The sequence below is a fragment of the Corynebacterium sp. p3-SID1194 genome (assembly GCF_025144155.1).
Taxonomy (GTDB): Bacteria; Actinomycetota; Actinomycetes; order Mycobacteriales; family Mycobacteriaceae; genus Corynebacterium.
This window is the reverse complement of the sequence record NZ_JALXWY010000015.1, coordinates 1-46505: the sequence shown is the minus strand read 5'-3', so window position 1 is coordinate 46505 and position 46505 is coordinate 1. Positions and strand designations below refer to the sequence as shown.

At 62.6% G+C, this 46505-nt stretch carries 45 protein-coding genes and 1 tRNA gene; 23 read left to right on the top strand and 23 right to left on the bottom strand.

The genetic code is table 11. The annotated features are described in order from the left end of the window. Positions 1-2: 2 nt before the first annotated feature. Positions 3-76: transfer RNA gene (locus M3G19_RS09490), tRNA-Gly, on the bottom strand. 102 nt (positions 77-178) lie between these two features. Here M3G19_RS09490 and dcd point away from each other — a divergent pair. The 4 genes from dcd (at position 179) to M3G19_RS09470 (ending at position 3777) form a co-directional block, all read left to right on the top strand. After that, positions 179-745 (top strand): dCTP deaminase, encoded by a 567-nt coding sequence (gene dcd, locus M3G19_RS09485; protein WP_259902360.1) that lies wholly within the window; start codon positions 179-181, stop codon positions 743-745. Positions 746-873: 128 nt separating this feature from the next. After that, on the top strand, positions 874-1182 hold the full coding sequence (locus tag M3G19_RS09480; protein ID WP_259902359.1) for a hypothetical protein: 309 nt from the start codon (positions 874-876) through the stop codon (positions 1180-1182). 116 nt (positions 1183-1298) lie between these two features. Continuing rightward, on the top strand, positions 1299-2627 hold the full coding sequence (locus M3G19_RS09475) for a UDP-glucose/GDP-mannose dehydrogenase family protein (protein WP_259902358.1): 1329 nt from the start codon (positions 1299-1301) through the stop codon (positions 2625-2627). A gap of 319 nt (positions 2628-2946) precedes the next feature. Further along, a complete protein-coding gene (locus M3G19_RS09470; protein ID WP_259902357.1) occupies positions 2947-3777 on the top strand; it encodes a hypothetical protein in 831 nt (276 codons plus the stop codon). Between the two features lie 35 nt (positions 3778-3812). Here the strand turns inward: M3G19_RS09470 and M3G19_RS09465 are convergent, their stop codons facing one another. Together M3G19_RS09465 and M3G19_RS09460 are read right to left on the bottom strand one after the other, a co-directional pair. Then, a complete protein-coding gene (locus M3G19_RS09465) occupies positions 3813-5093 on the bottom strand; it encodes a pyridoxal phosphate-dependent aminotransferase (protein WP_259902356.1) in 1281 nt (426 codons plus the stop codon). A 27-nt stretch (positions 5094-5120) separates the two neighbouring features. Continuing rightward, a complete protein-coding gene (locus M3G19_RS09460; protein WP_259902355.1) occupies positions 5121-5732 on the bottom strand; it encodes a DUF1707 domain-containing protein in 612 nt (203 codons plus the stop codon). Positions 5733-5804: 72 nt separating this feature from the next. Between M3G19_RS09460 and M3G19_RS09455 the strand changes: the two genes are divergently transcribed. Further along, positions 5805-6836 carry a hypothetical protein gene (locus M3G19_RS09455; RefSeq protein ID WP_259902354.1) on the top strand — a complete coding sequence of 344 codons (1032 nt, stop codon included), beginning with the start codon at positions 5805-5807 and terminating at the stop codon, positions 6834-6836. A 124-nt stretch (positions 6837-6960) separates the two neighbouring features. On the opposite strand, the gene M3G19_RS09450 is transcribed toward M3G19_RS09455, so the two are convergent. The 12 genes from M3G19_RS09450 to M3G19_RS09395 form a co-directional block, all read right to left on the bottom strand. Continuing rightward, complete coding sequence (locus M3G19_RS09450; protein WP_259902353.1) at positions 6961-8028, bottom strand: HNH endonuclease signature motif containing protein; 1068 nt, start codon at positions 8026-8028, stop codon at positions 6961-6963. A gap of 143 nt (positions 8029-8171) precedes the next feature. Beyond that, positions 8172-10124, bottom strand: coding sequence for an ABC transporter ATP-binding protein (locus M3G19_RS09445; RefSeq protein WP_311198350.1), 1953 nt, complete (start codon positions 10122-10124; stop codon positions 8172-8174). Further along, entirely contained in the window at positions 10121-11791 is a 1671-nt protein-coding gene (locus tag M3G19_RS09440; RefSeq protein WP_259902352.1) for an ABC transporter ATP-binding protein, read from the bottom strand. The genes M3G19_RS09445 and M3G19_RS09440 overlap by 4 nt, the downstream gene beginning before the upstream one ends. Positions 11792-11844: 53 nt before the next feature. Continuing rightward, positions 11845-13101 carry a DUF418 domain-containing protein gene (locus tag M3G19_RS09435; RefSeq protein ID WP_259902350.1) on the bottom strand — a complete coding sequence of 419 codons (1257 nt, stop codon included), beginning with the start codon at positions 13099-13101 and terminating at the stop codon, positions 11845-11847. Positions 13102-13103: 2 nt separating this feature from the next. Beyond that, positions 13104-13799 (bottom strand): hypothetical protein, encoded by a 696-nt coding sequence (locus M3G19_RS09430; RefSeq protein WP_259902349.1) that lies wholly within the window; start codon positions 13797-13799, stop codon positions 13104-13106. After that, positions 13796-14671, bottom strand: a complete 876-nt coding sequence (locus tag M3G19_RS09425; RefSeq protein WP_259902348.1) for an ABC transporter ATP-binding protein — start codon at positions 14669-14671, stop codon at positions 13796-13798. Before M3G19_RS09425 ends, M3G19_RS09430 begins: the two co-directional genes overlap by 4 nt. A gap of 87 nt (positions 14672-14758) precedes the next feature. Then, positions 14759-15421: a response regulator transcription factor gene (locus tag M3G19_RS09420; protein ID WP_259902346.1), complete on the bottom strand. Its 663-nt coding sequence runs from the start codon at positions 15419-15421 to the stop codon at positions 14759-14761. Next, positions 15418-16590: a sensor histidine kinase gene (locus tag M3G19_RS09415; RefSeq protein WP_259902345.1), complete on the bottom strand. Its 1173-nt coding sequence runs from the start codon at positions 16588-16590 to the stop codon at positions 15418-15420. The genes M3G19_RS09420 and M3G19_RS09415 overlap by 4 nt, the downstream gene beginning before the upstream one ends. A 489-nt stretch (positions 16591-17079) precedes the next feature. Beyond that, positions 17080-18012, bottom strand: a complete 933-nt coding sequence (locus M3G19_RS09410) for a substrate-binding domain-containing protein (protein WP_259902344.1) — start codon at positions 18010-18012, stop codon at positions 17080-17082. Beyond that, positions 18005-18430: a hypothetical protein gene (locus M3G19_RS09405; protein ID WP_259902343.1), complete on the bottom strand. Its 426-nt coding sequence runs from the start codon at positions 18428-18430 to the stop codon at positions 18005-18007. Before M3G19_RS09405 ends, M3G19_RS09410 begins: the two co-directional genes overlap by 8 nt. 10 nt (positions 18431-18440) lie before the next feature. Further along, the gene (locus M3G19_RS09400) at positions 18441-19790 is read right to left on the bottom strand and encodes a Na/Pi symporter (protein WP_259902342.1); all 1350 of its coding nucleotides are present in this window, start codon (positions 19788-19790) and stop codon (positions 18441-18443) included. A gap of 146 nt (positions 19791-19936) precedes the next feature. Beyond that, positions 19937-20530, bottom strand: coding sequence for a hypothetical protein (locus M3G19_RS09395; RefSeq protein ID WP_259902341.1), 594 nt, complete (start codon positions 20528-20530; stop codon positions 19937-19939). Positions 20531-20845: 315 nt separating this feature from the next. Here M3G19_RS09395 and M3G19_RS09390 point away from each other — a divergent pair, with 315 nt between their 5' ends. The 10 genes from M3G19_RS09390 to M3G19_RS09345 all read left to right on the top strand — a co-directional run bounded on the left by M3G19_RS09390 (position 20846) and on the right by M3G19_RS09345 (position 29365). Then, on the top strand, positions 20846-22570 hold the full coding sequence (locus M3G19_RS09390; RefSeq protein WP_259902340.1) for a nitrite/sulfite reductase: 1725 nt from the start codon (positions 20846-20848) through the stop codon (positions 22568-22570). Then, the gene (locus tag M3G19_RS09385) at positions 22567-22824 is read left to right on the top strand and encodes a hypothetical protein (protein WP_259902339.1); all 258 of its coding nucleotides are present in this window, start codon (positions 22567-22569) and stop codon (positions 22822-22824) included. Before M3G19_RS09390 ends, M3G19_RS09385 begins: the two co-directional genes overlap by 4 nt. Continuing rightward, complete coding sequence (locus tag M3G19_RS09380; protein ID WP_259902338.1) at positions 22824-23603, top strand: phosphoadenylyl-sulfate reductase; 780 nt, start codon at positions 22824-22826, stop codon at positions 23601-23603. Before M3G19_RS09385 ends, M3G19_RS09380 begins: the two co-directional genes overlap by 1 nt. A gap of 41 nt (positions 23604-23644) precedes the next feature. Further along, on the top strand, positions 23645-24559 hold the full coding sequence (gene cysD, locus M3G19_RS09375; RefSeq protein ID WP_259902363.1) for a sulfate adenylyltransferase subunit CysD: 915 nt from the start codon (positions 23645-23647) through the stop codon (positions 24557-24559). Next, entirely contained in the window at positions 24559-25884 is a 1326-nt protein-coding gene (locus M3G19_RS09370) for a sulfate adenylyltransferase subunit 1 (protein WP_259902337.1), read from the top strand. The genes cysD and M3G19_RS09370 overlap by 1 nt, the downstream gene beginning before the upstream one ends. A gap of 4 nt (positions 25885-25888) precedes the next feature. Beyond that, on the top strand, positions 25889-26584 hold the full coding sequence (locus M3G19_RS09365) for a sirohydrochlorin chelatase (RefSeq protein WP_259902336.1): 696 nt from the start codon (positions 25889-25891) through the stop codon (positions 26582-26584). Positions 26585-26596: 12 nt separating this feature from the next. After that, positions 26597-27550 (top strand): sulfite exporter TauE/SafE family protein, encoded by a 954-nt coding sequence (locus M3G19_RS09360; protein ID WP_259902362.1) that lies wholly within the window; start codon positions 26597-26599, stop codon positions 27548-27550. A 150-nt stretch (positions 27551-27700) separates the two neighbouring features. Beyond that, on the top strand, positions 27701-28117 hold the full coding sequence (locus M3G19_RS09355; protein ID WP_259902335.1) for a hypothetical protein: 417 nt from the start codon (positions 27701-27703) through the stop codon (positions 28115-28117). After that, positions 28114-28620 (top strand): MarR family winged helix-turn-helix transcriptional regulator, encoded by a 507-nt coding sequence (locus tag M3G19_RS09350; RefSeq protein WP_259902334.1) that lies wholly within the window; start codon positions 28114-28116, stop codon positions 28618-28620. The genes M3G19_RS09355 and M3G19_RS09350 overlap by 4 nt, the downstream gene beginning before the upstream one ends. Positions 28621-28687: 67 nt before the next feature. Further along, positions 28688-29365, top strand: coding sequence for a GPP34 family phosphoprotein (locus tag M3G19_RS09345; protein WP_259902333.1), 678 nt, complete (start codon positions 28688-28690; stop codon positions 29363-29365). Between the two features lie 25 nt (positions 29366-29390). Here the strand turns inward: M3G19_RS09345 and M3G19_RS09340 are convergent, their stop codons facing one another. The 3 genes from M3G19_RS09340 to M3G19_RS09330 form a co-directional block, all read right to left on the bottom strand. Continuing rightward, positions 29391-30449 (bottom strand): biotin/lipoate A/B protein ligase family protein, encoded by a 1059-nt coding sequence (locus M3G19_RS09340; protein ID WP_259902332.1) that lies wholly within the window; start codon positions 30447-30449, stop codon positions 29391-29393. After that, positions 30446-30976 carry a type 1 glutamine amidotransferase domain-containing protein gene (locus tag M3G19_RS09335; protein WP_259902331.1) on the bottom strand — a complete coding sequence of 177 codons (531 nt, stop codon included), beginning with the start codon at positions 30974-30976 and terminating at the stop codon, positions 30446-30448. Before M3G19_RS09335 ends, M3G19_RS09340 begins: the two co-directional genes overlap by 4 nt. Before the next feature lie 72 nt (positions 30977-31048). Then, positions 31049-32512, bottom strand: a complete 1464-nt coding sequence (locus M3G19_RS09330; protein ID WP_396121776.1) for an AI-2E family transporter — start codon at positions 32510-32512, stop codon at positions 31049-31051. Positions 32513-32723: 211 nt separating this feature from the next. On the opposite strand from M3G19_RS09330, the gene M3G19_RS09325 reads away from it, so the two are divergent. The 6 genes from M3G19_RS09325 (at position 32724) to M3G19_RS09300 (ending at position 39206) form a co-directional block, all read left to right on the top strand. Next, positions 32724-33569 (top strand): hypothetical protein, encoded by an 846-nt coding sequence (locus tag M3G19_RS09325; RefSeq protein ID WP_259902330.1) that lies wholly within the window; start codon positions 32724-32726, stop codon positions 33567-33569. Between the two features lie 615 nt (positions 33570-34184). Next, positions 34185-36038 (top strand): molecular chaperone DnaK, encoded by a 1854-nt coding sequence (gene dnaK / locus M3G19_RS09320; RefSeq protein WP_259902329.1) that lies wholly within the window; start codon positions 34185-34187, stop codon positions 36036-36038. Between the two features lie 14 nt (positions 36039-36052). After that, positions 36053-36739, top strand: coding sequence for a nucleotide exchange factor GrpE (grpE, locus tag M3G19_RS09315; protein WP_259902328.1), 687 nt, complete (start codon positions 36053-36055; stop codon positions 36737-36739). 155 nt (positions 36740-36894) lie between these two features. After that, complete coding sequence (gene dnaJ, locus M3G19_RS09310; protein WP_259902327.1) at positions 36895-38130, top strand: molecular chaperone DnaJ; 1236 nt, start codon at positions 36895-36897, stop codon at positions 38128-38130. A gap of 15 nt (positions 38131-38145) precedes the next feature. After that, entirely contained in the window at positions 38146-38535 is a 390-nt protein-coding gene (locus M3G19_RS09305) for a heat shock protein transcriptional repressor HspR (protein ID WP_259902326.1), read from the top strand. 92 nt (positions 38536-38627) lie between these two features. After that, positions 38628-39206, top strand: a complete 579-nt coding sequence (locus M3G19_RS09300; protein WP_259902325.1) for a hypothetical protein — start codon at positions 38628-38630, stop codon at positions 39204-39206. On the opposite strand, the gene M3G19_RS09295 is transcribed toward M3G19_RS09300, so the two are convergent. The 3 genes from M3G19_RS09295 to M3G19_RS09285 form a co-directional block, all read right to left on the bottom strand. Further along, positions 39203-40960, bottom strand: a complete 1758-nt coding sequence (locus M3G19_RS09295; protein ID WP_259902324.1) for a pyruvate dehydrogenase — start codon at positions 40958-40960, stop codon at positions 39203-39205. The genes M3G19_RS09300 and M3G19_RS09295 overlap by 4 nt on opposite strands. A gap of 119 nt (positions 40961-41079) precedes the next feature. After that, positions 41080-42255, bottom strand: a complete 1176-nt coding sequence (locus M3G19_RS09290; protein WP_259902323.1) for an alpha/beta hydrolase family protein — start codon at positions 42253-42255, stop codon at positions 41080-41082. Continuing rightward, positions 42255-42512, bottom strand: a complete 258-nt coding sequence (locus M3G19_RS09285; RefSeq protein WP_259902322.1) for a hypothetical protein — start codon at positions 42510-42512, stop codon at positions 42255-42257. The genes M3G19_RS09290 and M3G19_RS09285 overlap by 1 nt, the downstream gene beginning before the upstream one ends. A gap of 92 nt (positions 42513-42604) precedes the next feature. Between M3G19_RS09285 and M3G19_RS09280 the strand changes: the two genes are divergently transcribed. After that, positions 42605-43384, top strand: coding sequence for a nitrilase-related carbon-nitrogen hydrolase (locus M3G19_RS09280; RefSeq protein ID WP_259902321.1), 780 nt, complete (start codon positions 42605-42607; stop codon positions 43382-43384). Here the strand turns inward: M3G19_RS09280 and M3G19_RS09275 are convergent. Then, on the bottom strand, positions 43381-44151 hold the full coding sequence (locus tag M3G19_RS09275; protein WP_259902320.1) for a hypothetical protein: 771 nt from the start codon (positions 44149-44151) through the stop codon (positions 43381-43383). The genes M3G19_RS09280 and M3G19_RS09275 overlap by 4 nt on opposite strands. A 73-nt stretch (positions 44152-44224) precedes the next feature. Here M3G19_RS09275 and M3G19_RS09270 point away from each other — a divergent pair, with 73 nt between their 5' ends. Then, complete coding sequence (locus M3G19_RS09270) at positions 44225-45571, top strand: sodium/glutamate symporter (RefSeq protein ID WP_259902319.1); 1347 nt, start codon at positions 44225-44227, stop codon at positions 45569-45571. On the opposite strand, the gene M3G19_RS09265 is transcribed toward M3G19_RS09270, so the two are convergent. Further along, positions 45568-46098 (bottom strand): YafY family protein, encoded by a 531-nt coding sequence (locus M3G19_RS09265; RefSeq protein WP_259902318.1) that lies wholly within the window; start codon positions 46096-46098, stop codon positions 45568-45570. The genes M3G19_RS09270 and M3G19_RS09265 overlap by 4 nt on opposite strands. Positions 46099-46505: the final 407 nt, after the last annotated feature.

Below are 46505 nucleotides of genomic sequence, written 5' to 3'. Positions count from 1 at the left end.
ATTGGAGCCGGCGACGAGAATCGAACTCGCACTCTCAGCTTGGGAAGCTGATGTTCTACCACTAAACTACGCCGGCGTCGCTGCTCGGAAGCAGCGCAGATCATCGTAGCACCGCCCGTATCCGAGACTGAAAAACCCTGCCAGCCCGCGGCAGAAGGCGGCACCGTAAGATGAAGCCGTGCTTCTTTCTGACCGTGACATTCGTTCCGCCATCGACTCCGGCCGTCTGAGCATCGATCCGTTCAGCCCGGACCTGGTGCAGCCGTCCAGTGTGGACGTGCGCATCGACCGCTTCTTCCGCGTGTTCAACAACTCCAAGTACACGCACATCGACCCGAAGAAGGAAATGCCGGAGCTGACCACCGAGGTGGAAGTTCCGGAAGGGGAGCCGTTTGTGCTTCACCCCGGCGAATTCGTCCTCGCCGCTACCCTCGAGAATTTCGCGCTGCCCGCCGACCTCGCTGGACGCCTGGAAGGCAAGAGTTCGCTTGGACGCCTCGGCCTGGTCACGCACTCCACCGCAGGGTTCATCGACCCGGGCTTTACCGGCCACATCACCCTCGAGCTGTCCAATGTGGCCAACCTGCCGATCACCCTTTGGCCGGAGATGAAGGTGGGGCAGCTTGCGCTGTTCCAGATGTCGTCGCCCGCCGAGAATCCCTACGGTTCATCTGCCGTCGGTTCCAAGTATCAGGGGCAGCGCGGCCCGACGCCGTCGAAGGCGTACCTGAACTTCCGGCAATAGCTTGCGGGGGTGATTTACCCCGTTGTAATCGCGGCGTATTCGGCGCGAGTGGGGTTGAGTGATTAAGCTCGTTTTCAACAGGTTTTCATTAACGGAAAACGTTTTCACTTAGGAGACAGGAGTCCCCCATGACCACCCCCAACGACGCTGCTAACCAGGGCTGCTGCGGCGGCCACGACGACAAGAACGACCTCGGCCTCAAAGACGTGCACGCCACCGACGCGCAGTGCAACTGCGAGTCGGGCCACTGCCAGTGCGGTCACCACATGACCTGCGACTGCGAAACAAACGAGTGCGAGTGCGACTGCAAGAAGGGCCAGGGCCACGCACACTGCACTGAGCACGGTCACGAGCACCATCACGAAAAGGGCGAGTGCGAGTGCGAGCCGCACGAGGTCAAGGAGCCGGCGGGCTGCGGTTGCGGCCACGCTCACTAGATTCCCGGAGCTAAAGCGGGCGCGCGGTTTGCGTGCCCGCTTTGTTCATTCCCAATTCGGCTGACCTTAACCGCGATATGGGTCAAGGTGGGCGCGAACCTTGCATAATGACCCGTATGCGCATGACTGTGATTGGCACCGGGTACCTTGGAGCAACGCACGCCGCCTGCATGGCGGAACTGGGGCACGAGGTGCTCGGCATTGACGTTGACCAGGCGAAAATCGACGCGTTGAAGAACGGCGACGTGCCGTTCTACGAGCCGGGGCTGCCAGAAGTGCTCAAACGCAATATCGAGTCCGGTCGCTTGGGCTTTACCACTGACTACGAGGAAGCCGCGGCGTTCGCGAACGTGCACTTCATTGGCGTGGGCACTCCGCAGCAGCGCGGTTCGTATGCGGCGGACACCACCTATGTCGAGGCTGCGATCGACTCGCTGGTCCCGCACCTCGAGGGCGAGCACGTGATCCTCGGCAAGTCGACGGTGCCGGTCGGCACGGCACGCGCGCTGCAGGAGCGCGCCGACGCTGAAGCCGAGCAGGCCGGCAAGGGCGCGAGCGTCGAGGTGGCGTGGAACCCGGAATTCCTGCGTGAAGGCTACGCGGTCAAGGACACGATTGAGCCGGACCGAATCGTGCTCGGCACGCGCGGGGAGAATTCGCGGGCCGAAGAGGTCGCCCGCGAGATCTACGCGACGCCGCTCGGCAAGGACACCCCGTTCATCGTCACTGACCTGCAGACTGCTGAGCTGGTCAAGGTCTCCGCGAACGCGTTTCTGGCCACGAAGATCTCGTTCATCAACGCGGTCTCCGAGGTCTGCGAGATCGTCGGTGCCGACGTCACCCAGCTTGCCGACGCCATCGGCCACGACGACCGCATCGGCCGCAAATTCCTCGGCGCAGGTCTCGGCTTCGGCGGCGGCTGCCTGCCGAAGGATATCCGCGCGTTCATGGCGCGCGCCGGCGAGGTCGGCGCGGACCAAGCTCTGACCTTCCTGCGCGAGGTCGACGCGATCAACATGCGCCGCCGTCAGCGCGTCGTCGACCTCTCCCGCGAAACGCTCGGCTCGCTCATTGGCCGCCGCATCACGGTCCTGGGTGCGGCGTTCAAGCCGAATTCCGACGATGTGCGCGACTCGCCGGCACTCGCGGTCGCCGGGCAGCTCAGTCTCGCGGGCGCTGCCGTGCGCGTGTACGACCCGCAGGGCATGGACAACGCCCGCAAGGTCTTCCCCACGCTCGACTACGCGGCTTCGCTCGATGACGCGCTCACCGACGCCGAGCTCGTCATCCTCGCCACAGAATGGGATGAGTTCAAGCAGCTGGACCCAGTACACGCAGGGAAGCTCGTCGCTAAGCAAACGCTTATCGACGCCCGCAATGTCCTCCCTGTCCAACCCTGGCTCTCCGCCGGATGGGACTTGAAGGCCCTCGGCCGATCCCTGTAGCGCTTGTTGGTGCATGTGCTCGCGCACATTTCAAGATAAATTTTGATACATGAATAGTCTGCGGACATACCTTTCTGAAATGCCACAGCGAATCCCTGAGCTCATTAGAGTTTTGGGGGTTCTCGCGGCAATTCTCACGGCTCTGGGGATCGTCGCTACTGTTGCAGGTGGAAGTTCACAGGCGAGTCGCCAAGGTGCACCAGCAACACCCACTACTACACCCGCTGCTGAACAGACCACAGTGCGGGAGACTGCCAGACCGGGGTTTGCGCCGGAGCCAACGAAACTGGAGATTCCCACCCACGATGGATCAGGGCAAGTGACTCACCCTTCGGTCGTGCACATTCCGCGCGGCTGGAATGGTTACGAGTACTGGATGGCGATGACGCCGTACCCGTCTGGCAAGGATTCGGAGGAAGACCCCAATATCGTCGCTTCGCACGACGGCGATCACTGGGAAGTTCCGCGGGGAGTGAGCAACCCGCTTGATGACGAACCCGGCGGCCGAGGCGCGTACAACTCCGACACCAACCTGGTTCTTGTTGACGGAACAATGTACATGACTTGGCGGAAAGTGACTGAGAACAGGAAAGTCGAGTTCTACATGAGGACTTCGACGGACGGAGCCAACTGGACAGAACCCGTGCTCATCGCCACGCCCACGCGTAATTCGCTTTCTCAATCCCTCGTGCGAATTGGCGAGGTGTGGCGGATGTACGCTGTCCAGACTTCGACCGGTGAGAATGAATTGGTGTACTGGGAGACCACTGATCTGGTTCCGACCCCGGAAAGCTGGGGTGCCACGAACCCCTGCGGCATCAACTCCTTGGGCCCAGATTTCGAGCCGTGGCACATCGACATCCAGCACGTCAACGGTTCCTGGTATGGGCTACTCACAGTCAGCCGATGGAACCAGAACGGGGTAGACAGTCGAGTCCACTTGATGCGCTCAGCTGACGGGATGAACTGGTCAGCTGTTTCCGAACCGATTTTCCCTGTCGCTGGTGGCTGGTACGACTCCCACTATAAGAGCGGATTCGTTGTGCATCCTGACGGAAATAAGACCCGGATGGATATCTACGCAGCGGTTGTCGACTCTAAAACCAAGGCACGTTACGTCGGCAGAACGGAGGCGACGCTCCACAACTGAGCGCCCCACGTGAACTCCGCTAGTGGTAACTCGGGCTAGTTCTGCTGATAGTCCGCCAGAAAGTTGCCCAGGCGCTCCAGCGCGTTTTCCAGCTGGGACGCCCACGGGAGGGTGACCACGCGGAAGTGGTCCGGCGTCGGGTAGTTGAAGCCGGAGCCGCCGACCATGAGGATCTTCTCGCTCTTGAGTAGGTCGAGCATGAATTGCTCGTCGTCGTGGATCTGGTACATGTCCATGTCCAGCTTCGGGAACGCGTACATCGCGCCCTTCGGCTCGACGACGGAGACGCCAGGGATCTCGCGGAGCTTCTTCACAGCGACATCGCGCTGCTTCTTCAAGCGGCCGCCTTCGCCGGTCAGGCCGTAAATGGACTGGCGTCCGCCGAGAGCGACCTGAATGGCATGCTGGCCCGGCACATTCGAGCACAGACGCGTGCCGGCAAGGAGGTCCAAGCCCTCGATGAAGCCCGTGGCGCGGCGCCGCGGACCAGTAATCACCAGCCAGCCGGCGCGGTAGCCGCACACGCGGTAGGCCTTGGAAAGACCATTGAACGTCAAAGTGACTAGGTCGGGGGCGATGGCGGCCATGGAGTGGTGCACGGCGCCGTCGTAAAGCACGCGATCGTAGATCTCGTCGGAGAGCACCATGAGCTCGTGCTCGCGCGCGACGTCGGCGATATCCTCCAGAACCTTCTTCGAATAGACCGCGCCCGTCGGGTTATTCGGGTTGATCACCACGATCGCTTTCGTGCGGTCCGTGACCTTCGAGCGGATGTCCTCGATCGACGGGTTCCAACCATCCTCCTCGTCGCACAGATAGTGGACAGCCTTACCGCCCGCGAGCGTCGTCGCAGCAGTCCAGAGGGGATAGTCGGGGGAGGGGATGAGGACCTCGTCGCCGTCGTTAAGCAAAGCTTGCGTCGTCATCGTGATGAGCTCGGACACGCCGTTGCCCAAATACACATCGTCGATGTCGAAGTCCGGGAAGCCGTCGATCTCCTCATAACGCGTGACGATGGCACGCCGCGCCGGAATGATGCCCTTCGACGTCGTGTACCCCTGCGATGTCGGCAACGCCGCGATCATGTCCCGCATGATCACATCCGGTGCCTCGAAACCGAAGACCGCCGGGTTACCAGTATTGAGCTTCAAAATGGTGTGGCCGTCGCGCTCCATCTCCTCCGCCGCCGTCGCGACAGGGCCGCGGAGATCGTACGACACACCCTTGATCTTCTCCGCCTGATCGAAGTGGCGGTGACGCTTCAGCGGCGCACGCTGCTGCTTTTCCTGTTTGCCGGGCTTCTTTTCTTTGCTCATACGGCAATTGTCCCAAAAATCCGGTGCCTATTTCGTGAAACGGTTCAACGTGCGCTGCGCCAAATTCATCGCCTCGCCCGTCAGCTGGTCACGCTGCAAAGTGCGCTCCACCTTCCGACGCTCCAACTCCAATCGGTTCGCCTGCTGCAACTCCCGGAACCTTTGGCGGTCGAGCTGCCTCGGACTCGGTGCGTACCAGCTGTCCGGCCCGGCCTTCATGATGTAGAGAAGCGTGAATAGCGTCGGGATGATCAGCAGCAACAACGCCCATGCCCCCGACCCCGTCGCGGTCGAAAGCCCCACCGCTCCCGCGAAAGATGCCAACGACCCCAAGAGGAAAATGCCCAGACGCGTGTTCTTCCCGTTCGCGCGGGCGCGTTCAATCTCGCTACGCGTGAACGTCTGCTCGGCGACCTCCTGGCGTTGATGCTCCGGCAGATCACTGAACAGCGGCACCAAATCCTGCCGCGTCGTCGCCTGCTCTACCTGTTCGCAACGACGGTTGAACTCGTCGCTGTCCAACCGGCCCTCGCCGAGCGCATAACTCAGCCGCGCCACGGCGTCCGAGCGATCCAAATCCGACAAACGGACAAGATCACTGCTGCGCTTCTGCGGATTATGCGGGGGCTGATACGTCACGATTCCAATACTAATCCGTCCGATGCGCCGATTCGCCTAGACAATCATTTGGCCTCAAATATTATGTAGCCCATGACCAATCCCAATGATCCCAACAGTTACCCGCAGTACGGCAGTAACCCCTCCGGCCAACCCGGTGGCTACGGCGCCGGCCAAAACGCCGGACAGGCGTACGGCCAGCACTACGGCCAGGGGCAGGGGCCAGGCAATGCGTACCAGGGGCCAGGCAACCCGTATCCGCCGACTTCCGGCTACGTGAACCCGGAATCCCAGTCCGAGTCCGGTCGCCCGCTTCACATTCCGCCAGCAGAGCTGCCTCCCGCTGAGGCAGTCGCCTTCGGCTTCAAGCGCTTCTTCACCAGCCAGTGGCACGTCTACTTGGGCTTGCAGTTCCTCCCGATGATCATCGCTATCGTCGGCGCTCTCGTCCTCATTCTTCCGCAGATCGTGGCAGGCGCGGATCCCGATACCGGAGACCTCAGTAAAAGCGCGTTGATATCCATGGTCATCTTTTGCATCCTGCTTTACGCTTTCTCGTTCGCGGTTAACGTCGTCTTTTGCAAGACCGCGTTGCAGGACACCCGAGGTGTCAAGCCGACGTGGAGCAACATATTCAAGAATGTGCCGTGGGGACAGGGTCTTGCAGCTTATGCCCTAGTGATGGTCGTTCTAATCGCTTACATCTTCGTTGCAGGTCTCTTGGCAAATCAAGTTCCGGTACTCGGGGTCTTCCTTTCCTTCGTTCTCTGGCTCGGGATGATCTTCCTCATGCCGATCTTGGTGATGGTCCCGCTCTATGCGATCGACGGAAAGACTTCCGCCATCGGTGCGTTCGGGGCCGCGTGGCATGACGTGAAAGCTCAGTACTGGCGCGTTTTCGGTGCCTTGTTCCTTCTGGGAATCGCATGTATGGCTCTCGTTTTCTTCACGCTTGGCGCCGGGGGAATCGTAGCCTTGCCAGTCGAGGTCCTGGGCATCGTGTTTATTTACCGCTGGATCAGTGAATACGGGAAGGCAGGCCAGGCGACGGGGCCGGCAGGCAATCCCGCCGGCCAGCCGTACCAGCACCCGGAGCAGCCGGGTGGCTACATGAGCATGTACTAAAACGCCGCGTCAAAGACCGGGTCCCGTTGTGGGGCCCGGTTTTTGTTTTGGGCGTGCGGAAGTGGCCGTGGACATGCCTAATTCACGCGATGAGCGTGGTCAGACTTTGTCTGCGGCCTTTTCTCTATGTTCCGAACAGCAGGTGCATGGCACCGTATTGGTGTGTGCTGTTCGGTACTGGTGTTCCGCGCGGTGAGATCCATGTTGGTGTCCCATCGCGCATCTGTATTCGACCCCTGTTATGCCTGTCGGGGTCATCATCGTTGGTGCGGTTGTGATACCTGCACAACACCGACAGGTTGTTCATATTCGTCTGCCCACCGCGGGCCCACGGTTCAATGTGGTGGACCTCGCAGTTATCAGCAGCATGCCGGCAATCCGGCACAGGACACGTCGTCAGTGTTGCCCGGGCGAGGTCGCGTTGTTTCTTATTAGCGAACCGTTTCGTGTTGTACAGGTTCACCGGACCGTGCTGCGGGTGGAAGAGTGCCACTTCAAGGTCTTTGGAGTGATGGTGCGCCAAATACTCCGCACCAGTCATCGTCGTGCCATCAGACAACCCCAGGATGGTGTCATCGCCCTGGCCGCCGAGGACCTTGATGTAATCCGGAAGCGGGATCTGGACCAGCGGGCGTGGAACAGCCTCAGCGACAGCACCGTCCTTGTGGAGTAGGTCGTGGAATGCCTCGTACATCTGCGGGCCCTCAGGACGGTTAGCGTCGAGTTTTTGGCGCAGCGCGTACTCAAGGGCGGCGATATCACGCGCATCACCAGTAGCACTGAAAGTGCGCTTACCTTTCCGGGGCTTGCCGAACCGCACCGACGACTCCGGAGCAGGTGTATCCACCTCAGGAACGATGTCTTTGGCGCGGCGTTTCAACGTCTCGTAGTTCCCGCGCACGGACAGCAGGGCGAGGCGGAGTTTCCATTTTTCGCTCTCGGAGCTGGCGGCTTTGATGTGTTGTTCGATGAAGACGAGTTGGTCGAGTGATTTCGCGGTTTGGCGGGCGATGCGCACCGCGTGAGCTTGTTTGCGGGTGGAGCGGGATTTTCCGTAGTAGACCTCGTAGACGCCTTTCCAATCGGCAACGCGGGTGGGGTTGGCCCCGGCGTCGACAAGCTGTTGGGCGTCGAAACTACCCAGCAGGTCGATGGCGTTGCCTGCGCCCACATGCGCTGCGAATTGGTTCATGCCACAAACGCTAAACCAGATGCAAGCCGAGGTCTATCGAACAATGTCCATTACAGTAGACAACGCCCAAACACGCAGGCCACACGGGGCGCAAAACGGCGAAAGATAGCCGAAACGGGGTGAACGGCGCCGGCAGAAACGGGTTATTCCGCGCTGAACTGCGATTGATTCAGCTCGAAATAGGTGCCGCGGCGGGCGAGGAGCTCCTCGTGGGTTCCTTGTTCAGCGATCGTGCCGTGCTGCATGACGATGATGAGGTCGGCGTCGCGGATCGTCGATAAGCGGTGCGCGATGACGAAGCTGGTGCGGTTGCTGCGCAGTGCGTTCATGGCGTTTTGGACGAGGACTTCGGTGCGGGTATCCACGGAGCTGGTGGCTTCGTCGAGGATGAGGAGGCCGGGCTGCGACAGGAACGCGCGCGCGATGGTGATGAGCTGGCGTTCGCCGGCGGAAATGGAGCCGCTGTCCTGGTCGATTTCGGTGTCGTACCCGTCGGGGAGGGTGCGCACGAAGCGGTCGACGTAGGTGGCTCGCGCGGCGGCGATGACCTCGTCGTCGGTGGCATCGAGGCGGCCGTAGCGGATGTTCTCCATGATGGTGCCTTTGAACAGCACGGCATCCTGGAGCACCATGCCGATGCGGGAGCGCAGCTCGGCGCGGTTGAGGTCTCGAATATCGGTGCCGTCGAGGCGGATGGCGCCGGCGTCGACGTCGTAGAACCGCATGATGAGGTTGACCAGTGTGGTCTTGCCGGCACCGGTCGGCCCGACGATGGCGGCGGTCTGTCCGGGCTCGACGCGCAGGCTGAGGTCCTCGATGAGCGGGAAGTCGGGGGCATACGAGAAGTCGACGTGCTCGAATTCGACGAGGCCGCGCGTTTTTTCGCTTATCGACGACGCCCCAGCCCCCTCATCCTCTTCCTCCTCCTCGGCATCGAGTAGTTCGAAGACACGCTCGGCGGAGGCGACGCCGGACTGGAGCATCTGCATCATCCCGGCGATCTCGCCGAGCGGCTGGTTCATCTGGCGGGAGTACTGGATGAAGGCGGTGGCGTCGCCTAGGGTGAGCTGGCCGGAGGCGACTTTGAGGCCGCCGAGAACCGCGACGGCCACGTACGACAGGGACCCGATGAACTGCATGATCGGGTGCATCGAGTTGGCCAGGAACTGGGCTTTTTGCGCGGCGGCGGCGAGTTCCTCGTTGCGTTCGTCGAACTGCTCCCGGATCTCTGCCGAGCGGCCGAAGATCCTCGCAACGTCGTGGCCGGTGAAGGCTTCCTCCACGTGCCCGTTCAGGTCGCCGGTGGCTTTCCACTGGGTGACGAATTCCTTCTGGGAGCGGGTGCCCACCAAGCCCATGACGGCGCCGGTCAGCGGGATTGCCAGCAGGGCAACGATGGCGAGCTGCCACGAGATGGCGAACATCATGACGATGATGCCGGCGAGGGTGAGGACCGCGTTGAACAGCATCGAGAGCGATTGCTGGAGCGCCTGCTGGATGTTGTCGACGTCGTTGGTGGTGCGGCTCATGACGTCGCCGCGTTGACGCGAATCGAAATAAGACAGCGGCAGGCGGTGGATCTTCGCCTCCACCCGCTCGCGCAGCGTGTAGACGGCGCGCATGGTCAGTTTGTTGAGGATCGCGCCCTGGGCCCACATGAGCAGGGCGGCGGCCAGGTAGAACGCCAGCACCGCGATGATGAGACCGCGGAGCCGGTCGAAGTCGATGCCGTGGCCCGGGTGCAAATCCATCGCCGCGGCCATGTCGGCGAAACGGTCCTGGCCCGCCGCGCGTAGTCCATCGACTGCTTGCTCGGCGGTGGTGTCTTCCGGAAGCTGCTTGGACACGACTCCGTTGAAGATCACGTCCATCGCCCTGCCCATCACCCGCGGCGCCCAGACGGCGAGGAGGACAGAGCCCGCGTTCATCAGGAAGACGAAGATGAGCGCGATCTTGTATGGCGCGAGCAGTCCGAGCAGGCGTTTTGCGGACGGCCAGAAGTGTTTGGCTTTGCGGGGGGCTTTATTGGAGTAGTCGTCGCCGGCCATGGTTTCTTCGTAGGCGGCGAGTTGGTCGTCGGTAAGCTGCTCGCTCATGCGGTCACCTGCTTTTGGCTCGCGTCGATCTCGCGGTAGGTCGTGCTGGTGCGCAGCAGTTCGTCGTGGGTTCCGCGTGCGACGATTTCGCCGGCTTCCATCACGAGAATCTGGTCCGCACCGCTTATCGACGCCACCCTCTGCGCCACCACCAGCACCGTCTTTCCCTCGGTGTAGCTGGTCATGGCGTCCTGGAGCTTCGCTTCGGTGACGGCGTCGAGGGCGGAAAACGAGTCGTCGAACAGGTAGATATCGGGTGCGGCGATGAGCATGCGCGCGATGCACAACCGCTGGCGCTGCCCGCCGGAGACATTGGTGCCGCCCTGGGCGATCGGCATGTCCAGGTCATCGACGAAGTGGGCCTGGGCGGTGCGCAGGGCTTCCCACATCTCGTCGTCGGTGGCGTCTGGTTTGCCCACGCGGAGGTTGGAGGCGACGGTGCCGCGGTAGAGCCACGGCTTCTGCGGGACCATGCCCACCTTGCCGCCCACGCTCACCTGGCCGGAGGTGGGGTAGTAGAGCTCCGGGATGAGGCCCATGAGCGTCGACTTGCCCGAGCCCGTCGACCCGATGATCGCGGTGACGGTGCCGGGGCGCGCGGTGAAGTCGATGTCTTTGAGCACCGGTTCTTCGGCACCGGGGTAGCGGTAGGTGACGCCGCGGAACTCGACGACGCCGGGTTCTGCGCTGGCACTGCTGTTCTCCGGCGGAGCGGTGTTCTCGTAGCGCAGCACCTCCGAGATGCGGCGGCCGCAGACAATGGCGCGCGGCAGCATCATGAGCATGAACACGCCCATCATGACGGCCATGAGGATCTGCATCAGGTACTGCATGAACGCGGTCAGCGAGCCGACTTCGACGAGGCCCTCGTCGACGCGGTGGCCCCCGAACCAGAGCACCGCCGCGGTGGCGAGGTTCAGGATCAGCATGATGACGGGGAACATGGTGACGAAGACCCGGCCGATATTCAGGCTCAGCTTCGTCAGGGCGGTGTTGGCGTCGGTGAAGCGCTTCGTCTCGAAATCCTCGCGGCCGAAGGCGCGGACGACGCGGATACCGGCGATCTGCTCGCGCAGCAGCCCGTTAATGGCGTCGAGTTTTTGCTGCATTTTCCGGAACAGCGGCATGAGTAGCGCCGCGATGACCGCGACGACGATGGCGAGCACCGCAACAGCCACGATGACCAGCCACGACATTCCCGCGTCCTGTCGCAGCGCCATGATCACGCCGCCGACCGCCATGATCGGTGCAGCGACCATGAAATTGAAGAACAACAGTGCGGTCATCTGCACCTGCTGCACATCGTTGGTCGCGCGGGTGGTTAGCGTCGCCGGGCCGAAGTGCCCCATGTCCTCCGACGTGAACTGGTTGACCTTGTCGTACACCGCGCCGCGGATGTCGCGGCCGGTACGCATCGCCGCGGCGGAGGCGAACCACACCGCACCCACCGCTGCAGCCACCTGGAGCAGCGACACCGCGAGCATGAGCAGGCCCACGCTCCGGATGTACGGCACGTCGGCTTTGGCCACGCCGTTGTTGATGATGTCTGCGTTCAAATCCGGCAGGTACAAGGTGGCCAGAGTCGACAGAAGTTGCAGCACGACCACCGCGGCGATCAACCCCGCGTACGGCCTGCTGAACCTCCCGGTCAGGCGGATGAGATCCACGAGTTGCCCCTCTCTTTTAGACAGGGGCAATACTAAACCTTGCGGTGAAAATTTCACCGTCCGGTGCTGCTACCTCGGCGAACAGGTGTGGAGGAGACTTGCTTGTAGTGGTCCGGCAGGCCGTTCTTGCCGTAGGACAGGCGGCGATGGAGCCACTCGAAAGGGCCAGGTTTGCCTGCCTTCTCCAAGGCCCACGCACCAGCGACCGTAGCCAGCCAGACGAGCAGCGCCCACCCAAGCTTGCCCGCAATGGTGGCATCCCGCGTGACCCACCAGAACGCGGGCTGCGTGGTCAGCATGAACAGGATCGTTTGCCCCAGGTAGCCGCTCATGGATCTCTTGCCGAGTGCGATGAACGGTTCGAGGGCGGGAGGAAGCGCGCCCCCGGCGTCGATACGCGCCTGCAGAGGCTGGCATACTAGGGCGATCGCGGCGAGAATGCCGGGCCCCGTGAGCAGCCCGAGCGATTCGTTCGCATCGGTGAGACCGGCTGCCCAGCCGGGGCCGAGAACGCCGATCTCCGCGAAGCCCCACGGGATCCCGATGGCAGGAATGAGCACTGCTGCAAGGAGCGCCCATGCGCGAAACATCGTGCGGTTCGCAGGCAGATCGCCGAAGACTTTGCGGCGGCCCCAGATGAAGCCGACGATGACGAGTGGCAAGAAGGACATCATCTCAATCGCGGCAAGCGCGGGGTACATCATGACAATGGAGATGCCATTCGACATGCGCTCACCGAGATCGGTGATCCGGGCGGGTTCTCCGCCGACGGGTTCCTGCGTTGTGCCGAATGCGGCGATAATGCCGGGGGCACGGGCCGCTGCTTGGACGGCGAACACCGTGCCCGCGAGAATATAGAGTGCGCGGTCACTCCAACCAATGACAAGACACAGCAGCAATGCCGCGATGCCGTAGGCGGTCATGATGTCGTTGGTGAAAAACAGCGTCTTGTGGATGAGCCCAAAGAGAAACAGGAATCCGTAGCGGCGTGCCAGTACCTTGCGGCGCGCCCGCAACGGGTACCCGCGCCGGGCCAGGCTGGCAAAGATCATGCCCACTCCGACACCGAGCAAGGTGGCGAACATGGGCAGGCCGCGCACGTGCACGAAAAGCGTCTCGAAGAAGACCAGCGCCTTTTCGAGCACGGTCCCGGCACCGTTGTAGCCGCCGAGGCCTGCGGCGTGGTCGACTTTTTCCGCCGGATCCCAGTCCGTGACCATATTGGCCATCGCGATACCGACGAGGGCGAGCCCCCGAGCCAGGTCAGGGGCGATGAAACGTCGACGGGAAGCGGTGAATGCTCCAGCCATTCTCACTTCACCGCTCGTCGATTCGCGGCGGCGTAGGCCACCGCAGCGAGAGCCGCAACCCAAATCACGAGCGTGATCGTGCCTGCGGTACCGTTAATGGCCCCTCCGCCAGGAAGAATGTTGTGAATCGCGTTCGCCCACGGCTGGTTGACCGCCCCGAGAGCAGTCTCCACGATCAAAGACTCGACGATCCACACGAAAAAGGAGGCTGTGCCGGAACCGAGAGCCACTGCGGACAACGCCGCGAGTAGTGGGTAGACGATCCAGAGCTTCGCTTGGGCCAGGACCATCGACGTGCTCTCTGCTCCCATTGCGGCGATCCCGTCGACGAACATGTGCGAGCCGCCGATTCCGATGCCCGACGCGGCAAACGCAGTCAGGGTGCACGCGAGGGCGGCGACTCCCACGCGGCATGCGAGTTCCTTGCCGCGGTGGTTCGAAGCGAGGTAGGCATACCCGATCGTGCCTCGCGAATGAGCGCCACCGGCGGGGAACGCACCGGCGGCGAGAGCGACAGGAAGCATGAAGCTCGCCGGGATGAGCAGCATTGCCGGGTCAATGGTGTTTGTGCCGTTTGGGCCGAGCAGTGCGGCAACCATGATCGGCCCGGCGATCAGTGCCACAGCAATGAATGCGAGAAGAATGCCAGTGGAAGGGCGGGAAAAGATCTCGCGGCATGTAGCTTTCAGTGTGTTCATCGGTTCATTTCCTTTGCGCAGTGGTTGGTGGAATCGAGGAAGACATCTTCCAGGCTGCGCCTCGTTTCCTGGAGCGAGTACACGGTCACGCCCGCGCGTTGGGCGGTCTCGCCTACATCGCGCGGCGTGGCGTTGTCGACGATGACGGTCTCGCCCACGACCTGGCCTCCCGTGGCTTGCGCGAGCCGCGCCGGGTCGCTGCAGAGCGCTTCAACGCGGTGTGATCCGAGGAAGTCGTCGAGATCTCCTTCGCCGACGAGGGATCCGTTGTCGATGACGACGAGACGGTCGGCAGTCAGCTGCATTTCGCTCATCAGGTGCGAGGAAACTACGACTGCCCGCCCGTCGGCTGCCATCTGCCGGATGCGTCCGCGCATCCAAGCCACGCCTTGGGGGTCGAGCCCGTTGACTGGCTCGTCGAGGATGACGTTCGCTGGGTCCCCAATCAAGGCGGAGGCGACTCCAAGGCGTTGGCGCATGCCGAGGGAATAATTTTTCACCTTCCGGGTCGCCGCGTCGGTGAGGCCGAACGCCTCCAAGGACTCGTCGGCGAGGGACTCGGGAACACCCGCGTAGTCGGCCACCATCTTCAGGTGAGCGCGGCCGGTCATGTGCGGCGCGATCCATTCCGGGTTGAGCAGTGCACCGACGGAACGGGCGGGGTGGGGGAGGGAACGGAAAGGGGTGCCGTCGATAAGCGCTGTGCCCTCGTCGAGCGATTCAAGCCCGACGACCATGCGCAATGTCGTGGACTTCCCAGATCCGTTCGGGCCGAGGAAGCCAGTGACTGCGCCATCGGGGGCGGTGAAACTGAGAGCGTCGACAGCCGTCGAGCGCGAATACCGTTTGGTCAAACTTTGAACGTTGATCATGGTTTCGATATTCGCGCTGCCGAGCGAGGAAAACGTCGGTCTGCGGGTGTATATCCGGGCGTACACCTCAGGGTGTACGCGGCATGCCTAGTGGCCGAGCAACTCGCTCGTACCCACCACACCAGCGCGGAAGGCGAAGAGAACAGCGTGCACGCGGTCGCGTGAACTCGTTTTGAACAGGATGCGGTGCACGTGCGTTTTCACGGTGGCGGGAGAGAGCGTCTCCGCTGCGGCGATCTCCTCGTTGGAGTAGCCAAGCGCAACAAGCCGGAGAATTTCCACTTCGCGGGGTGTCAGCTGCTCGAGCATCGTCTCATTGCGCATGGCTTCTTGCTGCTCAGGTGCGTGCGCCGCTCCGATGACGTACTTGGTCACCTTGGGGGCGAGCACCGCGTCGCCGCCGTGAACGGTTCGGATCGCTTCGAGCAGCTCGTCAGGGGCGGCGTCTTTGAGCAAGAAGCCGGAAGCGCCAGCTTCGAGGGCACCGAGAACGAGATCGCGGTCGTCGAAGGTGGTCAACATGATCACTCGGGTATGGGGCTGTTCCTCCAGTAACGAGCTGCAGGCGGTGATGCCGTCGGTGCCAGGCATTCGTATGTCCAGCAGCACGATGTCGGCGGTGCTCTGCCCGAGCACACCCGTTCCATCGCTGGCCTGCCACACCACTTCCATGTCGGGCTGGGAGTTGACCAGCATGGAAAAACCGGCGCGAACAAGGGGTTGATCGTCGACAAGCGCAACGGTGATCATCGCGGAACCTCCACTTCAAGGACGAAAGATCCGTCCGAATCAGCAATACGCACCCTGCCGCCGTGCGCGGCTACCCGCTCGCGGATGCCGACTAACCCGAACCCGTCGCTTTCTTGCTTGCTTATCGACGCCGGGTTCGCAGCCACGACCACCACCTCTTTCGCATTCGTCGAAAAAACGATTGAGCCTGTTTGCTCCGACGCATGGCGCAGCATGTTCGTTACCACCTCTTGGCAAATGCGGTAGAGGGTGAACTGAGTGAGGGCAGGCAGATCCTCCGGAAGCGTGTCGAAGCCGTCCACTGCGAGGTCGAGCCCCCGGGCCCGGGCATCGGCGAACAAGTCTTCGAAATCGCGCCGTCCGGGCGTCGCGCCCGCGGGGTGGCTAGAATCCTCCTCGCGTAACACGCTAAGCAAGCCGCGCATTTGGGACAGGGCAGTGCGGGATTCCTCGCTGATTGTTTCGAGTGCTTCTTGTGCTTCGGCGGGGTTGGAGGCGGCAGCGTACCGGGCGCCGTCGGCAAGCGCGGTGATGCCCGCGAGTGAATGAGCGACAATGTCGTGCATTTCCCGAGCGATTTGGGTCCGCTCACGGACGTGGGCGAACTCGATCCGCTGTTTGAGCTCGTCAATGCGGTCGCGGCGCTGGCGAACTTGGGCACCGAGAAGGAAGAAAAACCCCAGCACGAGCCACGCGACGACAACAGATGCCACGGCGCTGAGCAGAGAGCGGGTGGCAGGAAGCGCGTTGAGATCCAGCGCCTCGTGCCAGTGCATGAGCTGCTCTGCCGCCGTGATGCCGAGAATCCACGCCGCAGTCCACGGCCGGAGTCGCGGCGGCAAACGATACGAGGTCACGAATGCCGCCAGACAGACCGGTACTGTCCAATACAAAGGCACGCTCAGAGAGGGAATAGCCAACGACAGCGTGGCGCATCCAGCGACTGCAATCACCGACCACAGCGGCCGATCCCGATACAGCACGCACCCCACCCCGCACACGACGAGGAGAACTGTGCCCGCCGCGACCGCTGGGGCGGGCACCGCGTCACCGTGCGACTGCACCGTAATCCAGTCGAAGCAGAAAAATACCGTAATCAGGGCAATTGCAAGCCATGCAAAGATGCGCCGCGAATCCGCCGCGCGTGTGCTTCCTGCTGCTCGAACCATGGGGACAACAATAGGTCCCCGACGGAATAGTCTGCAGCGCCCGCGCAATCCCCAGCAAGGACATCCGTGAGGCGGACGAGATCGATCCTGCGGCGGGTGTGGGAGTGGCCGCGGCCCACGCAGGTCTGTACCGCCCGCTCCCAATCCATGAAAAAATCCCCTCGCTGCAAACGGTGGCGGTAACAGCCTACAGCTGGGGACGCGACGTCGATAAGCGTGATTGTTTGTAATTTCTATTTGGAGTTGAAAGGCCGCGCATTCTGGCTAACAATTGGGGCGCTGTTTCCTTACTGAACGAAAGGGTTTCTCATGTACTGGTGGTTTGACAATATCTTCGATTACATCGCGTACCGTGGCTCCTCCATCGCGTTCAACCGCGTGGATCAGTACCTGTACAACTACGTCAACATGATGTTCCGCCGTTAAGAACAACTGAGACGAGAAGAGCTCCCCGCCCGCGTGATGGGTGGGGAGCTCTTTGCTGGGCACCTAAGCTTGCCAGCGGTCGTCCGGGCCGGTCGTGCGGTCCGCGTAACGCTTCTTCGCGTTGTCGTAATCCTCCACCGGCAGCTGGTAGAAGAACACGCGCGGCATGACAGCCTCCGAGTTCTCGAGGTAAGTGGTGACGAACTTATCGACGTTCTCACGCTCGGCCGACTTCTTGTTCACGTAAATGAACAGCGGGCGCGACAACGGGTAATTGCCGTTCTTCGTCTCCTCCGACGACGGCGCGATGCCATCGACGTTGACGTTGTCGATGAACTTCTGGGACTCGTCCTCGGTGGCGAGGTAGTTTCCGATGCCCATGAACGACAGCGCGTTCGGATCCTCGGCGACCCACGCGGACAGCTCCTGGACATCGTCCGTGGCCTCGTAATCGTCGCGGATCTCGTCGCCGTCCAGGACAAGGTCCTTGAACACGTCGAGCGTGCCCGAACCCTCCGGGCGGCCGTACAGCTTGATCTCCTCGTCCGGCCACGACGGATCGATGTCGGACCACTTGGACACTGGGGAGTCCTTGGCCCAGATGTCGTGCAGCTGGTCGATGGTCAGGTCGGCGGCGAAGTCGTTGTCGCGGTGCTTCACAATGGTGATGGCATCGAGGCCGATCGGCAGCTCGATGAACTCGACCTTGTTCTCGTAGCACTGCTTCTGAAAATCGTCCGGGATCGCCACCGACGCGTCGTTGATGTCAGCCTCGCCGTTGCAGAACCTCTCGAAGCCGTCCGTCGAACCGATGGCCTCGACGTTGACATCGAAGTCGTAACGCTTGGCCATGTACGACGTGACCGGTTCCACGGTGGCGGAACCGGTGGCCTGGATCGCGTCCTCGCCCGGCGTGTTATCCGACGAGCAAGCGGACGCGAAAACCGTGACCGCCGCCAGTGCGGAGGCGACGAGTGCTTTACGCGTTTTAGCCATTGTTCTTCGCCTCCTGCATCTCGGCGCGGAACTCACGCAGCAGGCGGAAGAGGTTCTTCCAGGAGCCCTGGGAGTTGCTCCAGTATTTGGCGAAGTTCTCGTCCAGCTCAGCCTGCTGCTCCGGGGTGACGTTTGGGTTGATTTTCTTGTGCTTGTGGGTGGGATGGGTGCTCTCCGCAGCGACGACGGTTTTGTCCTCTCCGTTGGCAGGTTCGATGACTGCTTCGGTGGCGGTGGCCTCATGGTCGGCGGTCAGGCGGTCCTTGTTACGGCCGCGTGCGTTGAGCTCGACGCGCAGTTCGTCCGCGGTTTCTTCGAGCTCGGCGAGCAGGGCCTGCAGCGCCTCGTCGGGAGCCTCGCTCTTGATGAGGTCCTGGGCCATGGGGGACAGGTCGGGGGTCTCATTCTGATTCGTCATTGGGGGCTCCTTACATCAGGGAGTTGGAAATGAACACTGCCAGCAGCGGGATGGCGAAGAAGACGCCACCGATGTAGATGAATACGTAGAGTTTGTTCTTCTCGGCTAGGCCAGCGAGCCAGTCGGAGCACTTCGGCGGAAGGTCGCGCAGGAACGGGATGCCAAGGATGAGGATGGCGGAGAAGAAGTTGAAAAGGGTGTGTACGAGGGCACCGGCCATCGCGGCTTCCGCCTCTGTGCCTGTTGCGGCGAATGCCGCGATAAGACCGGTCATGGTTGTACCGATATTCGCACCCACCACGAACGGGAACAGGGTGCGGACCTGGAACTTGCCGGATGCCGCAAGCGGAACCGTCAGGGCGGTCGTGGTGGAGGAGGACTGGACCAACGCGGTGATGAGGGCACCGGAGAGTGCACCGAAGAACGCGTTCTTGCCCAAGGCTGCGTAGAGGATATCTTGCGCCTTGCCAACGAGCAGGGCATTCAGGAGTTTGCCGATGAAGCTGATGGAAACCAGGACGAGTGCGACACCGATGATGGCCAGGACGACACCGCCCCAGACATCGCCGAGCGGTTCGACGAGACCGCTTGCCAGCCCGACGAGGGGTTCGGTGATCATGTCGATGAAGTCGCCGAGCGCTTCGAAAGCACCCGCAATGACGCCTTCACCGGAACCGGTGAGGGACGGTGCGATTGCGGTCGCCGTCTTGCCCAAGAAGCCGGTGAGCATCTCCAGCGTGAAGAAGATGGAGATGGCGATCAGGTTGAAGAAGTCGTGCACGGTCGCCATGGAGAAACCGTTGCGGAACTGCTTCTTGTTGCCGGCCAGGCCCAGGGCCACCAGGGTCGAGGTGACCGAGGTGCCCATGTTGGCGCCGAAGAGCATTGGAATGGCGATATTCAGTGGCAGGCCACCCGCGATCATGCCGACCACGATGGACGTGGTGGTCGAAGAAGACTGAATGATCGCGGTGGTGACGATACCGATGGCCAGGCCGACGAACGGGTTCTCGGCGAAGGAGAATAGTTCCTTGGCCTGATCGCCGGCAGCCATCTTGAAGCCGTCGCCGATCATGCCCACACCGTTGAGGAGCAGCCAGATGGCGAGGAATACGGCGATCCAATTGGCTATTTGCTTCGCGGTGCCCTCGAAGGGCAGGAAGCTCAGCGGGTCACTATTTTCGGCATCGTCGTCCGGGTCGGTATCGGCGGAAGCGCCAGTAGCATTCCGGCTGGTCGTCTCGTCGGCGCGATCGATGCGTTCTGAATCGGTAACGGTGCGGTCGACCACGCGGACATCGGCGTCTTGCGGGAGCTCGTGTTCGCCGGCAATGTCGCGCGGCAATCCCTTATTGCTCATCGGTTCTCTCTTCTGTATGTAGATGGGAACATAGGCACGCTCCACGCTACGTACAGGTATTTGCCAGCGGGTTAATGGTTTGTTAACAGGCTGCGAAACATTTGAACCGGAAAAAGTTGGCCCGCATCCATAAGGCCACGGAACGACTATGGAACCGCAGGGATGGCGAGTCCCTTGGCCACAAGCGTTCCCCACTGTTTAGCCGTTACAGCTTCGCTCGCTAGGGCCGGTCGGTGCCAGCCGGTCCACGTGGTGAATGGCAGCTTGCGGGCCTCCAACAGTGTGATGATCGCGCCGGGCTGGTCCGCCTTTTCCGGTGCAGCGACCACGGGAGTGCGGCTGACGGAAAGCGAGGTGTTGGCGCGGAGGAACTCGTATGTCGCGGAGGCGAGGGGGCTGTTGCCCACGATAACCAGGCTGCTCCCCGCCGCTGTAGCGTCGTCGGCCACGATGACGGTGTCGTAGTAGTGGATGAGCTCGCCGATGCTCACCGCGTCCTTGCCGGCGCCGATGCGGATATTCCCGAACAGGCGCAGGCGGGGGACAAGATCACGGCCGCTGCCGGTGCTGGCGCGGTGCGTCGAGCCGAAGCGGATCAGGCAGGTCGGTGCGGGGGCTTTGCTGAACAGGTCCACGAAGTAGTCGCCCATGCAGATGAGAAGGTCCGAGGTCTCAATGGCTGCGGCGCCGTGGCCGATGACGGCGACACGGTGAGCGGCACAGCGGGGTGCGTGCGTCATTGCTTTCTCCTTCTCATGTGGTTGCGGGTGCGTTCTCCCGCAGGTCGATGGTTGATTCGGCGATCCAATTCGTAGACCGCTTAGTCTGTAACCGTAATCACCGATTGACCGCGGTCAAGGTTTGCTTGCTATTTAGATTCAAGGCAAAGTGCAGAATACGCCCGCAAATTGGGGTGCCGTGCTGGTTTAGACCAAGTGGTATGTGTAGCGTTCATCACAACGAATCTGGCCGCCACGTCAGATAGACAGATCGGTCCATGTAGGAACCGCCCCGCGGAACTGGACAAAGACAGAGAAAGAGCTAGAGGAGGCGACATGGCAGCCACGGGCACCACCGCGACCGCTGAGAAGCGACCCGAGCGCCCCAAGCGCACCGCCCGCAAGCCCAAGCCCGAAGGTCAGTGGAAGGTCGACGGTAAAACGCCGCTCAACCACGACGAAGAGCTGAAGCAGGAAGAGCCCGTGTTGCAGGTCAAGCAGCGGGTCATCGACACCTACTCCAAGCAGGGTTTCGCTTCTATCCCGAACGAGGACCTTTACCCGCGCTTCAAGTGGCTCGGCTTGTACACCCAGCGCAAGCAGAACCTGGGTGGCGAGCACACGGGCAAGGACAATGTGGAGCTGCAGGACGAGTTCTTCATGGCGCGCGTTCGTTTCGACGGAGGCCAGTGCTCCACGGATCAGGCGCGCGCGGTGGGGGAGATCTCCCGCGATTACTGCCGTTCCACGGCGGACTTGACGGATCGCCAAAACATCCAGCTCCACTGGGTCGGCATCGAAGATGTGCCGGCGATCTGGGAGAAGCTCGAGTCCGTCGGGCTGAATACGTGGGACGCGTGCGGCGATGTGCCGCGCGTGATCATGGGGTCCCCAGTGGCGGGCGTGGCAAAGGACGAGATCATCGACGCGACGCCGGCGATCGAGAAGATCAAGAACGAGTATGTGCTGCGCGAGGAATTCCAGAATCTGCCGCGTAAATTCAAGACGGCGATCTCGGGCAACGCGCGTCAGGACGTGATCCACGAGATCAACGACGTCGCGTTCATCGGCGTGGAGCACCCGGAGTTGGGGCCCGGTTTCGAGCTTTTCGTCGGGGGCGGCTTATCGACGAACCCGATGCTGGCGAAGTCGCTCGGCGTGTTCGTCACGTTGGATGAGGTGCCGGAGGTCTGGGCTGCGGTGGTGCGCATCTTCAGGGATTACGGTTATCGCCGCCTGCGGAATCGGGCGAGGCTCAAGTTCTTGGTGGCGCAGTGGGGCGTCGATAAGTTCCGTCAGGTGCTCGAGGACGAGTACTTGGGCTACAAGCTTCCCGACGGCCCGCGTGCCCCGATGAATATCATCGACCGCGATCACGTGGGCGTGCACGAGCAAATTGACGGCAAGGTCTACTTGGGCGTGAAGCCGACGATGGGGCATCTGACGGGTGAGCAGCTCATCGCGATCGCCGATCTGGCGGAGTCTTACGGGCTGACGCGTTTGCGACTGACGTCGTTCAAGGAAATCCTTTTTCTGGATGTTGATCCAGAAAAAGCAGAAGAACTAGCGGATGACCTGCAGGAGATGGGGCTGTACTCCGCACCCAGCGAATTCCGCCGCGGCATGCTCACGTGCACGGGCCTGGAATACTGCAAGCTCGCGCACACCACCACGAAGGCGAGGGGCATCGAGCTTGTCGACGAGCTCGAGGACCGCTTCGGCGACATCGATTCCCCCATCACCATCACGCTGAACGGCTGCCCGAACTCGTGTGCGCGAACGCAGGTCTCCGACATGGGCTTCAAGGGCCAGATGGTCGATGACGGCAACGGCAATAAGGTCGAAGGTTTCCAGGTTCACCTGGGTGGAACGGTGACGCGCGAGACCCCCGACGGCAACCAGGAGGCCAATTTCGGCCGCAAGATCCGCGGTCACAAGGTGCTCTCGTCCGAATTGGGGGAGTACGTGAGCAGGGTGGTGAGAAATTTCGTCGATAAGCGAAATGAGGGCGAGATTTTCCGCGACTGGGTGCTGCGCGCCGACGAGGAGGACCTGAAGTGAGATTTCGGCGCGAACCGAACGCGAACCGCAATTTTCCAGCGCACTGCCCGTATTGCGCGGGCGAGGGGCTGTTTCCTGATGAAACGAGTGATTTCGCATGGAAATGCACCGAATGCCTCCGTATCTTCGAGGTGAAGTTCTACGGGCAAGACGCCCCGGAACACGCCCCGGCGCTGGCGAAATCCACGGAGGAAGCCCTCCAGGTTTCGCTCGCGCACCACGGGCACGACGCGGTGTTGAGGAAGGAGAAATAATGGTCGACTTTTTGAATCGGCCGAGCGCGAATGTGCGCGACCCCGAGATCAGTCCGGAGGGGCCGAAGGAGACGGAGCCGCTGGATGCGGACATTGCGGCCACCAACGCGAAGCTTGTCGACGACTGGGCCGACGACCTCTACAACGCCTCCGCGCAAGAGATTCTCGAGTGGGCCCACAAATACGCCCCAGGGAAGCTCGCAGTGACGCTGAGCATGGAGAACACCGTGCTGGCGGAGCTGGCGAAGGACTTCCTGCCGGAGGCGGACTTCCTCTTCCTCGACACCGAGTACCACTTCAAGGAGACACTCGACGTTGCGGACCAGGTGGAGCAGCGCTACCCCGACCAGAAGCTCGTTCGCGCCAAGGCGATCCTCTCGCGCGAGGAGCAGAACCGCGTCTACGGCAGGGCGTTGTACCGCACCAACCCGACCGCTTGCTGCCGCATGCGCAAGGTTGAGCCGCTGGCCGTGAACCTGTCCCCGTACGCGGGGTGGGTCACCGGACTGCGCCGCGCGGACGGACCGACGCGCGCTGAAGCCCCCGCGCTGTCGCTCGATGCGACCGGACGGCTGAAGATCTCCCCGCTGGTCACGTGGTCGCTGGATGACACCGACGACTACATCGACCGCAAGGAGCTCATCATTCACCCCCTGACTAAGCAGGGCTACCCGTCGATCGGCTGCTCCACCTGCACGATGCCGGTCGCCGAGGGCGAAGACCCCCGCGCCGGGCGGTGGGCGTTCAGCTCCAAGACGGAATGCGGGCTCCACGAATGAGCGAGACAGAGCTAAAGGAAAAGACTGAGGCTACGAATAACATGACGACGACCAAGGAACAGGTACTCTCCCCGCACCTGCGGGACCTGGAAAACGAGTCCATCCACATCATCCGCGAGGTAGCGGGCCAGTTTGACAAGATCGGCCTGCTTTTCTCCTCCGGCAAGGACTCGTGCGTGGTCTACGAGCTGGTCCGCCGCGCTTTTGCGCCGGCCACGCCGCCGATCGAGCTTTTGCACGTGGACACCGGGCACAATTTCCCGGAGGTCATCTCCTTCCGTGACGACCTGGTGGAAAAGACCGGCGCACGCCTGCGCGTCGCTCACGTCCAGGACTGGATTGACCGCGGTGACCTCGTGGAGCGCCCCGACGGCACCCGCAACCCGCTGCAGACCGTCCCGCTGGTGGAGACCATTGCCGAGGTCGGCTACGACGCCGTTTTGGGCGGCGCCCGCCGCGACGAGGAGCGCGCCCGCGCCAAGGAGCGTGTCTTCTCCGTCCGCGATTCTTTCGGCGGCTGGGACCCGCGCCGCCAGCGCCCCGAGCTGTGGGATCTCTACAACGGTGAGAAGCTGCCGGGCGAGAATGTCCGTGTCTTCCCCATCTCCAACTGGACTGAGTCGGATGTGTGGGAGTACATCGGCGCCCGCAATATCGAACTGCCCGCCATCTACTTCGCGCACGACCGCGAGGTATTCAACCGCGACGGCATGTGGCTGACCGCCGGTGAGTGGGGCGGTCCGCGCGAGGGCGAGGAGATCGAGACCCGCCGCGTGCGCTACCGCACCGTGGGCGACATGTCCTGCACCGGCGCCGTCGAATCCGACGCCACCACCATCGACGAGGTGCTGGCCGAGCTGGCCACCTCCACCTTGACTGAGCGCGGGGCCACCCGTGCCGACGACCGTCTGTCCGAGTCCGCCATGGAGGACCGCAAGAAGGAGGGCTACTTCTGATGAGCGCACCCACAATCTCTTCTCCCGCCGCGAGCGACGTGCTCGCGGACCGCGCCACGCTGCGCCTGTGCACCGCCGGTTCCGTCGACGACGGCAAGTCCACCTTCGTCGGCCGCCTGCTGCACGACACGAAGTCGGTGCTGGCCGACCAGATGGCCAGCGTCGAGCGCACGTCTGCCGACCGCGGTTTCGAGGGCCTCGACCTGTCGCTGCTGGTCGACGGCCTACGCGCCGAGCGCGAGCAGGGCATCACCATCGACGTCGCCTACCGTTACTTCGCCACCGACAAGCGCACGTTCATCCTCGCGGACACCCCGGGCCACGAGCAGTACACGCGCAACACGGTCACGGGCATGTCGACCTCGCAGGTCGTCGTTTTGCTTGTCGACGCCCGCAACGGCATCAAGCCCCAGACCGTCCGCCACCTCACCGTGGCGAGCCTGCTGGGGGTGAAGACGGTGATCCTGGCTGTGAACAAGATCGATCTGGTGGACTACTCCGAAGAGGTCTTCAAGGGCATCCGCACCGAATTCGAAGAGCGCGCCGCCGCGCTCGGCATCGCTGAGCCGCACGCTGTGCCGATCTCGGCTCTGAAGGGCGACAACGTCGCGGAGCGTTCCAGCGAGACTCCGTGGTACGAGGGTCCGAGCGTGCTGGAGCTGCTGGAGACCATTCCGGTGCACTCCGGCCGCGCGCTGGATCTGCCGTTCCGCTTCAATATCCAGTACGTCCTGCGCGAGCACGCCACCGACTACCGCGCATATGCCGGCACGGTCAAGGCCGGAACGATCAGCGTGGGGGACACAGTCACCGCGCCGAATGGTAAAGCCACCACGGTCACGCACATCGATACCGCTGACGGTCTCGACGGCGCGACCACCGCGGACGCGGGCGACTCGATCGCGCTGCGCCTGGCCGACGACATCGACCTCGCGCGCGGCGACCTGCTGTGCGGTGCCGCACAAGGGGACAACGCATACCCGGAATTCGTCCGCGAATTCCACGGCACGGTCGTGGGACTCACGGATAAGGACGTCACGGCAGGCAAGGCTGTGAAGCTGCGCTACGGCACGTCGCTCGTGCGCGCACGGGTAGCCAGCGTCGACCGCGTCCTAGACATCGACGGCACTCCGGAGACCAATTCCGACGACACGGCACCGGAATCCTTCGGCCTCAACGACATCGCGCACGTGACCATCCAGACGGCGCAGGAGCTGCCCGTCGAGGAGTACGCCGCGCGCGGAGCCGTGGGCAATTTCCTGCTCATCGACCAGGCCAGCGGAAACACGCTCGCCGCGGGACTCGTGGGAACGCGATTGAGGTAACAGCATGACGGCATTGATCACGCTCTCGCACGGCTCGCGCCACCCAGGTGCCAAGCCGGGAGTCAGCGAGCTCACCCGCGCGGCGGCGCGCCAGCTGGGGGTGACGGGAATCGACGCTCACCTCGAGTTCGACACCCCCGACCTCACCGCGGCCGCACGCGTGCTCGCTGAGCGCGGACACACCCGCGCCGTGGTCGTGCCCACGCTGTTCACAAAGGCATTCCACGCGACCCACGACGTGCCCGAGGCGATTGCCCAAGCCACCGCGGACACGGGCCTCGACCTCACCGTCGCCGAGGGGCTCGGCCAAGGACGTGACGTCGCGGCTGTGCTCGCCGCCCGCGCGCTTATCGACGCCCCCCGCACCTCCCACATCATCCTCTACCCCGTCGGCACCTCCAATGAGGAGGCGGCGGGGAAGACGGTGGCGCTGGGACGCGACGTCGAAAAGCTCACTGGCATTTCCGTGAATACCGTTCCTGCGACTGGTCACGGTGAGCTGGTCGGCGCAGACGGAATTGCGGCCGTCGCTGACGAAAACGCACATTTACTACCGCTATTTGTCACGAGGGGGTTGCTGCTGGACCGGGTTCACCGAATGTGGCCCGGGTCCATCTCCGCACCACTAGGCGCGGATCTCGCGCACATCGTCGCCGCACGGTACCTGGCGGCGCAATCCCTCTCACACGCAAAGGTTTAAATCATGAATCGCATGGTCACACTCATTCTCATCGCTGTCGCTGGTCTCGCTGGACAGCTTGTCGACGGCGGCCTCGGCATGGGCTTCGGCGTCACCTCCACCACCATCTTGATCATGCTCGCCAGCCTCGGCCCCGCGCAGGCGTCCGCCGTGGTGCACACCGCTGAGCTGGGCACGACCTTGGTTTCCGGGTTCAGTCACTGGAGATTCGGCAACGTGGATTGGCGGGTGGTCGCCGCGATAGGCATACCCGGCTCCATAGGCGCCTTTGCCGGTGCGACAGTCCTGTCGAATCTGTCGACGGAAGCGGCCAAGCCGATCATGTCTCTCATTCTCGCCGCGATCGGCATCAACCTGGTGTGGCGATTCTCCCGCGGCATTGTGCGCCGCAAGGTGGCGGACAAGCCGCACTCTAAGCCGTTCCTCGGTGTTCTGGGTATCTTCGGCGGCTTCATCGACGCGACTGGTGGCGGCGGCTGGGGCCCGGTGACTACCTCGACCCTGCTGTCTGCTGGCCGCAGTGAACCGCGCCGCATCGTCGGCACCGTGAACACCGCAGAGTTCTTCGTCACCGCCTCTGCGACCGCCGGCTTCGTCATCGGAATGTGGGAAGACCTCGTGGCCAACCTGGCTGCTGTTGTCGCCTTGCTGATCGGCGGCGTCATCGCCGCACCTTTGGCCGCGTGGCTGGTGACCCGCCTCAACCCGATTCTGCTCGGCGGCATCGTGGGCACCCTGATTGTCACGCTCAACCTTCCCGTCGTGCTCAAATTCCTGGGCGTCGGCGCCTCCGTCCTGGTGGCCGTCCGCATCGCCGTCATCGTGGTCGGTGTCGCCTTGGCCATCCGCGGCTGGAAGCGCGCCCGGGAAAATTCCCGCGCCGCGGCCGAGAAGGAGGGGGCCAGTCAATCCGGCGGCGCAGTGACTGAAGCGGCCGAATCCGCGTCGGTATCCGCTAATCGATAGGAATTCGGCGCCGAGACACACGAGCTCGTAGGTCCGTGGCCTGCACCTGCCACCCGCTGAGTGGCGGAGGAGGGCGGCCGCGGGCTTTCTCGTTATGGGAAATGCTCAAAATCAGTGCAATACCGGTCGACTGCGTCTACAATCCATGAAATGTCATGGAAGAGTGATAATGAAATGGTGCTCGCCATTCGTGCGCCGAAAGAGGAGATTGCTTCCGTCGTGGCGGACGTCCCCTCCCTGCCGCAGTGGAATCCTGCTTTCAGTTCCGTTGGGAAGCGAAATAAAGATGGATCATGGCCTGTCAGCGTGCATAAAGTCGTATCCGGTTCCATCCGGTGCGAGATCGACGGGAATGTGGTGCGGTTCGCTATCGACATTCCGGGGCTAGTTGAGCGCTCTGAATTCCTGCTCGAAGGTGTATCGGATGATGTGACACGTGTATCTCACCGTGTGAGGCAAACCGGCCCGTTGAGTGCCCTCATCGGTGACGGGGAGGCGAGGCTGGTTCCCGGCAAGCGCCTCGCGCGGTTAGCTCGGGTCGTGGAAAAAGAACGGATGCCGCAGTGACAGACGACGCTCCTCTCCGCCCCAATGAATTCCGGTACCTGATCCTGGCTCTCCAGCGTCAGGGGAGCCGGAGGCTCAACGCTTTGTTCGCAGACATCGGACTGACCAATTCCCAGGCAGAGACGATCGAGGTGCTCGGCGACTACGGGCCGATCAGCACCCGCGAAGTCGGAAAATACCTCGTCTGTGAATCCGGCAGCCCAAGCCGGCTGCTCGCGACTCTGTCCAAAAAGGGTCTGTCTGTCGCGGCGCAATCCCACGAAGACAAGCGTTTGACCCTGCATGCGCTATCCCCGGACGGGCGTGCCGCTTTGCAGGAGATCCAGCACAGGCAAGGCGTATTCGAGGCCGAGCTGGCAGAGCAGTTAGAGGAACTCGGTTCGGCTTGTGGCGACAGGCTCGCGCACGAACTCGCGCGCTTGGTCACGGATCCGGAGCTCAAAGGTGCGCTTCAGCGGCGCTTTCCGCACCTGTTCGATCGTGAGGAGGATGGCCGTGGCTGAGGCGCGGTATCTAGCTGGTGGGGGCTAAACTAGGCCACATTCATCCGCTAGCTGAAAGGCACTCGCCATGCTCGTTAGTGAAGCACTGTTTCTCCTGCTCTCGAACAAGTCTGACCGTTTTGAGATCGGAGTGAGCCACCAGCGCATCGCCCTCAACGGCGCGCTGCTGTGCGATCTTGTCGCCACTGGTTTGGCCACGATCGAGGACGGCAAATCTCCCACCGCGGTCGCCGCGGCGGGCGCAGCGAAGCGAGCGGCATCTCACCCGGCCTTGGCTCACGGCGTGTCGCGACTGGAGGCCAAGGGTGGCCAGACTGTCTACTCGGCGCTGAATTCCCGTAAGTTCGCCGACAAGGAGGCTCTCGCGCAGCGCCTCATCGAGGAAGGCGTGCTCGACCAGGAGCGCGCTAGCTTCCTCGGCTTGAAGTGGACTCGTTTCCCGGAAAAGGACGAGACCATCGAGGCCGCCATGCGCGACCGTTACCGCGATATCTTCCACGGCCACGCGGAGCCGCGCCCCGAGGAAGCCATGGTGATCCTGCTGCTGAAGAACACCGGCGAGCTGCGCCGCGTCTTCCTCGACGAGATCCAGGGCGTGCCCTTCAACGACGTGCGCGTCCGGGTGCGCGATATCGACCGGGCAGTGCTCGAGGGCGCGACCTTCGACCATGCCAAGGAGATCAATATTGTCCTCGCCGCGGTCGCGCGGGCCGCGGCCGTCGAGGAAGAGGCTGCGTCCAGCTAGCGGCCGGGGCCGGGGGCGGCGCTGGCTACGGCACGCGGTGGGTCCAGGCGTCGGTGCTGAATTTCTCGTCGACAAGCTTCTCGGCGGCGGTGATGTCCGCGTCGGACAGCTCACCGATCTCGGCCGGGTAGCGGGAGACGAAGGTGTTCATCAGCGCCTCGATGACTTCCTGGCGTGATACGCCGGTCTGGCGGCGGAGCGGGTCGACGCGCTTCTTGGCAGAGCGCACGCCCTTGTCGGCGAGCTTCACCTTGCCCACGCGTAGGACTTCCATCATCTTGTCGGCGTTGATGTCGTAGCTCATGGTCGTGTGGTGCAGGATCGCGCCCTGGACACGCTTCTGGGCGGCACCGCCGATCTTGCCGCCGTCGGAGGTGATGTCGTTGATGGGCACGTACCAGGCATTCACGCCGAGCGACTGCAGGCCGGCGAGCACCCAGGTGTCCAGGTACTGGTAGCTGTCCACGTAGCTCAGGCCGGCGACGACGTCGTCGGGCAGGTACATGGAGTACGTGACGCAGTTGCCGCCCTCCATGAACATCGCGCCGCCGCCGGAGATGCGGCGCACGGGCACGATGCCGTGCTTCTCAATGCCCTCCGGGTCCAGCTCATTCTGGAAGGACTGGTAAGAGCCAAAGACGACGGCTTTGTCCTCCCACTCCCAGAAGCGCAGGATCGGGCCCTTGCGGCCGGCGGCGACTTCGTCGAGGAGGTACTGGTCCAAGGCGACGTTCACCGGGGTCGGCACGACGGGGGAGTGGATGACGGTCCAGTCGTAGTCGGTGAGGTCTTTGGCGTCGAGAAGCGCGCGCCGCGAGGTGATAGCGACATCCCGGGTGGAGAATCCGTGGAGGGAGACATCGGGGAGGGGTGCTAACGCGTCGTCGATACGCTTCTGCAGGTCGTCGGCTGATTCCGTGACGGACGCGCCGACGAGTGCGCCGTTGATCGCGTCGTACGCCTCCTCCGGCTCGAGGAAGAAATCGCCCGAAATCTTGGCGTCGGTGATCGTCGCACCGTCGTCGGTGATGTCCGCGACGACGAGCTTGCCGCCCGAGACCTTTACTTCAAAGTGGTGCTTCACTTCGCGAACTCCTCGACGATCGCGGCGTTGAATGCCGGCAGGTCGTCCGGGGTGCGCGAAGAAACAATTCGCTTATCGACGCGCACCTCTTCGTCCACCCACGTCGCACCCGCATTGGACAGGTCAGTCTTGAGGGAGGGGTAGGACGTCATGGTGACACCTTTGAGGGCATCTGCGTCGGTGAGGATCCAGCCACCGTGGCAGATCACGCCGACCGGCTTGCCTGCCTGGGTGAGCTCGCGCACGAACGCGACTGCCGCCTCGTCGGTGCGGATGTGATCGGCGTTGCTGGTGCCGCCGGGGAGAATCAGAGCATCGAAATCTGCGGCGTTGGCCTCCGTCGTCGTCTGGTCGACGGCGACCTTCTCGCCCTTCTTGCCCTCGATGTCACCGCTTTCAGTGGAGATGACGACGGTGGTGGCGCCTGCCTCGGCGACGGCGTCGCGCGGGCTCGTCAGCTCAGAATCCTCGAAACCGTCGGTGGCCAGGATCGCGATCTTCTTGTTCTCAAGTGCTTGGTTGCTCATGACGCCCCAGGGTAAAGAAAAAACGCCAGCCGGTGGGCTGGCGTTCGCTCAGGGCTGACTAGTCCTGGTGGGTCAGTCCTGCTTCTTCTCGAGGTCTTCCTCGTCGATAGCGCGGGACTCGCCCGGTGCGGACGTGTCCTCCTGGCTGTCCTCGCCTACGCGCGTGAAGTGCGGGACCTTCGTGGAGCCGAGCTTGCCGGCTTCCTCGTCGAGCTGGTCCTGGCCCTTGCGGCGACCGAGGGAGCGCATGCGGTCGCGCACGGCGAGGTACGCCTCGCGTGAATCCAAAGTCTGACTCTGCTGCGTGGCGATCTGAATATCGTCGGCCGTGATCTCGCCGGTGCGCAGGGAGACCATCTCTGCCCAGTAGCGCAGCCACACAGCAGCGACCGCAGCGACCGGAACCGCGAGGAAAGCACCGACAATGCCGAACAGGGTGCCGCCCACTGCGACGGCGAGCAGGACGATCGCGGCGTGCAGACCCATCGAACGGGACTGCAGGATCGGCTGGAGAACATTGCCCTCGACCTGCTGGACCAGAATGACCAGGCCAAGTACCAGTAGCGCCTTGGTCACGCCGCCGGACACCAGCGCGATGATCACGGCGAGGGCACCAGCGGTGAACGCACCGATAATCGGAATGAAGCCACCGAAGAACGTGATCACAGCCAGCACCGGTGCGAGCGGCACACCGAGAATGAGCAGGCCGATTCCGATGAAGACGGCGTCCACCAGGGACACGATCGCCTGCGTGCGGATGAAGCCTGCCAGGGTGTTCCAGGAGCGCATGAGCACCTCAGTCAGATGCCAGCCGACCTTCACGCCGGTGTACTTGCGCAGCCATGGCAGGAAGCTGTCGCCGTCCTTGAGGAAGAAGAAGGACAGCACGAGCATCAGGGCGAGTGTCGTACCGATCGACGCCGCCGCGCCGATGCCCGTCACCACACCAGAAGCGATATTTGAGGCCTGGCCGCGGACGAATTCGCCCGCCTGGTTGATGGCCTGCTCGATCTGGCTGGTGTCCACGTCGAACGGCGCGGAATTTTCCAACCAATCCAAGATCTGCCTGATGCCCTGCTCAGCCTGGTGGTAGAGCTCCACCGACTGGGTCTTGATGGTCGGGGCCATCGCGGCGAAGATGCCGCCGATGATGCCGAAGAAGCCGAATAGCACCAAAAAGACCGCCAGTGCCGAAGGCACTTTGTGGTTGCGTAGCCAACGCACCGGCGGCCACAGGACAGTGCAGAAGATCAGCGCCAGCAGGGTCGGCAGGACACCCACCCAGACTGAGCCGATCAGCTTGAACAGGATCGCCGTGGCGATGACGACCACGATGAAGCGCAGCGCCCAGGCGGCTGCAGCTCGCCCGTCGGAGGCTAGGACGCGGCCGCGGTCGATGGGCTCGTCGGAAAGCTCCTGCGCTACTTGCGCTGTCGTCGGCTCCGTCGCGGGCGTCTCCACTGAATCGAGGAGGGTGGTGGCGAAGTCGCTCGTCCCGTCTGTCTGCGCGTTGCACGCTGATTTATGTTCAGTCACGAACAAGCATTCTGCCAGAGATGGCGCGAAACACAACACTGTTATGCAGCCATTATGCGGTTCCGCGGGGAGTGTGGGCTGCGCGGAGTGCGGCTGCGGGAGGACAGGTTGAAGATTCTGGGCAGAAATTTTTGATTTCCCTGAAAAAACAATGGCCGTTGCGTAGCATGCTTTTCAAATAAAGGTTTGCTACCGAAAGGAACTGTCCGCCATGTCTCGTTTCCTGCGTCGTGCCACTGTCACTGTTGCCCTCACCGCCGCGGTCAGCGCGAGCGTCGCCGTTCCCGCGAATGCGTGGGAGAACACCTACCAGAGCCACGAGGAAGCCGGGAACAGCGAAGGGATGTGCACAATTGAATTCACTGCCAAGGAGCAGGAGAACATCAACGGTGCATACCAGCTGCTTTTTGAAACAATGGCGGACCTTTCTGCCGACCGTCTGAAGGACCGTGCTTCCGCGGATGTCTGGTACCCGTGGGCGAAGGAAAACCCGGACAAGGACCCGCTGGCCTGGCACCTGGGCACGAAGTACAACGGAAAAGACGTCGGTGATGCGCAGCGCAAGCTCGCGACGTTGGATATCAGCAAGAACTCTGGCCCGTACCACATGGCCGGCACCTACCTGCGCCAGTCGCGCAAGCCGATTCTCGAGGGTCGGACCCTGAAGATCACTCCTGCGGAAGCCGGCGAGATGAAGGGAGCTGGTGCGGTCAAGACTGGTGACCTTGTCGCGCCAGGTCTGTGGGGCATCATCAGCGGCAGCCTCAAGATCAGCGACGCAGCTGACATGGCTGGTGAGGCCCTGAACAAGCTCGGTCCCCGCATTCAACCGACCATCAAGAGCTACGAAAAGGCCCTCGAGTCCTGCGAGAAGAGGCAGTCTTCGACCGGCAAGATCAAGGAAGGTTCCAGCCTGGATACCGACCAGTTCGTCGGTGTCGTCGCCGGCGGTGTGCTTGGCGGCCTGGCTTTGCTCGGCCTGATCGCCGTTGCTGTCGGCCCCCTGGTCAACGACTTCTTCACTAACTTCTGGAAGAACGCCGGCGTGATCCGCTAGTTCGTGCCCGGGGTGGGGCTGCCATCGGGGGAGTCCAGCTCCGTTCCGGCGGGTTCCTCCATGTCCCTGAAAGGTCTGGGCATCACCATTGGCTCAGCCTTCGCTGGCCTTCTCCTGCTGACCGGTTTCCTTGGCTTCTCGCTGCGTCCGATCGTGGACCAGTACTTCGCTAAATAATCAGCTGATTCTGCTTCACCCCGGTTCCGGGCTCCGCATCGCGGAAGCCTCGTCCCGGGTTTTGGCTGTTTCGATGTGCTTGGGGTGAGCCCCGGGCAGGATGTGAACCCCAAAACTTAGCTTCCCCAGGTCGGCGTTTTTGGCGCCTTAATACTGTCCTGGGGTAACTCACATTTGGGGTTAACAACGAGAAGCAGGTCCGACGAAGGGTCATCCACCAGCAGAAGTAAAGAAAGTTGAGTGAAGTTGGAACAACTTTGAGTGTGCGTGAGTTGTAAAGATTGAGTGAGTCAAGCTCAACCTTGTGACAGTGTGTCGCCCGTCGGTGGTACAGTTGCTACCAGAAGTTGAGCGAATGGCAGTCAACCTGCGAAACGGGCTCGACTCAACAAAGTGAAAACACTCGATAAACCGAATTCTCAGGAGGACATTCACACAATGGGACGCGCAGTAGGTATTGACCTTGGCACCACGAACTCTGTTGTTTCCGTGCTCGAGGGCGGCGAGCCGGTAGTCATTGCTAACGCGGAGGGTGCACGCACCACGCCGTCGATCGTGGCTTTCGCCAAGAACGGTGAGATCCTGGTCGGCCAGTCCGCTAAGAACCAGGCGGTGACCAACGTCGACCGCACGATCCGCTCCGTCAAGCGCCACATGGGCGACAACGACTGGAATGTCGATGTCGACGATAAGAAGTACACCCCGCAGGAGATTTCCGCGCGCACGCTGATGAAGCTGAAGCGCGATGCGGAGGCGTACCTCGGCGATGAGGTTACCGATGCAGTCATTACTGTTCCGGCGTACTTCGAGGACGCACAGCGCCAGGCCACGAAGGAGGCTGGCCAGATCGCAGGTCTGAACGTCCTGCGTATCGTCAACGAGCCGACGGCGGCTGCACTGGCTTACGGTCTGGAGAAGGCCGATAAGGAGCAGACCATTCTCGTCTTCGACTTGGGTGGCGGCACCTTCGATGTGTCCCTGCTCGAGATCGGCGACGGTGTCGTCGAGGTGCTGGCCACCGCCGGTGACAACGAGCTGGGCGGCGACGACTGGGATCAGCGCATCGTCGATTGGCTGGCAGACAAGTTCAAGTCCCAGCACGGCATCGACCTGACCAAGGACAAGATGGCGCTCCAGCGTCTGCGTGAGTCCGCGGAGAAGGCCAAGATCGAGCTGTCGTCCGCACAGCAGGCGTCCATCAACCTGCCGTACATCACGGTGGACTCCGAGAAGAACCCGCTGTTCTTGGACGAAAACCTGACCCGCACCGAGTTCCAGAAGATCACCTCTGATCTGCTGGACCGCACCAAGGAGCCGTTCAACCAGGTCATCAAGGATGCCGGCATGTCCGTCGGCGATATCGACCAGGTTGTGCTCGTCGGTGGTTCCACCCGTATGCCGGCTGTCTCCGACCTGGTGAAGGAGCTCACCGGCAAGGACCCGAACAAGTCCGTGAACCCGGACGAGGTCGTGGCTCTGGGTGCTGCTCTGCAGGCTGGTGTTCTGCGCGGCGATGTCAAGGACGTCCTGCTGCTCGACGTCACCCCGCTGTCCCTGGGTATTGAGACCAAGGGTGGTGTGATGACCAAGCTGATCGAGCGCAACACCACGATCCCGACGAAACGTTCGGAGACCTTCACCACGGCTGAGGACAACCAGCCGAGCGTGCAGATCCAGGTCTTCCAGGGCGAGCGCGAGATGGCAACGGCGAATAAGCTGCTTGGCTCCTTCGAGCTCGGCGGTATCGCTCCGGCACCGCGCGGTGTCCCGCAGATCGAGGTCACCTTCGACATCGACGCCAACGGCATCGTTCACGTGACCGCAAAGGATAAGGGCACCGGCAAGGAGAACACGATCAAGATCCAGGAGGGCTCCGGCCTCTCCCAGGAGGAGATCGACCGCATGGTCAAGGATGCCGAGGCTCACGCTGACGAGGACAAGGCTCGCCGCGAGGAGCAGGAGACCCGCAACAATGCGGAGTCCATGGCATACCAGACCCGCAAGTTCCTAGACGAGAACTCCGACAAGGTCTCCGAGGACATCAAGACCAAGGTGACCGCTGCTGCCGACGAGGTCGATGAGGCTCTGAAGGGCGACGATCTTGATGCGATCAAGGCTGCCGTCGAGAAGCTGACCACCGAGTCGCAGGAGATGGGCAAGGCCATCTACGAGGCTGATGCGAACGCCGGCGCAACGCAGGCAGACACAACGGCTGAGGCTGATGACAATGTCGTGGACGCAGAGGTCGTCGAGGAAGACGAGAACGACTCCAACGACTCCGACAACAAGTAAGGAGCGGCACACCGATGACCAACCCGAACGAGCAAATGCCCGATAACCCGGGCGCGCCCGAGGCCACGGACGACGAGTACATCAGCCCGGACCAGTCGGAGACCTTGGCCCAGGAGGCCGCGGAATCTGAGGCGCTGGCTGGGGATGACCCGTTGTCTAACGAAGAGGTGCTCGACGCTGAGCTCGCTGACGCGTTGGATGACGTGGAGCGCGAGGTCAATCCGGACGCCGATGGCAACGGGGCGGTCTCCGATGTGGAGCTTCAGCTAGCTGAGCGCATGGAGGACCTCCAGCGCGTCTCGGCCGAGTACGCGAATTACCGTCGTCGCACGGAGCGCGAGCGCACGCAGATCGCCAATGATGCCAAGGCCAAGGTGATCACGGAGCTGCTCCCGCTTATCGACGACTTGGAGCTCGCTCGCCAGCACGGCGACCTGGCCGACGGCCCGCTGAAAGCGTTTTCCGACAACCTGCAGGCAGTCTTGCAGCGTCAGAAGACGCAGGCCTTCGGCGAGGAGGGTGAGGCCTTCGACCCGGAGATCCACGAGGCGGTGCAGGACCTGTCGCAGGGCGACGAGAAGGTGATCGGCACTGTCCTGCGGAAGGGCTACCGCGTCGGTGACCGTCTGATTCGCAATGCGATGGTGATCATCGCGGACCCGGAAGATGGCGGGGACGCACCGGAAGGTAGCGCTGAGTAAATCTCAGTGGCGCATTACCGCGGCCGGGGAGGGAAGCTTAGACATCAGCGACGTCGACGATTCCCGCCTCGGCCGCGTTTTACATAGATAAACGTTTTTAGCAGTGAAAATAGACGCAGAACATAACAGAATAGGAATGGAAGGAGGAGGCGCACATGGCTATGCAGCAGGAATGGGCGAATAAGGACTATTACGGCGACCTGGGGCTGTCGTCGTCGGCAAGCGCGGCTGAGATCAAGAAGGCGTACCGCAAGCTGGCGCGCGAGAATCACCCGGACTCGCACCCGGGCGACAAGCAGGCCGAAGAGCGTTTCAAGAAGGTGGCGGAGGCGTACGACGTCCTCGGCGACGAGACGAAGCGCAAGGAATACGACGAATTCAAATCGATGATGAGCTCCGGAGGCTTCATGCGCTTCGGGGGGAAAGGAGGTTCCGGGTTTCCGGGCGGGTTTCGCACGACGACGACCACGTCGGACTTCGGGACCGGCGGATTCAGCGACGCAGGATTCGGGCAGTCGTTTGGACAAGGCGGAGGATTTTCTGCGGAAGGCGGTCTTGGTGACATCTTCGGTGGCCTCTTTAACCGCGGCGGCGGCACTAGCAGGGGTGCTCGGCCGACGCGGGGGGCCGACGTCGAAACGCAAATAACGCTCGACTTCCGTGAAGCGGTCAAGGGCACGACGATCCCGGTCGAGCTGACCGGCGAGGCGCCGTGCACCGATTGCCACGGCTCTGGTTCGGCGACGGGCAAGACCACGACGTGCCCGGATTGCGGTGGCTCCGGCTTTGTCAGCGAGCAGAAGGGCGCGTTCGGAATGTCCCGGCCGTGCACACGCTGCGGCGGCACCGGCCAGATCATTGAGGATCCGTGCCAGACCTGCTCGGGCAGCGGCACGGTCCGGCGCACCCGGTCGATCACTGTGCGGATTCCCGCCGGCGTGATTGACGGGCAGAAGGTGCGCCTGGCCGGCCAGGGTGAGGCGGGCCCGAACGGCACGCCGGCGGGCGATCTGTTCGTGAATGTGACGGTGACGCCCGACAAGGTGTTCACCCGCAACGGCGATGACCTGGAAGTGACGGTGCCGGTGAGCTTCGCGGAACTGGCCCTCGGCGGCGCTGTCACGGTGCCGACGTTGGACAACCCGGTGAAGGTGAAGGTCCCCGCGGGCACGCCGAACGGCCGGACTTTGCGCGTGAAGGGACGCGGTGTGCCGCGTAAGTCGGGCACCGCGGGCGACCTCATGGTCACCGTCGAGGTGGAGGTGCCGAAGAACCTGGACGCCACGGCGACGAGCGCGTTGCGCACCTACGCCCAAGCGGAGAAGGACTCCGGTTTCAACCCACGCTCCGGCTGGTCCGGGTCCAGCGCCGGCTCCGGGAACACCCAGTAGGGAGGTGATGCGTAGATGAATAAGAAAGACGACGCTATCGACGAGTACTACGTCATCTCTGTCGCCGCTGAGCTCACCGGCATGCACGCGCAGACGCTGCGCACGTACGACCGGATGGGCTTGGTCAGCCCGATGCGCACGTCGGGAGGCGGGCGCCGCTATTCGCAGCGCGATATCTCGCGGTTGCGCACGATTCAGCGCCTTTCGCAGGAAGAGGGCGTGAATTTGGCCGGAATCAAGACCATCATTGAGCTGACCCAGCGCATCGACGACCTCGAGGACGAGAATGCGCGGCTCCGTGAACGGGTCGCTCGCGCACCGCGGCGCGGCGGGGAGCTCGTCCATGTGCCGCGTTCGACGGCGGTGGTGACCTGGTCGCGCACCGCGCGCCGCGAACGAGGCTAAATCAGGAGCGAATAACCCGCGCAGCGTGGGCTTCTGGCACAATCCCTCGGTGGGATATCGACCGTTTGAATTGAATGCCGCATGCAGAGCACGTGCCAACCATCCGCGAGCTCGAGGCACTGTCCGCCAACGAGAACGACGGCAAGGCCGGTTTCCGCCTCGTGGACAGCCGCGACCACGTCAACGGCGTGGCCACCTACCGCGACAATAACGTCCTGACCGGGGAGACCAGTAACCTCGGTCGCGAGGACCACACGTTCACGCTCGAAGTCAGCTACGCCGGCGGCAAGACATGGCGCAAGAAATTCACGGTCAAAGGCATTCCGCTTGACGATGTCGCGTCTGCCTCCCCCAAGCGCACCGTCTCCATCCCCGTGAACCTGCCCGCGGATTTCCGCGATTCCTCCCTGCCGGTGTCGTTCCGTGTGATCAATGAGTCGGGGGATCAGCAGTACAGCGAGACCCTCACCGTGCCCGTTCTCGACTACATTGCCGCTGAAGCCGAAGAGGTGCTCAGCCAGGTGCTCGCCGACCCAAAGGCATCCGCGCAGCAGAAAACCCTCGCCCGCAGCGTGCTCACGCCGACGAGCAAGGGTAAAGATCTGGAGGACGGGAACAACGGTGGCAATACCAGCGGGCGTGCTGGCACGATCCCGGGCGCGCGACGCTAGAACTCGATCGCCGCGGCGCCCTTGATGTTGCGGAGGTTCGAGCGAGCCAGCTCGACCATGTTGCCGATGCCACCGTCGAGCACCGTCTTGACCGCGGACTCGGTGAAGCCCTTGATCATGGTCCAGTCGAAGTTCGGCGGCAGGGACAGAGCGTCCGGGTCAGTGACCATCTCGACCAAGACGGGGCCGTCGTAGGCGAAGGCCTCCTTGATGGTCTTCTCCAGATCCGTCGGCTTTTCCACGCGGAAGGACTTGATGCCCACTGCCTCGGCGATATTGGCGTAGTTCACCTGGGCGTGGTCGGTCTGGAATTCCTTCAGGCCGGCGACCATCATCTCCAGCTTGACCATGCCGAGGCTGGAGTTGTTGAACACCATCATCTTCACCGGAAGGTTGTGCTGCTGCACGGTGATCAGCTCGCTGAGCAGCATGGACACGCCGCCGTCGCCGGAGAAGGTGATCACCTGGCGGTCACGGTCCGCCGCCTGCGCACCGATTGCCTGCGGGACGGCATTAGCCATGGTGCCGTGGCGGAAGGAGGCCAGCTCGTCCTTCTTGCCGTTCGGGGTGATGTAGCGGGCAGCCCAGACATTGCACATGCCAGTGTCGACGGTGAAGATGGCGTCGTCGTCGGCCAGCTCGTCGATAAGCTCTGCGGCGTACTCCGGGTGGATCGGGGTGGCCTTCGTCTTCGTCCTGGTGCCGAAGTTCTCGATCACCGTCTCGAGCAGGTGCGCGTGCTCCTTGAGCATCTTGTCCAGGAAGGAGCGGTCCTTCTTCTCGTCGACGTGCGGAAGGATGTTCTCGATGACGCTCTTGACGTCGCCGACGACTGGGTATTTGACCTTGGCGCGGCGGCCGATGTTCTCGCCCTTGATATCCACCTGCGCGACATTGTCGGTGGGCAGCCAATCGTTGTACGGGAAGTCCGTGCCCAACAAGATGAGCAGGTCGGCCTCGTGCGATGCCTCGTAGCAGGCGCCGTAGCCGAGCAGGCCGTTCATGCCCACGTCGAAGGGGTTGTCGTACTGGATGTGCATCTTGCCACCGAAGGAGTGGCCGATCGGGGACTTGATCTTCTCAGCGAGCTGCAGGATTTCCTCGCGCGCATTCGCTGCACCCACGCCACAGAACAGCGTGACGGTATCTGCCTCGTTGATTGCCTGAACCAGACGAGCAGCCTCACCGGCATCCGGGAAAACGCGCTTGTCGTCGCCACGCGCGATGGTGGACTCGAGCAGCGGCACATCAGCGGCATCCTGGCTGGCAATATCGCCCGGCATGACGAAGACGGACACGCCCTTGCCCGCCATCGTCGACTGGATAGCGTGGTGCAGGATGCGTGCACCCTGCTCCGCCGAGTTAGCCATCTCGCAGTAGCCGGAGCACTCTGCGAAGATTTTCTCCGGGTGCGTCTCCTGGAAGAAGTTGGAGCCGATTTCCTGGCTCGGGATGTGCGAGGCGATGGCCAGGACCTTCCCGCCGTTGCGGTGCGAATCATAAAGACCCTGAATCAAGTGGGTGTTGCCCGGGCCGCACGATGCGGCGCAGACAGCGAGCTCACCCGTCACGAGGGACTCGGCGCCGGCGGCGAAGGCGGCGGCCTCCTCGTTGCGGACGTGAACCCACTCGATATTCGAATCAGCCACTGCGTCGGACACCGGGTTCAGGGAGTCGCCGACGAGGCCGTAAATGCGCTTGACGCCATTGCGCTCTAGCGTCTCCACGATTTGGTGCGCGAAATCCTTAGCCAATTTATTCCTCCAATTATGCGTTTAGATTTACGGCACCCTAGTGTACGCTTTTTCCGTTTTCCGCCCCGACGGCTGTTGTGTGCTGTAGAATGCTCCGGCTTCGCGTCCTGAAACGCGTGTTATCCCCGCGCCGATTCCCCGAGCGCGCGCAGGAATGCTTCGTCTTCGTAGTAGTCGGTGTGGCCGCCGCGGATCCCGGGTACGCGTTCGGCGCCGAAGCGTGCGGTGCCCGGGTCGGTGCCGTGCAGGGCACTGAACGGGGAGCGCAGCAAAAGGATCGGGTCGGTCGGCGAATCCGCGACGGTGACCTTCGGATCATCAGTGAATAAGGTGAGGTCGTCGACGTGGGAGGCACTGACGCCGGGCGTGCCCACGATATAGAGCTCGTCGGCGAACAACCCGTATTCTTCGGCGGCGCGGGCGGCCACCACCGAACCGTAGGAGTGCCCCACCACGACTTTCCGCGAGTCCGGGAAACGCTCCTCCATGGCGTACTGAAACGCCGCCAGATCGTCCGCGCCGGCGCTGGCGGGAATGCGCGACATGCCTTCAATCAGTGTCGGGGGAGCGGAGTAGCCTTGCCAGACCACCACTGCACCGCCGGTGGCTTCCGCGACGGCTTGGGCCTCTTCCATGGCCAGGGCGAATTTCTCGGGCTCGCCCGAACCCACGCCGGAGACCACCGTGGTCACCGACTGCGGTGGGATCGGCTCGCCGTTTTCGTCGTATTCCACGCCGATCATGACGCTGTACCCATCGGGCCCGCCCTCTAAAACGATCCCGTCGGCATCTGCGACTACGTCTTGCACTGAGGCAGGCGCGGTTTCCAGAAGCCGTGCGCTGATCTGGGATAACGGTTCGTCCGGGTGGAATACGAGGCGGTCTAAGTCCTGTTCGTGTTCGAGCTTGCATTCTTGGGAGATCGAGGCGGAGCAGGATTTGTCGAGGAGGCGCTCCAATACGGACAACGCGGCCAGCGTGCTTTCGTGGGCGACGCGAAGATGCACCGGCACGAATGCTGCGGCCAGGGACTCTTTGCTCACGTCGACCATGTGCTGGGCGACAGCGGCTTCCTCGAGAATCTCCGCGATTTTCTCCATTGTCTCGGCGGGATTGCTCAACGCGCGTCCGAGGTCGGCGAGCTTGTCCAAGCCCGCGTCCGCTGCCTCGCCGGCGAGACCGGCGTTGGAGATGGAGGTGCGGGTGGCGGCGGTGTCGTCGATACGCGAGCGCACGGTTCCCGCTGCCCGCCGTAACGCGTCTGCGCTGGCCGAAAGTTCTGATGTGACCAGCATTATTCCGCCTTGAATGCGCAGGCGTGATCGGCGTCGACCCCGCGTATGGCGGTGACGAATGCGGCTAAATCCTCGACGTGGGTACGTACGCGCTCGGTGCGGGCGTCCACGCCGTCGGCTAACGCGCTGTGAGCGGCGGCGAGCGCGGCGCTGGTCAGGCTAGGGGTTGCTAAATCGGTGAGCTCAGGGTCGGTCCAGGTGGGCAGCGTCGGTAGGTCGGTGGTTGGTGCTTGAACGAAATTCGTTGTGTGGTTCATGCCCTTAACACAACGACAACCAGCACCGATGCACAACGGCGGCCATATGAACTTGTGGAATTTGAAAACTTATCCACATACCCTTGGTTCCCATGCGTATTGGACTCGTGCAATTCACCGCCGCAGACCGCGTCGCCGACAACCTCGCCGCGCTGAGCGAACGTATCCGCGACGCCGCGAATAAAGGAGCGACGCTCATCGTGTGCCCCGAGGCGTCTTCGCAAGCATTTGAATCCGGCCCGCTTCACAAGCAGGCCGAGGATTTCGACGGCGCATTCGCGACCGGGCTGCGCACACTCGCGGAGGAGCTGGGCGTCACCATCGTCGCGGGCATGTTCCGGCCCACAAGCGACGGGCGCGTGCGCAATACCGCGTTGATCACGGGGCCTGAGCTGCACGAAGGCTACGACAAGATCCACCCATTCGACACCGCCAACTACCGCGAGTCGGACAACGTCGAGCCCGGAACCGAGCTTGTCACCTTCACCCACGAGGGCGCGACGGTCGGTGCCGCGATCTGCTTCGATATCCGCTTCCCCGACCATTTCCAACAGCTCGCGCGCCGTGGCGCCGAGATCGTCGTCGTGCCCACGAGCTGGGCGGGAGGTGAAAATAAGGTCGAAGAATGGATCGCGCTTTCGCGTGCCCGCGCGCTCGATGCAGGGGTGTTCATCATTGCTCCAGATCAGGCGAATCCGGAAGGTTCCGCCGGGGCCCGAAATAATTCAGACCCGCTCGGCGTCGGTCATTCCGTCGCCGTCGCGCCCAACGGGACCGTCCTCGCGCAGGGCGGATTCGACGAGGAGGTCATCGTCGTCGACATCGACCCCGCCGAGGCACGCCGACGCCGCGCCGCCGTCCCGATCCTTTAAACGCGCCGCAACGACAGCCAATCCACCGCGCCCGCCAAGGATTCCAGGGCAGGTTCACGGACATCGATAACAAGCTCAATTCGCTTATCGACGCCCCCAAACACCGCCGCCCTCACCTCCGCCAGCCGGCTTCCCGTCGCATTGATGACGCTGTGTCCGGGCAGCACCATCTGCTCGCCCCGCGCGTTCCCGCACGTCCAGTACTCGCCGATCGCCGGCCGCCGCCACCAGTCCGGCACATAGAACACCAGTTGACCGAACTGATTCGACGGCAGTGCCGGTGCAAGGTCGTGCCACTCGCCACGCTCCCCGTACGCGCCGGGCACCAGCACCGGAAGCGACTGGCCCGGAAGGTATTCCACCTGCATCGGCGCCTCCAGGTAGATGGCGAGCATGTCCGTTCCGTTCCCGCGCAGCTCCTCCACCCCAATGACCTGTGCCGCTGTCGCCGCGGGAATGCCCTGCAGGTCGGCCTCGCGTGCGGCATCCGCCATCGCGTAGAGCTCGCGCGTCATCTTCTCCCAGATCGGCTCGATGTCGTGCGGACGGTCCCACAGTGCCTTGAGTAGCGCCTCACCCAGCGGGTTCACCAGCTCCTCGTAGGACTCCGGCGGCAGGCCCAATCGGCGGCGGTCTAAGGCCGTGGTGGAGGACAGGGAGGGGTTGAGCAGGGCGTCGATAAGCGTGCCTGCTTCCTCTGTGCTCCTTGAAAGCTGTAACTCCAGCTCGCTGCGCTCGGTCTCCGAAAAACTCACAAGCTCGTCCATGCTTCAAAGGGTAATGCGTCGCGCCTGCACGCTAAGCTAACCGAGATAGCTCCCCACGCGAAAGGTTCGGCTCATGGAATTCACATCCTATGACTTGCTTGTCGACGTTGGGTGGATCTCCGTCCTCCTCATCATCGGCAACATTCTCCGCCAGCGTGTCCGGGTGCTGCAGCAACTCCTGCTGCCGGCACCCATTACCGCTGGTCTCATCGGGTTGATCCTCGGGCCGGAGGTGCTGGCCTTAGTGCCGTTTTCCGACGAGATCGGCGACTACACCACTATTCTCATCGCCGTGGTGTTTGCCTCCATGGCGTATTCCATGGACCTCGGCGGGTCCGTGGCCAAGGGCGCGCGCAATATGTGGGCCTTTTCCACCACGATGTTCATGTTCCAGTGGGGCCTGTTCGTGCTTGCCGGGATCTACCTGTTCAAGCCGGTATTCGGCACCGAGGACTGGTTCGGCATGATGCTGCCCGTCGGCTTCGTCGGTGGCTTCGGTACCGCCGCCGCTTTCGGTTCCGCCCTCGAGGACACCGCCGGCGCCGCCGCCGCATCCTCGCTCGGTTTCACCGCCGCGACCGTGGGTACCCTCGTGGCCATCATCGGTGGCGTCATCGTCTCCAACTGGGGCATCCGCAAAGGTAAAGCCACCGAGCTGCAGGGTGACCTGCCCAAGGAGCTGCGGTCTGGCTACATCGAGGACGAGGCCGAGCGTCCTTCCATCGGTAAAGCTACGACCAACCCGTCGTCGATTGAGCCTCTCGCGCTCAACGGCGGCTTCGTCGTCTTCACCGTGCTCGTCGCCTACATGGTGAAGGGCCTGATCTCCAGTCAGTGGGAGAACGTCTCCATCCCGCTGTTCGCCCTGGCGTTCGTCATCGGCTTCATCGGCCGAGGACTGCTGCGCCTATTCAAGAAGCCGAACTACCTGGATAAGGACACCGTCTCCGCCATCTCCGGTGCCGCGACCGACTACATGATCGCCTTCGGTATCGCCTCCATCGCTCCCGCCGCGCTGGCCGCCTACTGGCAGGCGCTCGTTTTGCTCTTCATTCTCGGCACCATCTTCTGTCTGTTCTATCTGCTCGTCATGGCGCCGCTTTACTTCGGTGAACAGTGGATTGAGCGCGGTATCTTCGGCTGGGGTTGGGCCACCGCCGCCGTCGCCACCGGTATCGCCCTGCTCAAGATGGTCGACCCCAAGCTCAAGTCCGGCACCCTCAACGAATACGGCGTGGCGTATGTCGGTTTCGGCCCCTTCGAGATCGGCATGAACATCCTTGCGCCCATTGCCGTCCTCGCCTCCTTCACCGGCCCATTCGGCTGGGTCGCCACCGTCGTCGCCGTCGGCATCCTGGTGATGAGCTTCGCCCTCAAGTGGGTTCCCGTCAAGAAACCCGCCGGAGCCATGAGCAGCTAGCTGCCGGTTGCTTCGGCTTTCTGCTCCCTGTTGTACGCTCCCCAGAACGTCATCAGCTGAAAGAAGCGCTGGTCTCCCGCAGATGACAGTGTTGCGCTTTGATGCGGAGGCAGCAGTCGTGTGATTCGCTGCGTCAACTGTCCCGAACGCTCCGTGAGCTCGTCTCCCGGGTAGCCGGTGGAGCTTAGCGCCAGCATGACCACCTCCAATTCGTCGTCCGTGAACGTCAGCGGAGGAACCGTGTCGCAATGCTCCATGGTGTAGCCGCCGTTGGCGCCGGGCTTCGAGGTGATGTTGAAGCCGAGGTCACGCAAATGCGCGATATACCTCCGCAGCGTCCGCTTATCGACGCCAACCCTTCCCGCCAACTCCCCTCCCTCCATCGGCCGCCCAATCTGCAACAGCCGAATCAGTTCCGCTCCGCGTAAGAAATGAGCGACTTTCTCTTTGCGCTGGTATTTTTCCGTTTCCTCGATCGCGGCCTCAGATGGATGGGGAGGTAGTTCCGGAATGAGTTGGTCGTGCATGGTGGTTTTTCTCCTTGTCGCTTTTTGGTGCTGATTCCCGCAAGAGTTCGACCTCGACCTGGGCGAATCGGGTACTTCCTCGGATGATGCTCCAGGGCTCCCGCTCAAGGAGTCGGAGTACTGGAAACCACCGAAGCACGACAAGGAAGTCAAATTCGACCGCGAACTCGGTAAGGACGAGACGTTCCCACCAGACGGCACCAAGCTCGAACCGAACACCCGCTATGAAGTGCAACAGGGTGGCGGTACCAAGAGCGACATGTCGCGTGGTTACTACTACACGGATGCGGACGGAAACGTCACGCACGTTGACGCTAACGTCAATCGCGAAGAGGGATCAGCGCTCAACTACGACCTGCGTGAGCCGGCGCCGAACACGACGTACCGCGTTGACAATGTCGTCTACA

Bases quoted from the DNA above. Each gene is read 5' to 3' on its own strand.
- M3G19_RS09480 (WP_259902359.1), top strand. From the start codon at position 874: ATGACCACCCCCAACGACGCTGCTAACCAGGGCTGCTGCGGCGGCCAC.
- M3G19_RS09475 (WP_259902358.1), top strand. From the start codon at position 1,299: ATGCGCATGACTGTGATTGGCACCGGGTACCTTGGAGCAACGCACGCC.
- M3G19_RS09465 (WP_259902356.1), bottom strand. From the start codon at position 5,093: ATGAGCAAAGAAAAGAAGCCCGGCAAACAGGAAAAGCAGCAGCGTGCG.
- M3G19_RS09455 (WP_259902354.1), top strand. From the start codon at position 5,805: ATGACCAATCCCAATGATCCCAACAGTTACCCGCAGTACGGCAGTAAC.
- M3G19_RS09450 (WP_259902353.1), bottom strand. From the start codon at position 8,028: ATGAACCAATTCGCAGCGCATGTGGGCGCAGGCAACGCCATCGACCTG.
- M3G19_RS09445 (WP_311198350.1), bottom strand. From the start codon at position 10,124: ATGAGCGAGCAGCTTACCGACGACCAACTCGCCGCCTACGAAGAAACC.
- M3G19_RS09435 (WP_259902350.1), bottom strand. From the start codon at position 13,101: ATGGCTGGAGCATTCACCGCTTCCCGTCGACGTTTCATCGCCCCTGAC.
- M3G19_RS09430 (WP_259902349.1), bottom strand. From the start codon at position 13,799: ATGAACACACTGAAAGCTACATGCCGCGAGATCTTTTCCCGCCCTTCC.
- M3G19_RS09425 (WP_259902348.1), bottom strand. From the start codon at position 14,671: ATGATCAACGTTCAAAGTTTGACCAAACGGTATTCGCGCTCGACGGCT.
- M3G19_RS09420 (WP_259902346.1), bottom strand. From the start codon at position 15,421: ATGATCACCGTTGCGCTTGTCGACGATCAACCCCTTGTTCGCGCCGGT.
- M3G19_RS09415 (WP_259902345.1), bottom strand. From the start codon at position 16,590: ATGGTTCGAGCAGCAGGAAGCACACGCGCGGCGGATTCGCGGCGCATC.
- M3G19_RS09410 (WP_259902344.1), bottom strand. From the start codon at position 18,012: ATGGCTAAAACGCGTAAAGCACTCGTCGCCTCCGCACTGGCGGCGGTC.
- M3G19_RS09405 (WP_259902343.1), bottom strand. From the start codon at position 18,430: ATGACGAATCAGAATGAGACCCCCGACCTGTCCCCCATGGCCCAGGAC.
- M3G19_RS09400 (WP_259902342.1), bottom strand. From the start codon at position 19,790: ATGAGCAATAAGGGATTGCCGCGCGACATTGCCGGCGAACACGAGCTC.
- M3G19_RS09395 (WP_259902341.1), bottom strand. From the start codon at position 20,530: ATGACGCACGCACCCCGCTGTGCCGCTCACCGTGTCGCCGTCATCGGC.
- M3G19_RS09390 (WP_259902340.1), top strand. From the start codon at position 20,846: ATGGCAGCCACGGGCACCACCGCGACCGCTGAGAAGCGACCCGAGCGC.
- M3G19_RS09380 (WP_259902338.1), top strand. From the start codon at position 22,824: ATGGTCGACTTTTTGAATCGGCCGAGCGCGAATGTGCGCGACCCCGAG.
- cysD (WP_259902363.1), top strand. From the start codon at position 23,645: ATGACGACGACCAAGGAACAGGTACTCTCCCCGCACCTGCGGGACCTG.
- M3G19_RS09370 (WP_259902337.1), top strand. From the start codon at position 24,559: ATGAGCGCACCCACAATCTCTTCTCCCGCCGCGAGCGACGTGCTCGCG.
- M3G19_RS09365 (WP_259902336.1), top strand. From the start codon at position 25,889: ATGACGGCATTGATCACGCTCTCGCACGGCTCGCGCCACCCAGGTGCC.
- M3G19_RS09360 (WP_259902362.1), top strand. From the start codon at position 26,597: ATGGTCACACTCATTCTCATCGCTGTCGCTGGTCTCGCTGGACAGCTT.
- M3G19_RS09355 (WP_259902335.1), top strand. From the start codon at position 27,701: ATGTCATGGAAGAGTGATAATGAAATGGTGCTCGCCATTCGTGCGCCG.
- M3G19_RS09345 (WP_259902333.1), top strand. From the start codon at position 28,688: ATGCTCGTTAGTGAAGCACTGTTTCTCCTGCTCTCGAACAAGTCTGAC.
- M3G19_RS09335 (WP_259902331.1), bottom strand. From the start codon at position 30,976: ATGAGCAACCAAGCACTTGAGAACAAGAAGATCGCGATCCTGGCCACC.
- M3G19_RS09325 (WP_259902330.1), top strand. From the start codon at position 32,724: ATGTCTCGTTTCCTGCGTCGTGCCACTGTCACTGTTGCCCTCACCGCC.
- dnaK (WP_259902329.1), top strand. From the start codon at position 34,185: ATGGGACGCGCAGTAGGTATTGACCTTGGCACCACGAACTCTGTTGTT.
- grpE (WP_259902328.1), top strand. From the start codon at position 36,053: ATGACCAACCCGAACGAGCAAATGCCCGATAACCCGGGCGCGCCCGAG.
- dnaJ (WP_259902327.1), top strand. From the start codon at position 36,895: ATGGCTATGCAGCAGGAATGGGCGAATAAGGACTATTACGGCGACCTG.
- M3G19_RS09305 (WP_259902326.1), top strand. From the start codon at position 38,146: ATGAATAAGAAAGACGACGCTATCGACGAGTACTACGTCATCTCTGTC.
- M3G19_RS09290 (WP_259902323.1), bottom strand. From the start codon at position 42,255: ATGCTGGTCACATCAGAACTTTCGGCCAGCGCAGACGCGTTACGGCGG.
- M3G19_RS09285 (WP_259902322.1), bottom strand. From the start codon at position 42,512: ATGAACCACACAACGAATTTCGTTCAAGCACCAACCACCGACCTACCG.
- M3G19_RS09280 (WP_259902321.1), top strand. From the start codon at position 42,605: ATGCGTATTGGACTCGTGCAATTCACCGCCGCAGACCGCGTCGCCGAC.
- M3G19_RS09275 (WP_259902320.1), bottom strand. From the start codon at position 44,151: ATGGACGAGCTTGTGAGTTTTTCGGAGACCGAGCGCAGCGAGCTGGAG.
- M3G19_RS09270 (WP_259902319.1), top strand. From the start codon at position 44,225: ATGGAATTCACATCCTATGACTTGCTTGTCGACGTTGGGTGGATCTCC.
- M3G19_RS09265 (WP_259902318.1), bottom strand. From the start codon at position 46,098: ATGCACGACCAACTCATTCCGGAACTACCTCCCCATCCATCTGAGGCC.